The 56,138-nt window shown below is 48.4% G+C and carries 60 protein-coding genes and 3 pseudogenes (2 of these 63 running past the window's edge); 50 read left to right on the top strand and 13 right to left on the bottom strand.

Translation table 11 applies throughout. The annotated features are described in order from the left end of the window. From ACTUHY_RS01715 to ACTUHY_RS01870, 32 genes and pseudogenes are all read left to right on the top strand, one after another. On the top strand, positions 1-601 hold the 3' portion of the coding sequence (locus ACTUHY_RS01715) for an ATP-binding protein (RefSeq protein ID WP_442826463.1). Its footprint begins 128 nt before the window's first position; the window shows 601 of its 729 coding nt (coding positions 129-729); the start codon falls outside the window, past its left edge; its stop codon occupies positions 599-601. A gap of 1,316 nt (positions 602-1,917) precedes the next feature. Next, complete coding sequence (locus ACTUHY_RS01720) at positions 1,918-2,601, top strand: hypothetical protein (RefSeq protein WP_442826375.1); 684 nt, start codon at positions 1,918-1,920, stop codon at positions 2,599-2,601. Continuing rightward, the gene (locus tag ACTUHY_RS01725) at positions 2,585-3,022 is read left to right on the top strand and encodes a hypothetical protein (RefSeq protein ID WP_442826376.1); all 438 of its coding nucleotides are present in this window, start codon (positions 2,585-2,587) and stop codon (positions 3,020-3,022) included. The genes ACTUHY_RS01720 and ACTUHY_RS01725 overlap by 17 nt, the downstream gene beginning before the upstream one ends. Positions 3,023-3,078: 56 nt before the next feature. After that, positions 3,079-3,591 carry a hypothetical protein gene (locus ACTUHY_RS01730; RefSeq protein ID WP_442826377.1) on the top strand — a complete coding sequence of 171 codons (513 nt, stop codon included), beginning with the start codon at positions 3,079-3,081 and terminating at the stop codon, positions 3,589-3,591. Between the two features lie 46 nt (positions 3,592-3,637). Beyond that, the gene (locus ACTUHY_RS01735; RefSeq protein WP_442826378.1) at positions 3,638-4,711 is read left to right on the top strand and encodes a glycosyltransferase family protein; all 1,074 of its coding nucleotides are present in this window, start codon (positions 3,638-3,640) and stop codon (positions 4,709-4,711) included. A gap of 31 nt (positions 4,712-4,742) precedes the next feature. After that, the gene (locus tag ACTUHY_RS01740) at positions 4,743-5,822 is read left to right on the top strand and encodes a glycosyltransferase (protein ID WP_442826379.1); all 1,080 of its coding nucleotides are present in this window, start codon (positions 4,743-4,745) and stop codon (positions 5,820-5,822) included. A 2-nt stretch (positions 5,823-5,824) separates the two neighbouring features. After that, on the top strand, positions 5,825-6,628 hold the full coding sequence (locus ACTUHY_RS01745) for a LicD family protein (RefSeq protein ID WP_442826380.1): 804 nt from the start codon (positions 5,825-5,827) through the stop codon (positions 6,626-6,628). Between the two features lie 2 nt (positions 6,629-6,630). Next, entirely contained in the window at positions 6,631-7,353 is a 723-nt protein-coding gene (locus ACTUHY_RS01750; protein WP_442826381.1) for an IspD/TarI family cytidylyltransferase, read from the top strand. A gap of 11 nt (positions 7,354-7,364) precedes the next feature. Further along, on the top strand, positions 7,365-8,423 hold the full coding sequence (locus tag ACTUHY_RS01755; protein ID WP_442826382.1) for an NAD-dependent epimerase/dehydratase family protein: 1,059 nt from the start codon (positions 7,365-7,367) through the stop codon (positions 8,421-8,423). A 27-nt stretch (positions 8,424-8,450) separates the two neighbouring features. Continuing rightward, on the top strand, positions 8,451-9,578 hold the full coding sequence (locus ACTUHY_RS01760; RefSeq protein WP_074704653.1) for a glycosyltransferase family 4 protein: 1,128 nt from the start codon (positions 8,451-8,453) through the stop codon (positions 9,576-9,578). Between the two features lie 8 nt (positions 9,579-9,586). After that, entirely contained in the window at positions 9,587-11,128 is a 1,542-nt protein-coding gene (locus ACTUHY_RS01765) for an O-antigen ligase family protein (protein WP_442826383.1), read from the top strand. Further along, positions 11,125-12,627 carry an oligosaccharide flippase family protein gene (locus tag ACTUHY_RS01770; RefSeq protein ID WP_442826384.1) on the top strand — a complete coding sequence of 501 codons (1,503 nt, stop codon included), beginning with the start codon at positions 11,125-11,127 and terminating at the stop codon, positions 12,625-12,627. The genes ACTUHY_RS01765 and ACTUHY_RS01770 overlap by 4 nt, the downstream gene beginning before the upstream one ends. Before the next feature lie 28 nt (positions 12,628-12,655). Beyond that, positions 12,656-13,210: a hypothetical protein gene (locus tag ACTUHY_RS01775; RefSeq protein ID WP_442826385.1), complete on the top strand. Its 555-nt coding sequence runs from the start codon at positions 12,656-12,658 to the stop codon at positions 13,208-13,210. Positions 13,211-13,478: 268 nt separating this feature from the next. After that, positions 13,479-14,639, top strand: coding sequence for an ImmA/IrrE family metallo-endopeptidase (locus ACTUHY_RS01780; protein ID WP_442826386.1), 1,161 nt, complete (start codon positions 13,479-13,481; stop codon positions 14,637-14,639). Continuing rightward, on the top strand, positions 14,636-15,151 hold the full coding sequence (locus tag ACTUHY_RS01785) for a DUF4411 family protein (RefSeq protein WP_442826387.1): 516 nt from the start codon (positions 14,636-14,638) through the stop codon (positions 15,149-15,151). Before ACTUHY_RS01780 ends, ACTUHY_RS01785 begins: the two co-directional genes overlap by 4 nt. Before the next feature lie 101 nt (positions 15,152-15,252). Then, positions 15,253-16,129 (top strand): annotated as a pseudogene (gene galU, locus ACTUHY_RS01790) (UTP--glucose-1-phosphate uridylyltransferase GalU). Positions 16,130-16,208: 79 nt separating this feature from the next. Continuing rightward, complete coding sequence (locus ACTUHY_RS01795) at positions 16,209-17,390, top strand: AAA family ATPase (protein ID WP_442826388.1); 1,182 nt, start codon at positions 16,209-16,211, stop codon at positions 17,388-17,390. Next, positions 17,375-17,653 carry a hypothetical protein gene (locus ACTUHY_RS01800; protein WP_442826389.1) on the top strand — a complete coding sequence of 93 codons (279 nt, stop codon included), beginning with the start codon at positions 17,375-17,377 and terminating at the stop codon, positions 17,651-17,653. The genes ACTUHY_RS01795 and ACTUHY_RS01800 overlap by 16 nt, the downstream gene beginning before the upstream one ends. A 289-nt stretch (positions 17,654-17,942) precedes the next feature. Beyond that, positions 17,943-18,038, top strand: a pseudogene (locus ACTUHY_RS01805) (UTP--glucose-1-phosphate uridylyltransferase); the annotation flags it as partial. Between the two features lie 107 nt (positions 18,039-18,145). Then, on the top strand, positions 18,146-18,520 hold the full coding sequence (locus tag ACTUHY_RS01810) for a desulfoferrodoxin family protein (protein ID WP_075580412.1): 375 nt from the start codon (positions 18,146-18,148) through the stop codon (positions 18,518-18,520). Between the two features lie 278 nt (positions 18,521-18,798). Continuing rightward, entirely contained in the window at positions 18,799-19,794 is a 996-nt protein-coding gene (locus ACTUHY_RS01815) for a 2-hydroxyacid dehydrogenase (RefSeq protein WP_442826390.1), read from the top strand. A gap of 92 nt (positions 19,795-19,886) precedes the next feature. Continuing rightward, the gene (locus tag ACTUHY_RS01820) at positions 19,887-21,359 is read left to right on the top strand and encodes a phosphate--AMP phosphotransferase (protein ID WP_442826391.1); all 1,473 of its coding nucleotides are present in this window, start codon (positions 19,887-19,889) and stop codon (positions 21,357-21,359) included. 101 nt (positions 21,360-21,460) lie between these two features. Then, positions 21,461-22,264 carry a peptidoglycan editing factor PgeF gene (pgeF, locus tag ACTUHY_RS01825; RefSeq protein WP_442826392.1) on the top strand — a complete coding sequence of 268 codons (804 nt, stop codon included), beginning with the start codon at positions 21,461-21,463 and terminating at the stop codon, positions 22,262-22,264. Between the two features lie 18 nt (positions 22,265-22,282). Beyond that, positions 22,283-22,987, top strand: a complete 705-nt coding sequence (locus ACTUHY_RS01830; RefSeq protein ID WP_442826393.1) for a YggS family pyridoxal phosphate-dependent enzyme — start codon at positions 22,283-22,285, stop codon at positions 22,985-22,987. An 18-nt stretch (positions 22,988-23,005) separates the two neighbouring features. After that, a complete protein-coding gene (locus ACTUHY_RS01835) occupies positions 23,006-23,596 on the top strand; it encodes a cell division protein SepF (protein WP_442826394.1) in 591 nt (196 codons plus the stop codon). Then, positions 23,584-24,405: a pyrroline-5-carboxylate reductase gene (gene proC, locus ACTUHY_RS01840; protein ID WP_442826395.1), complete on the top strand. Its 822-nt coding sequence runs from the start codon at positions 23,584-23,586 to the stop codon at positions 24,403-24,405. The genes ACTUHY_RS01835 and proC overlap by 13 nt, the downstream gene beginning before the upstream one ends. Position 24,406: 1 nt before the next feature. Then, positions 24,407-25,204: a YlmH family RNA-binding protein gene (locus ACTUHY_RS01845; RefSeq protein ID WP_442826396.1), complete on the top strand. Its 798-nt coding sequence runs from the start codon at positions 24,407-24,409 to the stop codon at positions 25,202-25,204. Between the two features lie 15 nt (positions 25,205-25,219). After that, complete coding sequence (locus tag ACTUHY_RS01850; protein WP_442826397.1) at positions 25,220-25,879, top strand: histidine phosphatase family protein; 660 nt, start codon at positions 25,220-25,222, stop codon at positions 25,877-25,879. A gap of 149 nt (positions 25,880-26,028) precedes the next feature. Next, positions 26,029-26,811 (top strand): electron transfer flavoprotein subunit beta/FixA family protein, encoded by a 783-nt coding sequence (locus ACTUHY_RS01855; protein WP_442826398.1) that lies wholly within the window; start codon positions 26,029-26,031, stop codon positions 26,809-26,811. 13 nt (positions 26,812-26,824) lie between these two features. Further along, entirely contained in the window at positions 26,825-27,820 is a 996-nt protein-coding gene (locus ACTUHY_RS01860; RefSeq protein WP_442826399.1) for an electron transfer flavoprotein subunit alpha/FixB family protein, read from the top strand. 90 nt (positions 27,821-27,910) lie between these two features. Continuing rightward, positions 27,911-28,171 carry a heavy-metal-associated domain-containing protein gene (locus tag ACTUHY_RS01865; RefSeq protein ID WP_442826400.1) on the top strand — a complete coding sequence of 87 codons (261 nt, stop codon included), beginning with the start codon at positions 27,911-27,913 and terminating at the stop codon, positions 28,169-28,171. Between the two features lie 12 nt (positions 28,172-28,183). After that, a complete protein-coding gene (locus tag ACTUHY_RS01870; RefSeq protein ID WP_442826401.1) occupies positions 28,184-28,855 on the top strand; it encodes a 3'-5' exonuclease in 672 nt (223 codons plus the stop codon). Between the two features lie 48 nt (positions 28,856-28,903). Here ACTUHY_RS01870 and ACTUHY_RS01875 read toward each other — a convergent pair whose 3' ends face one another. The 7 genes from ACTUHY_RS01875 to ACTUHY_RS01905 form a co-directional block, all read right to left on the bottom strand. Further along, complete coding sequence (locus tag ACTUHY_RS01875; protein WP_442826402.1) at positions 28,904-29,878, bottom strand: ABC transporter substrate-binding protein; 975 nt, start codon at positions 29,876-29,878, stop codon at positions 28,904-28,906. A 63-nt stretch (positions 29,879-29,941) separates the two neighbouring features. Then, positions 29,942-30,628, bottom strand: a complete 687-nt coding sequence (locus tag ACTUHY_RS01880; protein WP_442826403.1) for an ABC transporter ATP-binding protein — start codon at positions 30,626-30,628, stop codon at positions 29,942-29,944. Continuing rightward, the gene (locus ACTUHY_RS01885) at positions 30,616-31,359 is read right to left on the bottom strand and encodes an ABC transporter permease (protein ID WP_442826404.1); all 744 of its coding nucleotides are present in this window, start codon (positions 31,357-31,359) and stop codon (positions 30,616-30,618) included. The genes ACTUHY_RS01880 and ACTUHY_RS01885 overlap by 13 nt, the downstream gene beginning before the upstream one ends. Continuing rightward, on the bottom strand, positions 31,349-31,624 hold the full coding sequence (locus ACTUHY_RS01890) for a TM1266 family iron-only hydrogenase system putative regulator (protein ID WP_075580392.1): 276 nt from the start codon (positions 31,622-31,624) through the stop codon (positions 31,349-31,351). The genes ACTUHY_RS01885 and ACTUHY_RS01890 overlap by 11 nt, the downstream gene beginning before the upstream one ends. A 121-nt stretch (positions 31,625-31,745) precedes the next feature. Continuing rightward, complete coding sequence (locus ACTUHY_RS01895; RefSeq protein WP_442826405.1) at positions 31,746-33,296, bottom strand: tripartite tricarboxylate transporter permease; 1,551 nt, start codon at positions 33,294-33,296, stop codon at positions 31,746-31,748. Between the two features lie 18 nt (positions 33,297-33,314). Further along, positions 33,315-33,773: a tripartite tricarboxylate transporter TctB family protein gene (locus ACTUHY_RS01900; RefSeq protein WP_442826406.1), complete on the bottom strand. Its 459-nt coding sequence runs from the start codon at positions 33,771-33,773 to the stop codon at positions 33,315-33,317. Between the two features lie 67 nt (positions 33,774-33,840). After that, a complete protein-coding gene (locus tag ACTUHY_RS01905) occupies positions 33,841-34,842 on the bottom strand; it encodes a Bug family tripartite tricarboxylate transporter substrate binding protein (protein WP_442826407.1) in 1,002 nt (333 codons plus the stop codon). A 226-nt stretch (positions 34,843-35,068) separates the two neighbouring features. Here ACTUHY_RS01905 and ACTUHY_RS01910 point away from each other — a divergent pair, with 226 nt between their 5' ends. From ACTUHY_RS01910 to ACTUHY_RS01925, 4 genes are all read left to right on the top strand, one after another. Then, the gene (locus ACTUHY_RS01910) at positions 35,069-36,148 is read left to right on the top strand and encodes a glycerol dehydrogenase (protein WP_442826408.1); all 1,080 of its coding nucleotides are present in this window, start codon (positions 35,069-35,071) and stop codon (positions 36,146-36,148) included. Between the two features lie 135 nt (positions 36,149-36,283). Then, positions 36,284-37,654, top strand: a complete 1,371-nt coding sequence (locus ACTUHY_RS01915; protein ID WP_442826409.1) for an MATE family efflux transporter — start codon at positions 36,284-36,286, stop codon at positions 37,652-37,654. Positions 37,655-37,841: 187 nt separating this feature from the next. Further along, a complete protein-coding gene (locus ACTUHY_RS01920; protein ID WP_442826410.1) occupies positions 37,842-38,492 on the top strand; it encodes a cupin domain-containing protein in 651 nt (216 codons plus the stop codon). Between the two features lie 10 nt (positions 38,493-38,502). Continuing rightward, positions 38,503-38,775 carry a TIGR04076 family protein gene (locus ACTUHY_RS01925; protein ID WP_442826411.1) on the top strand — a complete coding sequence of 91 codons (273 nt, stop codon included), beginning with the start codon at positions 38,503-38,505 and terminating at the stop codon, positions 38,773-38,775. 175 nt (positions 38,776-38,950) lie between these two features. Here the strand turns inward: ACTUHY_RS01925 and ACTUHY_RS01930 are convergent, their stop codons facing one another. Both ACTUHY_RS01930 and ACTUHY_RS01935 read right to left on the bottom strand, forming a co-directional pair. Then, positions 38,951-39,616: a flavodoxin family protein gene (locus tag ACTUHY_RS01930; protein ID WP_442826412.1), complete on the bottom strand. Its 666-nt coding sequence runs from the start codon at positions 39,614-39,616 to the stop codon at positions 38,951-38,953. 23 nt (positions 39,617-39,639) lie between these two features. Then, on the bottom strand, positions 39,640-39,849 hold the full coding sequence (locus ACTUHY_RS01935; RefSeq protein WP_442826413.1) for a type II toxin-antitoxin system mRNA interferase toxin, RelE/StbE family: 210 nt from the start codon (positions 39,847-39,849) through the stop codon (positions 39,640-39,642). Between the two features lie 443 nt (positions 39,850-40,292). Here ACTUHY_RS01935 and ACTUHY_RS01940 point away from each other — a divergent pair, with 443 nt between their 5' ends. Further along, on the top strand, positions 40,293-40,862 hold the full coding sequence (locus ACTUHY_RS01940; RefSeq protein WP_442826414.1) for a LysE family transporter: 570 nt from the start codon (positions 40,293-40,295) through the stop codon (positions 40,860-40,862). Positions 40,863-40,902: 40 nt separating this feature from the next. Next, positions 40,903-41,268 (top strand): ACT domain-containing protein, encoded by a 366-nt coding sequence (locus tag ACTUHY_RS01945; protein ID WP_442826415.1) that lies wholly within the window; start codon positions 40,903-40,905, stop codon positions 41,266-41,268. 186 nt (positions 41,269-41,454) lie between these two features. On the opposite strand, the gene ACTUHY_RS01950 is transcribed toward ACTUHY_RS01945, so the two are convergent. Further along, positions 41,455-41,598 carry a hypothetical protein gene (locus ACTUHY_RS01950; RefSeq protein WP_442826416.1) on the bottom strand — a complete coding sequence of 48 codons (144 nt, stop codon included), beginning with the start codon at positions 41,596-41,598 and terminating at the stop codon, positions 41,455-41,457. Between the two features lie 322 nt (positions 41,599-41,920). Between ACTUHY_RS01950 and ACTUHY_RS01955 the strand changes: the two genes are divergently transcribed. Beyond that, positions 41,921-42,391, top strand: coding sequence for a hypothetical protein (locus ACTUHY_RS01955; protein ID WP_442826470.1), 471 nt, complete (start codon positions 41,921-41,923; stop codon positions 42,389-42,391). A 6-nt stretch (positions 42,392-42,397) separates the two neighbouring features. On the opposite strand, the pseudogene ACTUHY_RS01960 reads toward ACTUHY_RS01955, so the two are convergent. Further along, positions 42,398-42,577 (bottom strand): annotated as a pseudogene (locus ACTUHY_RS01960) (transposase); the annotation flags it as partial. 386 nt (positions 42,578-42,963) lie between these two features. On the opposite strand from ACTUHY_RS01960, the gene ACTUHY_RS01965 reads away from it, so the two are divergent. From ACTUHY_RS01965 to ACTUHY_RS01995, 7 genes are all read left to right on the top strand, one after another. Continuing rightward, a complete protein-coding gene (locus tag ACTUHY_RS01965; RefSeq protein WP_442826417.1) occupies positions 42,964-43,665 on the top strand; it encodes an HI0074 family nucleotidyltransferase substrate-binding subunit in 702 nt (233 codons plus the stop codon). Positions 43,666-43,961: 296 nt separating this feature from the next. After that, complete coding sequence (locus tag ACTUHY_RS01970) at positions 43,962-44,198, top strand: FeoA family protein (protein ID WP_279002585.1); 237 nt, start codon at positions 43,962-43,964, stop codon at positions 44,196-44,198. Then, positions 44,191-46,272 (top strand): ferrous iron transport protein B, encoded by a 2,082-nt coding sequence (feoB, locus tag ACTUHY_RS01975; RefSeq protein ID WP_442826418.1) that lies wholly within the window; start codon positions 44,191-44,193, stop codon positions 46,270-46,272. The genes ACTUHY_RS01970 and feoB overlap by 8 nt, the downstream gene beginning before the upstream one ends. 147 nt (positions 46,273-46,419) lie before the next feature. After that, complete coding sequence (locus ACTUHY_RS01980; protein WP_154488071.1) at positions 46,420-46,638, top strand: cation transporter; 219 nt, start codon at positions 46,420-46,422, stop codon at positions 46,636-46,638. Positions 46,639-46,673: 35 nt separating this feature from the next. Continuing rightward, positions 46,674-48,584 (top strand): heavy metal translocating P-type ATPase, encoded by a 1,911-nt coding sequence (locus tag ACTUHY_RS01985; protein WP_442826464.1) that lies wholly within the window; start codon positions 46,674-46,676, stop codon positions 48,582-48,584. Between the two features lie 142 nt (positions 48,585-48,726). Then, a complete protein-coding gene (gene argC / locus ACTUHY_RS01990; protein ID WP_278675886.1) occupies positions 48,727-49,653 on the top strand; it encodes an N-acetyl-gamma-glutamyl-phosphate reductase in 927 nt (308 codons plus the stop codon). A 133-nt stretch (positions 49,654-49,786) separates the two neighbouring features. Further along, positions 49,787-51,031: an aromatic amino acid transport family protein gene (locus ACTUHY_RS01995; RefSeq protein WP_442826419.1), complete on the top strand. Its 1,245-nt coding sequence runs from the start codon at positions 49,787-49,789 to the stop codon at positions 51,029-51,031. 215 nt (positions 51,032-51,246) lie between these two features. Here the strand turns inward: ACTUHY_RS01995 and ACTUHY_RS02000 are convergent, their stop codons facing one another. Both ACTUHY_RS02000 and panC read right to left on the bottom strand, forming a co-directional pair. After that, positions 51,247-52,221, bottom strand: a complete 975-nt coding sequence (locus tag ACTUHY_RS02000; protein ID WP_442826420.1) for a bile acid:sodium symporter family protein — start codon at positions 52,219-52,221, stop codon at positions 51,247-51,249. Between the two features lie 4 nt (positions 52,222-52,225). Beyond that, on the bottom strand, positions 52,226-53,077 hold the full coding sequence (panC, locus tag ACTUHY_RS02005; RefSeq protein WP_442826421.1) for a pantoate--beta-alanine ligase: 852 nt from the start codon (positions 53,075-53,077) through the stop codon (positions 52,226-52,228). Between the two features lie 549 nt (positions 53,078-53,626). Between panC and ACTUHY_RS02010 the strand changes: the two genes are divergently transcribed. From ACTUHY_RS02010 to ACTUHY_RS02025, 4 genes are all read left to right on the top strand, one after another. Then, positions 53,627-54,352 carry an amino acid ABC transporter ATP-binding protein gene (locus ACTUHY_RS02010; RefSeq protein ID WP_442826465.1) on the top strand — a complete coding sequence of 242 codons (726 nt, stop codon included), beginning with the start codon at positions 53,627-53,629 and terminating at the stop codon, positions 54,350-54,352. A 54-nt stretch (positions 54,353-54,406) separates the two neighbouring features. Further along, positions 54,407-55,285 carry a transporter substrate-binding domain-containing protein gene (locus ACTUHY_RS02015; RefSeq protein WP_442826422.1) on the top strand — a complete coding sequence of 293 codons (879 nt, stop codon included), beginning with the start codon at positions 54,407-54,409 and terminating at the stop codon, positions 55,283-55,285. A 96-nt stretch (positions 55,286-55,381) separates the two neighbouring features. Continuing rightward, the gene (locus tag ACTUHY_RS02020) at positions 55,382-56,077 is read left to right on the top strand and encodes an amino acid ABC transporter permease (protein WP_278675386.1); all 696 of its coding nucleotides are present in this window, start codon (positions 55,382-55,384) and stop codon (positions 56,075-56,077) included. A gap of 13 nt (positions 56,078-56,090) precedes the next feature. Beyond that, positions 56,091-56,138, top strand: the start of a protein-coding gene (locus ACTUHY_RS02025; protein WP_442826423.1) for an amino acid ABC transporter permease. It continues 744 nt past the right edge of the window; the window shows 48 of its 792 coding nt (coding positions 1-48); its start codon is at positions 56,091-56,093; its stop codon lies beyond the right edge, outside the window.

Consider the following 56,138-nt stretch of genomic DNA (forward strand, 5'->3'; position numbering starts at 1 on the left):
ACTTGTAAATTGTCTATCTCATGCAGATTACACTCAGCCATATCCGGGAATTAAAATAGAAACTTTTGATAGCTACTATAAGTTTATTAATCCTGGGAAAATGTTAATTCCCCCTTCTCAATTTATTGTTGGAGGAGAATCACGTATTCGCAATGAGCAAATAATGAGTTTCTTCCGGCAACTAGGTGTATCAGAAAGACAGGGATTTGGTGGCCCGCAGATTGTTCGAGAGGCAATTGAGAATGAATATAGGAATCCCGATATTGAAACTAATTTAGAAAGAACAGAACTGACAATTTGGAAAATAGATTTAGCTGATTCCTACCAGGAATTGGATGATATGCAAAAAGCAATATTCAAGACAATTATCAAGGCTATGAAACCAATAGGCTTTCCTGTGATACAGAAGAGTGTTGGTGGAACACAATATAAGGTCATGAAATCACTTAAAGGACTTATTGCAGAAAAGCATGTTGTTAAAGTTGGTGCTGGTAAGAATACCAAATATATGGTCCATATGAAATCTGATGAGCTTTTAGCACAGTTAAAGATGATGATGGACAAAGTGAAAAAATCACTTCGTGAAGTGTATTTAAAATAATCGTTTGCCATTCTTTTGATAATCTTTTGAATCCTATCTATTTAATCCATGAAATCGAGATAGATCAAGAGAAAATGCGGCTTTATTTTGATTGTCAATCGTTTGATAATCTTTTGATGAGTGGTTGATACTATCGAAACAAGTGAATAGTGCAGAGCCTTTGGAGGCTTGGAACGACGGTTCCATTGCAAGGCCGTAGGGGATGAACAAGGGGTGCCTCTGGCAATCCCGCTCGGTCAGCCTGCACCCAGGATCATGTCTCATGCCAAAAGAAACCATCTGCCAGGGAAGGATGCAGTGAAGAGTGAAGAGTAGGGACGGCAAAAATCAGCAGCCCCGTTGCGAATCCGTAGGGACCGCAAGCCCTGGCAGGCCTTGAGCCATCAGAATCAGATTTGTACGGCGGGAGTCCAACACTCCCCCTTGCGTTGCCGTAGGGGCGATTCAAGACTTTTGCCTCTGGCAAAATGTCGCCAGAGCCGCCCACTTCCTGGTTTCCGACCGTAGGAGCCGCACAACCGGCGGCCCGCCTTGAGTTGCGGGGGCAATCTGTTTGTTGCGGGCTAGATGACGTCTGACATCTTATCCTTTATCTTGGTGGTACAAAATAAAGGATAACTGTTTAGTAAGGAGCAATTCAAGATGTCTCGCTTTTTTGGGGGAGATTCCCCTGATGAAATGGGTAATTCCGGATGATGATTTTGGGTATTTTTAGTGTATTATATACAGGAAGGAATCCTCTATGGCGGGTTCTGGGAATGGAACGCTGAGTGCGACGGCAAAAATCGGTCGATTCATTGCGGAACCGTAGGGGCCTCACACTGGGGAGCCCGTTGGCGTATGCGTCCCACGCTCAACGTCTCACGTGGTTGGAAACCGTCTGCCGGGCAGATGTCGTTCTAGCAGTCCGGCTAGGTGGCAGACTGGCAATCTAAAAAGACTTTTTGTCGAATTATGTTAACTCTGCTATAATAGAAGAAATTGTGGCTGTGTTTATGGGAAATGGAGGAACCCCCTTTTCTTTCGTGTTTGGTTAGGCACTTAACATGATAAAAAGCAGTTCCTTTTTCTATGTCTCCAAGAGGTCATATAGGATATTTTCTGCAATTTCAAAATGAGATTGCTTTAGTTTTAAAATTGGTATAAGACTAGAAAATAGTCTAAATGCAGTGGTTATTTCGAGTGGGGGAGTATACGTGAGATTTTCCAGCGTCCTTCTGTACTTTGACAATGAACTTTTAGATAACAGTATAAAATTATTTGAATCTAAACTATATAAAACAAGTGATACATATAAATTAAAAAGTTATTTTTACGTGATCGAGCAAGAAGTTATTGATAATAGATTTTACTGGCTATATGCTGCTTATGATAATGCAGAAATGTTTTCAGACTATGTTGTTAATCAAAAAACAGGAGAAAAGGAAGCTAATCCTAGATCAAAAAGCCAAGTGGAACCAAGACAGCAGTTTTTTGTCTGCTTTGATAGCAAAGATAACCGTTTGTATTTAAATGATATAAAAAAGAAGGGATTCGTAGAAAAATATTTGAGCGAATGGTTAAATCTAAAAGTTAGAGTTAAATATATTTATAAATCGTTAGATGAATTTTGTAAAACAATGAAGATGCTTAAAGGATTCCGCTTTACTCAAACTAAAAACTTATTTTCAGAGCAAGATGATTTGTTTCATATGATGGGAAATCAGTTTGGGCAGGATCTGCCCGAAAAATTGATTCTTAGTGTTGAATATTCTTCACTTCCTCTTATTGATAGGGGCAGAAAGGTATTAGAAAAACTTTTTAACCGGAAAAATCAACTTGATGATATTACAATTATTGGTTGCAATGATGATGGGATTGAAGAAAGTTATGATTTTGAGTCAATCATTCAACATGTTGATATTGATGTAAAAAAAGATCAGAATGAACATTATGATGTAAATATTGTCAAAGATACTCTTTTGGAGAAATTAGTAAGGAAAAATGTACAAAAGGCATAAATGGCTGATTAGGGTTATATTTTTTATAAGTTTAGTTTTATCTTATTGGTTTAATGCTGATTATAATAAAATAGCCGAACCAGCAATAAACGTTACTGCCATTGCAATTGGTATTTATACTGCAGCGGTTTCTTCTATTTTGGGAAGCGACTATTCCAGAAGATTAGCTTCAATTACAAGCAGGGAATTCAAATGCAAAACTTTGCTGGGCGTTTTATATGAATATTTGCATTGGGCGGGGATGCTTAGTTTATCTTCAATAATATTAAGTGTTCTTTTCTTATCAGATATGATACCTATTGAAGGTATATTAAGGAAATCACTATCAGCAGTATCTTATGGAATCTTTTTAGTTAACTTAATCTTATTTGGATTGATTTTCATGTTTTTAATTCGTTCTCTAAATAAGGCCTTGAGATAGCATTAAATGTTTTTTAGGGATGTACCGTTTATAAAAATTTAATAAATGATAAAAACATGATGGACTTAATGATTTGGTTTAATAATATTCCTTCTGGAATTTATTCTTTATTGGGTGTTTTGTTGGGATTTGGTTTAAATCTTTTTAAGGATTGGCTTGTAACCCGAAATAAATTACTTTATGTTTTTCAAATAGATCATTCATATGGAAAATTAGATTTTAGCCATGTTGATAAGTCTGGACCATCCGGGTATATTGTTGAAATGTATAATTGTGGTAAAAATTCACTATTGATTAATAGTGTTACAATTTCTAATATTAATGATAATAACTTTATTGATATACCAATAAGAGAAACTATAGTAATTCTACCTTTTCATAAATATGATTTGGAGTTATGTAAACAAGATTATGATACTATTTGCTGGTGGTATGAAAAAGGTAATAAGAAAATTAATATCGTTAAAATTATATCTTTTACTTTAGATGGAAAAGAAATTTCACAGAAAGTGAAATTTCCGTTTATTATGTTTCCGGTCAATGATGATTTCACTCCCTCAGAAAAATAATAAGTTTAAATGTTACAGGGAGTCCATTATTTGTGAGGGTAATCCAATGAAAGTCCTGATAGTTGATACAGTCTCTTACGATAGAGCTCCTTATTTACAATATTATATAAATGCTTGTAAGGAAAAGGAAGTGCCTTTTGATCTTTTTCTGTGGAATAGAGATTCCAAGGGCGGTTTAAAGCATGAAAACAATATTTTTACAATGAATTGTGTGTGCCCTTTTGGAGGGAGTAAGCTGAAAAAAATATTTCCTATGCTGCAGTATCGGAAAGCTCTTTTACAGACCATCAAACAAAATCAATATTCTCATCTCGTGTTGATAAATACTCTGGCCCCTGTAATGATTTCAAATTATGTACTAAATCATTACAAGGGAAGATATATACTGGATATCAGGGATTACACGTATGAGAAAATCCCATATTATAAAAAAATCGAAAATCAGTTGATTCAGAACTCCAATTTTACAACAATTTCTTCCAGGGGATTCCTTGCATTTGTGGATGATAATTCTAAAATTATCGTAAATCATAATATCAGCAATATTGATCAGACTGTTGAGAAACCGACTCTGGGATTAGAAAAACCTGTAAAAATTGGATTTGTAGGGTCTGTCAGATATCCAGATGAGAATATTAAACTAATAGAAGTACTGAAGGGAAAAAACTTTTTACTGAAGTATGTTGGCCCGGAAGTCGCAGGGTGTGACCTCCAAGGGTACTGTCGAAAACATAATATTAAAAATGTCTTGTTCCAAGGAAAATTCAAAAACCAGGATAAAGCATTCATTTATGAGGGAATTGATATCATCAATTCGTTGTATGGTGACTTTTCTTTAGAAGTTACCACAGCTATTCCAAACCGGTATTATGATTCTTTGCTTTTCAAGAAACCAATTATTGCTTCGAAGGGAACTTATTTAGGAGAACTGGTTGAAAAGAATGGAATTGGACTGGCTATAAATTTAAATGAGCCAACAATCTATACTAAACTTAACACCTATATTGAAAATTTTGATTCTGATAAATTTGTATCCATTTGTAATAAAATATTATCAAATGTATTGCGAGAGCAGAAAAAATTCCAAAATTCTATCAATGAGTTTTTGGATTTCATATAAGTGTATTCAATTTGAATGAGAGGGTAACGCTTTGAAGATTCTTATTTATGGACTGACAGATACTTATGGCGGAGTGGAAGCTTATGTAATAGACAGGCTTCCAGCTTTGCTCTGTAATCATCAAATTGATTTTGTCTTTTCATCGTTGAAAGATATCAAATATAAAAATAAAATTCCTTCCAGTGTTTCTATAAAAAGAATTGCCAAATTATCTTCTCCTATTCATTTTGTAAAGAGCCTTCATGATATTATAAAGTCTGGAAATTATGATGCAGTATATTGCAATGTACCATTTGCCAACGCTCTTCTATATTTGACTGTAAAGCTTAGCGGATGCCGCTTGATTGTTCATTCTCATAATACTAAAATCGAAGAAACTAGTAAAAAAAGAAAATATGCACTAACAATATATCATTATATAAGCAAAATTCTATTTTCTGGCTTAATTGATGAACGATATGGATGCAGTTTGAAGGCTTGTAAATGGTTATTTAACCCATATAAAGCATATAGCGTAAAGCGAAATGCTATAGATTGTAAAAAATATGAGTATGATACAGTTATACGCAATAAAGTTAGGAAAAAACTGAATATTAATCCTGGAACTTTTGTAATAGGACATGTAGGACGATTTTCATACCAGAAAAATCATCAGTTTTTGATTAAGATTTTCAATGAAATTATAAAAAAACATTCTGACTCAATTTTATTACTTGTCGGCGATGGAGAATATCGATTAGATATAGAAAAGAAATGCATTGAATTAGGAATCAGAAAAAAAGTTAAGTTCTTAGGAATAAGAAATGACGTTAACGAATTAATGCAAGCCATGGATTGCTTTCTATTACCATCTCGATTTGAAGGGCTTCCTATTGTTGGAGTTGAAGCACAGGCAGCCGGATTGCCATGCTTTTTTTCGGATTCAATAACGTCTGAAGTGAAAATCACATCAGATGTTTATTTCTTTTCTTTACAAGATTATCCTGCAGAAATTGCATTAAGAATTTTATGGACGAAGAATATGAACAGAAAAAACACTTTTCATATTCTTTCTGATGCAGGATATAATCTTTTAACTGAAATAAAACATATAAAAAGGTGTGGTAGTTGAAAATGATAAAATTAACACATAGTGACATCCAACAAGTAGAACTTAAAATTTTATTATACTTTACAAATTTTTGCAAAGAACATAATTTAAAATTTTATTTGGCTGGAGGAACTCTATTAGGTGCAATTCGTCATAAAGGTTTTATTCCTTGGGATGATGATATAGATGTCTGTATGCCTAGAGCCGATTACGAACGCTTAAATAAAATTTTTAAATCTGATGGAATCTATCAATTGACTTCTAATCAATTAGATAATTCATTTTTCCCTTATGCGAATTTAAAAAATATGAATACATGTGTTAAATCCAAATATGTAAAACAAGATTCGCAACTATGGATTGACATTTTTCCAGTTGACGGGTTACCAGAATCACTAGATGTAGTAAAGAAAATTTATAGACAATGTGATTTTTACCGTCGAATATTTCTCCTTGCAAATGCAACATTGGGAGAAGGAAAAAATACTTTTCATAAATATAGTAAATATATTATAAAGCCATTTTCTCTTTTATATGGCAAGAGGCATTGTGTAGAGAAAATTGAACAGATTGCCCAGAAGAATTCCTATCAAGATTGTAAGTATGTAGGCATTGTTACCTGGGGCCTTTATGGTGCTGGGGAGCGTATGTTGAAAAGTGAGTTTGAAAAACAGGTCTTAGTAGAATTTGAAGGATATCAGTTTCCTGCTTTTTCTTGTTGGGATACCTATCTTCATGGTCTCTATGGTGATTATATGCAACTGCCACCAGTAGAAAAAAGACAAACTCACAATATGGAAGTATATTGGAGAGACGGAGGAAAATAGTAATGAACATAGCCATCTTAATCGCAGGCGGATCCGGAAAGCGTATGGGTCAAGATATTCCCAAACAGTTTATCAATGTTTATGATAAACCCATCCTGCTTTATACTCTGGAAAGCTTTGAAAGACATCCGCAAATTGATGCTGTTGAAGTAGTGTGTATTGATGGGTGGCACGATGTACTCCGTGCTTATGCAAGACAGTTTAATATCAGTAAATTAAAATGGATTGTATCCGGCGGTGCTTCTGGTCAGGAGTCCATTCGAAATGGGGTCTATAATTTGGAGGGAAAGGTACAGCCAGATGATATTATTGTGATTCATGATGGTATCCGCCCTTTGGTTGATGCTTCTGTTTTGACGGATGTTTTGATTAAGGCCCAAAAGTATGGTAATGCTGTTACTTCCATGCCTTATAATGAACAGATTTTTATTATCAATCCGGATGACAGTTCTACAACAAAGCAGTATATTCCGAGAGAAACACTGCGTAGAGTTTCCACGCCTCAGGCATACCGTTTTGGCCTTTTGGATGAGAAGTATCATGAAGCTTTTGAAAAAGAAATTGGTATTTATGGATCTTCCTATACCAATACCATGATGGTAGAATTGGGAGTAACCTTGCATTTTGCTGCTGGGTCTGATAAAAATATAAAACTTACTACGAAAGATGATTTGGAACTGTTCAAAGCGTATTTGAAAGCGGATAAAGATACCTGGTTGAAATGAGGAGTAAAGAAATGGATATACATGAACATCCTTTGTATAAAGAAGATGTTAAAAGGGTAGGAGAAATGGCATTGCCATGGGAAAAACTCCAAAATACATCAGTACTGATTTCAGGAGCAACTGGTTTAATTGGGTCTTTTTTGATTGATGTACTGATGTGGAGGAATATCAACGAAAACGCAAACTGCCAGATTTATGCGCTGGGAAGAAGCATCGAAAAAGCTCAGAAACGTTTTGCTTATTGTGTAGATTCTCCATTTTTTCATTTTATTTCTCATGATATTAATGTTCCGCTGCAGGGGAAAACGGATGAAAATATTGATTATGTCCTTCATCTGGCCAGTAACACTCATCCTGTGGCTTATGCAACAGACCCCATTGGGACGATTGCAACTAATATCATCGGCTTAAAAAACATGTTGGATTACAGTGTGCAGCATCACACCAAAAGATTTGCTTTTGCTTCTTCCAATGAAATTTATGGAGAAAACAGAGGCGACCAGGAACTATTTGATGAGCACTATTGCGGGTATATCGACTGTAATACTTTGAGAGCCGGATACCCGGAAAGTAAGCGTTGTGGAGAAGCATTATGCCAGGCTTATCTGAAGCAAAAAGGACTGGACATTGTTATACCCCGTTTTACCCGTTCTTACGGGCCTACTATGCTGGAAAGTGATACAAAGGCTATCAGTCAATTCATTAAAAAAGCTGTTGCTGAGGAAGATATTGTTTTAAAGAGTGCGGGTAATCAATACTATTCCTACACATATATGGCAGATGCTGTATCAGGCCTTTTGACGGTTCTTTTGTTGGGGAAAACAGGTGAAGCTTACAATATTGCTGATCAAAGTTCAGATATAACCTTGAAAGACTTAGCCGCAATTATTGCAAATATTGCAGGAACGAAAGTTATTTTTGAAATTCCGGATTCTACTGAAAAAGCTGGGTATAGTAAAGCAACAAAAGCAAGATTGGATGGGGGAAAAATTATAAAAATTAGATGGAATCCATTCTTTAATATTTATAGTGGATTGCAACGAACGATTAATATCTTAAGTACAGTTTAAATGAAATAAAAAAGAGGATGAGTCTGCATGTCAAAAATTATAAAAAAAAGTGTAGTATTTATTAGATCTGATTTAAATACAGTAGGAGGAGGAGAGAGAGTTACTGTAAATTTATGTAACTCCTTATTTCCTTATTTTAATACTTATCTGGTAAATAACTATCCAAATAAAAGTGCATATGATATTCTTCCTGATATTCAAACGGTATACTTGACAAAAAGGAAAAGGAAATTACGGTACACATTTATTCCCAGCGTGATTCAACTTCGTATGTTATTAAAGGAAAAACATATTGATGCTATCGTTTGTGTAGGAATGACAGATGTCTTAGAAACTTTTTTTGCTTGTTTTTGTCTCAATACTCAAAAGTATTTCTATGAACAAAGCACTTTAAATAAATTTTTACCTAGTAATAATACAAAAAAATACAGTACAAAAAAGAAGGCCTTTTCTCATTTTCAGCAATGGATAATAAACCATTTTTTTGATAAAATTCTTGTTCTGACACAAAAAGAAAAAAACAATTATATAAATAAATTTAATATAAAAAATGATAAGATTGCAGTGATACCTAATTTTTTAGATGAAAAACTAGAAAAAACTCCCTATCATTATAATTCTCAAAGTAAAAAAATAATTACAGTAGGAAGAATTGATTATGCTAAAGGCTATGAGATATTAATAAAAGTGGCCCAAATAGTGTTAAAAAATAATCCAGATTGGCAATGGCATATTTATGGGGAAGGTGATATAGAATATTCGAGGTATATTCAAAACTTAATAGATGAAAGTTCTTTAAAAAATAAAGTTATTTTAAAGGGAACTAGAAAAAATATTTATAATATCTATCCTGAGTATGCTCTTCAAGTTGTTACATCAAGATATGAAGGGTTTTCAATGGTCCTTTTGGAAGGGAAAGCTAATTCTCTTCCGGCAATTTCTTTTGATATATACTCGGGGCCATCAGACTTAATTATGAATGGAATAAATGGATATTTAATTCCCCCAGGTGACATAAATGAAATGGCAAATAAAATAAATGAATTAATAAAAAACGAACAAAAACGGATAGATTTTTCACAACATGCAAGGGATAATATCGATAAATTTATAAAAAATAACGTAATTTTAAAGTGGGTTGCTTTATTAAAATAAGGAGATATATGGGAAATCAACAATTTATAATAAAAATATCTATTATTTCTTTAATCTTTGATAATATACCTAAAATATTGCAATTAAATACAATCAGTAGTGGACTTGCCAATAAACTCGCATGGTATCCTTTAAGCGTACTATTGTTACTTAAGATAATCGAATTTTATAAAGGAAAGATAAAACTTGGAATTCAAGAAAAGAACCAATTGAAATTTATTGGACTTTTGCTATGTGTTTTTTTGATTTGTAATATTCAGGGATTGTTGACTTATCCATATTATAATGAACTTCTATCGGGACCTGTTTCTCAGATAGAAAAACTACCATCCTTACTTCAATTTTTACAGCAGTACAACATTACTTTTTCTGTGCAGAGTATTTTTATGAGTTGGATAGGCGTACGAGCAGTAAAAGGAACAATCTTAAATATTCTCTATACATTTGGCTTTTCTTTTATTTTGTATTTAATTATAAAAAAAGAATATCCTGCATATGCTAAACTTTTAGATAAATGCATCACTGTAACGATTTATGTTATTTCAGCCTATTCATGTATTGAATTATTCTTTTTGGCAGGAAGTCCTGTAGCTAAGCATATTTTAGAAACTATTAATCCTTTTTTGCATCCAATAGCTGTAGACCATGGGTGGTGGCCACCACTTCTTTGGAAAAATCAACTTCGTTCTGTTTTCTCAGAACCGTCACGTATGGGAAATTACGCAGCCTTCGCGTTGCCTTTTCTGTGGATGCAGTTTTTAAAAGGAAAGAAAATACTTTCACCGAAATCAGCATTATTACTCTTTTATACATTTTTGATTTTCATGACAAAGGCGAGAACTCCAGTCGCAATGTATGGGGGGCTTTTGGGACTGTTTGTTATTACTGTAATAGCCTTTACTCGAAAAAAATATTTCAGACAAATTGCAGGAATCCTTGCTGTTTCGGCTCTTTCTCTTTTTCTGTCCATAGGTTTTATAAAAATCTTTATGGTTCAACATCAAGAGGTTACTGTAGAGAGCTATTTAAGTGATAATGTTGGATCGTTAACAAAAGGCAATGCGCGGAGCAATGGAGCCCGTTATGCTTTGATTCGCTCTAATTTCCAAACTGGTATTGAGCATCCTGTTTTCGGCGTAGGAAATCAATTGATGTCTTCCTATACTGTTCACAATTTCAATAAATATGATCTGCAGAATAAGGAAGTTCAATTATGGGTTAGAAGCTTTAAAGAACGAGGCGTATTACGATATGGGTTGGATGCAATGAATGAGTATATTTCTAAATTTGCCCAATATGGTATTGTTGGTCTTTTGACTTTTTTATTTCCATTATTCTTTATACTCATCCAACTCTTCCATAAGCTTAAACATACAAATGGCGATGAATGGTTGGATGCCCTGGCAGTTACCTTGTCACTGATTGGCAGTGCCGTAGCTGGATGCAACGGATCATTAACTTTATTGTATACTTATTGGGTTATTTTGGCCTATGCTTATGCAAATATTTATCAGGAGACACCACAAATACAAAGATTGGATGAAAAATGAACGAACGCAAAATAGGAATCTTACTCAGCTATCTGAATATCGCTCTCCATGCCATCGTCGGCTTCCTCTACGTCCCCATTCTCCTGCACTATATTGGCAAATCGGAATACGGCTTGTATCAACTGATTGGGTCCCTGATTGCTTATTTCAGCATCATGGATTTTGGCTTGACGGCGGCGGTTACCCGGTTCTATACCAAGTATAAGGCCTTGAAGGATAAGGTTGGGATGGAGAATATCCTGGCTATTTCTCTGTATGGGTACGGAGGGGCTACGGGGCTTTCTCTTCTGGTTGGAGGTATCTGCTACTGGAACCTGAACAAAATCTTCGGGGCCAGTATGACTGCAGGGGAATTGTTGGAAGCCCGGCACATGTTCCTGCTGTTGTTGTTCAATATTGCAGTGAGCCTTTCCACCATGGTGTTCCGGTCGGTAATCAATGCCCATGAAAAGTTCCTGTTCCTGAAGGGCCTGGAAACGGTACAGCTGATTTTGCAGCCGGCACTGGTGATTCTGATTCTCCAAAAGTATCCTACAGCCATGGCAGTAGCGGTGGCACAGACGATGCTGAATGTGGGGCTGATCCTGGCACGGATTTATTACTGCTTTGCTCGGCTGCATATTACCATCAGGTTCCATTATTGGAACCAGGAACTGTTCCATGATTTTAAAAAGCTGGCTCTGAGTGTATTCTGTGTCAGTCTTATTGACCAAGTGTTTTGGAAGACAAATCAGATTATCCTGGGGATTGTCCAGGGGACGGAGGCTGTGGCGGTTTATTCTATTGCTTCTCTGATTTACATGAACTATATGGCTCTGTCCACAGCCATTTCCGGGGTCTATCTGCCTCATATTACGGAGATGGTGGCACAGAGAAAGCCTATGGAAGAACTGTCCGCCCTGTTTATACAGATTGGCCGTTGGCAGTATTATCTGCTGGCATTGGTGGCTACTGGATTCATTATTTTCGGCCGTCAGTTTATCCAGTTGTGGGCCGGAAGCGGATTTGAAGATTCTTATTGGATCACCATTTTGATCATCTTGCCTTTTACCATCGACCTGATCCAGAACATCGGCCTGGCCATCCTCCAGGCCATGAACCGGTATGACTTCCGGGCAAAAATCTATTTCCTTACCGGGGTGCTGAACCTGGTATTGGCCATTCCTTTGGGGATGAAATACGGCGGCATCGGGTGTGCCGTGGCCACTGGATTTTCCATGCTTATGGGGAATGGGGTGGTGATGAATTACTTCTACAAGAAATACATCGGCCTGGATATTCCCCGATTCTGGAAACAGATTGGAAGAATCAGTCTGAGTGTGGGGATGTGTCTGGTTATAGGGTATGGTGTGGATCATGTAATTCCCGGTTCTGGAAAAATTGTATTCCTTCTTAAGATTCTAGGATATACAGTGTTTTACGGGATAATGGTGTATTTTACAGCCATGAATCCGGAAGAAAAGGAGAAAGTACGGGGGATTGGAAAAAAGTTAGAGTAAAATCTACTGCTAACGGAGGAAATAAATCTTGGATGAATTTTTAAAATCGTTAGTAGGACCTGCTTTAGTGGCACTAATTACTTTAGCTGGTACATGGATTCTCAATAACTATAAGATAAGTAAAGAATATCAGGTTATTTATGAAAAAGAACTGATTGGCAAACAACTGGAAGTAATTATAAATTTATACAAGTTCCTTCAAAATTTTACAGTGGTAATAGAACCAGATGGCTGGTATCCTTGGATGCGAAATCGTGATGAATTAAAAAAAATAATCGAGACTTTAGAAAATATTACAAATCATGCTGTATGGTTCTCTAAAGATTTTGTAAAGCTGCTGACAGAGCTTTCAAATAAGTTGAGACATTATGAGAGTGATTTTAACATCCTATCTGTATCAAGAGATCCAATTATTCTAAAACAAAAAGATGATTTTACAGATGAAATTAAATTAAGAGCCGTGGAGATTGAAACTGAGATATATAGATGTTTGATTGATAAGGATAACATTATTTCAGCTTTTAAGGAAAATAAGGCCTTTCTTGAAAAAATTTCTAATGATCATCCAGGATATAAGAGATAAATGATAAATTGTGCTTGAGCTAATTATAGTTCGGATTGAAGCGCTAAGAGTACAGAGAGTTGGCCTCCGGAATCAGGCATCTGGTTCATAGGCGGGAGAAAAACAGGACGGATGCTTGGAAAGAGAGACGGGCTATCTGTTGGACGGAACTTGATGTAAATACGCATGTTTAAACAGTATTGGAAACAAACGTTGCTATTTTTCTTTAAATATGTTAAGTTATATGCAACGTGATAAAGAATTCTGCTGGGGGAGGGAGGTAGATACCATGAGTAAAATTGAGATAAAAATAAAACCTAATGTTCTTCAGTGGCTGGTAAAATTAATAGATGTTGAAGCCTTGAATCAGTCTCTTCAGGAACTTTTAAAAAAATGGATTCACGGACAAAAAGTTCCTACCCTTAACCAGATTGAGAAGGTCAGTAAAGCGACAGGCATACCTTTTGGGTATTTTTTCTTACAGGAACCTCTCCAGGAAGATCTTTCGTTACTAGAATACAGAACTGTGAATAGTCGTGAGGTAATACAAGCAAGTCGCAATTTAATCAATACAATTCAGTATGCAGAAGCCGTTCAAGGATGGATGCATGATTTCTTTAAAAATCAAGAAACTGAAAAGCTTGGATTTATTGGAAAATACAAATCTCTGCACGATAAGGAACAATTTGCTGCTGCAGCAAGTGCTTTACTTGATTTAGATCGTGACTGGATTGAAAAAGAAAAAGATGAACGTAAAATCTTCAATTATTATAGAGATAAAATCAGCAGGCTTGGAATAATCGTTCTGACAAGCGGAATTGTTGGTAATAATACTAAAAAAGTGCTTGATGTTGATGAATTCAGAGCGTTTTCTTTGATAGATCCTTTAGCTCCTCTTATCTTTATAAATGCAAATGACAGTTATCATGGACGGATATTCTCTTTGGTACACGAATTTATACATATTTTGCTTGGAGAGAATAGCTTGTTTAATGATTATCAAAAAGGAAAAACACAACATAAGAAAGAACAAGTCTGTAATGCAGTTGCTGCTGAAATATTAGTTCCATTATATCAATTAAAAAAATTATGGAATTCTCAACTGGACAGCGATACATTACTTGAAACTCTAGCAACAACCTTTCATGTAAGTAAGATTGTTATAGCAAGACGTGCCCTTGATGCTGGATATATAACAAAGGCAAAATACCAATCCATTGCGGTATTAGTATCTCACCAATGGAAAGAAAAATCTAAAGAAATAAAGAAACATTCTGGAGGGAGTTATTATCGGACTATATTCAATAGGATAGATCACCGTTTTTTAGCATGCCTGTCTGAGAGTGTGAAGAATGGGAGCACTCAGTATACAGAGGCCTTTAGGCTTACCCATACAAACAGAAAAACTTTCCAGGCTCTTCTGGATAAGATGGGAGGTCAGACTGCATGAGTTTCACGAAATTTGTTATTGATTCCAATATACTAATGAATTCCAAAAACTCCTATTATGCGTTTGACCTTCTGCCTCAATTTTGGGATATTTTAAGACAACACATTTTAGATGGAAATATTTTAGTTATAGATAAAGTATTGCAAGAAATTTTAGTTGGAGAAGATGAGCTGACAAGATGGATAAAAACAATACCGTCAGATGTGATTTATTCAACTCGTTCAGGTAATGTCATAAAGGGATATCAAAAAGTAATTAATAGGGTCGCCTCTTCTGGATATTATAAAACTTTAGCTGTTGCAGAATGGTCACAAGAGAAAATTGCCGATCCATGGATCATTGCGGTTGCCAGCCTTGAGAAGGCAACAATTGTTACCTCTGAGAATAGAATTTCAAACTTAAAAGATGGAATCCCCAAGAAAAACGCAAAAATTCCGGATATTGCGGATGAATTCAATATACAGACTATTGACTTATTTCAGATGATGAGAGAGCTCCATTTTAAGCTGTAGTAATTTTGTTCCCAGCTTTCATCACTTTTTGTCCTCAAAATATGCTACAATAAACAAAGCAAATGACATCACACTAAAATTTGCCCAAAAGGAGCGCCCTCATGCAAAAAGTACGTAAGGCTGTGATCCCGGCTGCTGGGTTTGGGACCCCGGTTCCTGCCGGAGACCAAGGCCATGCCTAAAGAAATGCTGCCTCTGGTGGACAAACCCACCATCCAGTATATTGTGGAAGAGATCCTGGACAGCGGGATCGAGGAGATCTTGATCATTTCCGGCCATGCCAAGCGGGCCATCGAGGATCATTTCGATTCTTCTCCGGAACTGGAGCAGCATCTGCTGAAACAGGGGAAGCTGGAGCAGCTGAAGCAGATCCGGAAGATCTCGGATGTGAAGATCCACTATACCCGCCAGGCGTACCAGCGGGGGCTGGGGGATGCCATCCTCTGTGCCAAGGATTTCATCGATGGGGAGCCTTTCGGGGTGATCCTGGGGGATGATGTGGTCTATACGGGGACGGAGGAACCGGCTCTGAAGCAGTTGATGGACCAGTATGACAGGACCGGGGGAACGGTGATCGGCTGCCAGGTGGTGGCACCGGAAAAGGTGTCGGCTTATGGAATCATCGACGGGAAGCCTACCGGGGATGGGAACCTGCTCTATGTGGAAGATATGGTGGAGAAGCCGAAGATCAGCGAGGCGCCCAGCCGGTTTGCGGCTCTGGGGCGGTACGTGATCACGCCGGAGGTGTTCGATATCCTGGAGGAAACCCGGCCGGGAAAAGGCGGGGAGATCCAGCTGACCGATGCTCTGCGGGTGATGGCTCACCAGGGCAATGTATATGCCTACAATTTCCAGGGGAAGCGGTATGATACCGGGGACAAGCTGGGATATCTGAAGGCGGTGGTGGAATTCGCCCTGCGGAGAGATGACCTGGGCCCGGCGTTCCGGGAGTATTTGAAGAAGCTGGGTAAAGAATAATATAAAAAAGGATTTAAACGATTAATTTGTTTAAATCTTTTTTTTTGATATACTTGTGTAGTGAGAGGAGGAGTGTCAAATGAAACTATTAAAAATAGAGTTTGAAAATCTCCCAGTTTTTAAAGATAAATGTTTTAGCATTGACTTTTTAGCAACAGATCGAGTAATGGAAGATGAAGAGTTATTTTGTATCAACAAAGTATTCTATACAGAGAAAGTAATGGCATTCATTGGAATGAATGCAACCGGAAAGACGACTATATTACGATTGATTAATTTGGCTGCAAAAGTTGTTATCGGAAATAAAGATTTGAATAGTATGGGATTGTTCCATGATGACATGATTCAAGATGGGACGATTATGAATGTAATATTTTATCATAATGACAAATATTATCAGTTAAAATCCACTATAGGAGTAAGAGATAAGCATGGAGTCTTAGATGGTACACAGGAATACTATTATCGTGAGGAAATATTGCGTTCTAAATTGAAATCCTCTGTTACCAGTAAAAAAAGCACCTTTGTCTTTAATGAACAGGATAAAAGCATTAAAACTTTAGAAAGAACAAAACTGAACAGTGATATAAAAGCGGCTCTTAAAGATGATACGAGCATAGTTATTCTAGCTACACGGGACAATGATAGTTCTGTCTTAGATTTATTGGCGACTAACTATTTAAATTACAGCCCAATGCAAGGACAAACGCCTGTTGAGGTGTTAAATGTATTTGATGATAATATTGAATATTTGACAACAGTAAAAAACAAACAGGATTCCACACCTCATTGGATGTTAAAATTTAAAAATCGAGATAAAGTATATGACATTGATTTTGGTATCGAATTAAATCGGTTGATTTCTGCAGGTACTATAAAAGGTCATGCTCTTTTAGGCAATGCAATTGCGACTCTTCATTTCGGTGGCTACCTTATTGTGGATGAGTTGGAAAATCATTTTAATAAGGAACTAGTCCATTTTATCATCAAAATTTTTACTTCTAACGAAACGAATCCGCATGGTGCATGTTTAATTTTTTCTACACATTATGCAGAAATATTGGATTTTATCCATAGAAAAGATAATGTTTATATTACACGAAAAAGAGAAGGATTATTAAGTGTAAGTAAATATTCTGATGAAGTTAAACGAAATGATGTTAAAAAGAGTGAGATGATTATCTCCAATTCTTTACAAGGGACTGCTCCCCAATATGAAAACATACATGCACTATGGGAGGTCATATGCAAAGCCGTTTAATGGATCTACATGAAGAACTAAAAGATAAATATATTATTTGCTCGTGTGAAGGAAAAGCTGAACAAGCAATTATTGATTTACTTTTGGATGCAGATGCTTTGATTTTCAAAAGGGTTGATTTGGTAGGGAAAAAATGTACTATGATTCGATCTGCTTCAAGAATTGAAGAAGAGTATCTGCATACTGCTTACAATCGTCCAGTTGTTATTTTGAGAATTCTTGATCGAGAAAAAGAAAAGTTTAATTTAAGGCCTTTATTATAGAAAGCAATATGCAGTATTCAGTATCTGTACCAAACCTGAGATAGAAATCCTTCATATTATACATGAGGGAAAATGGACTGAATATAAAAAACAAAATAAATTAAAACCCAGTGAGTACTTTCAAAAACTGCATGGAGGGGAATTAACAAAATCAGAAAATTTCATAAAAAATTATTACGATTCCGTAGATGATTTAATTGCGGCCATTCATGAATATCATAGGATATCTGCATATAAAGACATTTATGATTTGAGTAATTTGCTGAAAGAATAAAATTTAAAAGGGATGGAGAATCTGGTGGAAAAGCCCAAGCTCAGCGAGGCGCCCAGCCGGTTTGCGGCTTTGGGGCGGTATGTGATCACGCCGGAAGTGTTCGGGATCCTTCCTCCTCTTCCTTATTCTTCTTTTTTATGATATGATGGAGTTGTCTGAAAAGAATGTTGAACAGAAGGTTGACCAACAAGTGTTTTTTTCTGCGAGGAGGCTTATTCATGGAACAAAAATTCTACAAATGTGCTCATTGTGGTAAGATCATTGCTGTTGTCAAGGAAACCGGGGTGCCGGTGATGTGCTGCGGGCAGAAGATGGATGAACTGGTGCCCAACACCACGGATGCTGCCCAGGAGAAACATGTGCCGGTGATCGAAGTTTCTGGCAATATCGTAACGGTGACCGTTGGTTCCGTGCTCCATCCTATGCAGCCGGAACATTACATTGAATGGATCTCCCTGCACACCAAAGAGGGGAACCAGAGAAAGGAACTGAAGCCGGGGGATGCTCCTAAGGCTGTGTTCGCCCTGGTGGATGGGGATGAAGTGGAATCCGCCTATGCCTACTGCAACCTCCACGGGCTGTGGAAGAAGTAAGAACGAGACTGTCAATGGCCAATGGCCGTTAGAGGCGGGCCTGGCTGGTTTTGGAATGAAATAAAACATGAAAGGCTGTGGGGCCATTTGCTGCAGATTGTCTGCAGGGGATGGCTCCACAGCTTTTTTACAAACAATTCCATTTATTTGTATACAAAATACGAAAAACATTGGAATTTTCCTTATTCCATGCTACAATGTATTCAATGGGCAATTCTGGAGGGGCTCCGGCTTGCCCAAATTGTGTGTGTCCAATTTCATAATAGGAGGGTATTAGAATGAAAGTTTTGTGTTATGGTGTACGAGACGTGGAAGTGCCCATTTTTGAGGCCTGTAACAAAAACTTCGGCTACGACCTGAAACTCGTTCCCGATTATTTAAATACGAAAGAATCTGCTGAAATGGCCAAAGGGTTCGATGCCGTGCTGCTGCGGGGCAACTGCTTTGCCAACAAACAGAATCTGGATATCTATAAAGAACTGGGCGTGAAATACGTCCTGACCCGGACTGCCGGCACGGACCATATCGATATTGCTTATGCCAAGGAACTGGGCTTCCCCATGGCTTTCGTCCCCCGGTATTCCCCCAATGCCATTGCAGAAATGGCTGTGACCCAGGCCATGATGCTGCTGCGTCATACGGCTTATTCCACTTCCCGCACCGCTAAGAAGAATTTCGCAGTGGATTCCGTCATGTTCTCCAAAGAAATCCGCAACTGTATCGTAGGTGTGGTGGGCCTGGGCCGGATCGGCCGCGTGGCTGCACAGATCTTCCATGGCATGGGCGCTACGGTCATCGGGCAGGATGTGTTCCAGATCAAAGGGATCGAAGACTACTGCACCCAGGTGGAACTGGATGAAGTCCTGGCTAAATCCGATATCGTCACCATCCATGCTCCCTATATCAAAGAAAACGGCGCTGTGGTCACCCGTGATTTCCTGAAGAAGATGAAAGACGGCGCCATCCTGATCAACTGCGCCCGGGGCCAGCTGGTGGATACGGAAGCGGTCATCGAAGCCGTGGAAAGAGGCAAACTGGATGGCTACGGCTGCGACGTGCTGGACGGCGAAGCTGAAATCTTTGGGAAGGATCTGGAAGGCCAGAAACTGGAAAACCCGCTGTTCGAAAAGCTGGTGGCCCTGTACCCCAAAGTCCTGATCACTCCCCATCTGGGTTCCAACACCGACGAAGCCGTCAAGAATATGGTGGAGATTTCCTTCGAAAACCTGAAAGATCTGGCTGAAAACAAAGATTGCCCGAACAAAATCAAATAATTGAGCGTATTCTCTAGGGTGCTGCAGCCGATGCAGCACCCTTTTCGTGTTATAATAAGGTATCACAGGCAAGTGGGAAAGAAGGCAGCCATATGCTGGATAAGATCGATCTGAAAACGAAGATTTCCAAAGAAAGATACACGGAACTCATGGGGGAAGAAGAGAACCGTCTGGGCTTCCTCCAGCGTTCCATCCGGGATGCCAAGATCCCGGTGGTCATCCTATTCGAAGGGTTCCGGGCGTCCTGGCGCAGCGAACTGATCAACAAGGTGATCCACGCCCTGGACCCTCGGGGCTTCCGGGTGTTTTCCGCTTCCAAGACTACGGAGAAAGAAAAGGAGAGCCCGTTTTTCCTCCAGTTCTGGAAGGAGCTGCCTCCGGCTGGGCAGATTTGCATCCATCATCGGGCCTGGTATTTCCTGCGGAATGAACATGCGGTGGGGGACCCGGATGAAGCCTCGGAATGGTACGATGTGAAATTCGATGAGATCAATGCCTTTGAACGGGAGCTGGTCCAGGGAGGCTGCGTCCTGATCAAGATCTTTACCCATATTTCCAAGAAGAAACAGAAGGAGAACATGGAAAAGGGCCAGGAGACCATGGGCAGCCGGTGGGAGAAGCTGGCCCCCGGCGGCATCGAGGGAATCGATTACAATGCCTACCGGAAGGTCTACGAAGACATGCTGGCGGCCACCAATACGGATCTGGCACCCTGGCACATCGTCCCTATGGAAGACAAGCGGACTGGCACCGAGGCCGTCTTCCGGGTGCTGATCACGGCCCTGGAAGAAGCCCTGAAGGACCGGCAGCGGCCAGTTGATCCGGAAAAAGGGCCGGCCAAGGACCTTTCCATCCCCGATATCCTCGGCCGCTACACCCCTTGGCAGCCTATGGAACAGGACGAATACGACAAGAAGCTGAAGAAATACCAGAAACGGCTGGGCGAGCTCCAGTATGAACTGGCCAAACGGAAAATCAGCACGGTGGTGGCTTTCGAGGGCCAGGATGCCGGAGGCAAGGGGGGCGCCATCAAGCGGCTGTCAGAAGCCTTCGACCCCCTGGGGTATCGGGTGAACCCGGTGAGCGCCCCCAATGAATGGGAAAAGCAGTTCCATTATCTCTGGCGGTTCTGGACCCGTCTCCCGGAACCGGGGGAAATCGCCATCTTCGACCGGACCTGGTACGGCCGGGTGCTGGTGGAACGGGTGGAAGGCTTTGCCAAGATCAGCGAATGGCGTCGGGCCTACGAAGAAATCAACGATATGGAAGCCCAGTGGGTGAAGCAGGGCATCATCGTCCAGAAATTCTGGATGCAGATCGATCCGGAGGAACAGCTGAAACGGTTCCAGGCCCGAGAGAATGACCCCAACAAGACCTGGAAGATCACGGCGGAAGACTGGCGGAACCGGGACAAATGGGATGCCTATGTGGAGGCGGAGAACGAGATGCTCTACCGGACGGATACCCGGGAGGCCCCCTGGACGGTGGTGGAAGCCAACAATAAATTATACGCCCGGCTGAAGGTGCTGGAGACTATGATCCGGCGGATGGAAGCGGTGTTATAACGTTTACAAAACGGTAAAAAAACAGTACAATGAAGATTGCTGGAATGTTTTTTCAGGTGCGGCCTGACCAGCAGAAAATAAGATGAAACGAGGTGGGGAACGTGGCTGATTTTGCCTTTGTGAAAGCCAAGGGTGTGGAATGGGGCTGTTTCCCTGCCTGGGAGCAGTGGGATGTGGTCCACGGGTTCCTCTGCCGGACCGGGGGCTGCAGTACCCTGTTCCCAGGAGGCTTGAACCTGAGCTATAATGTGGGAGATGACCGGGACCATGTGCTGGCCAACCGGAAGAAGATGGCGGGAGCTTTGGAATTCCCCCTGGAACGGGCCGTGGCCTGCCAGCAGGTCCACGGGACCCATGTGGCGGTTGTGACGGAGAAAGATGCAGGGAAAGGGATCTATTCTTTGGAGAATGCCATTCCGGAAACCGATGGGATGGTAACCGACTGTCCCCAGCTGCCCCTGTTGATTTCTTTTGCAGACTGTGTCCCCATCCTTTTGGTGGATTCCAAGAGGGGCGCCATCGGGGCGGTCCATGCAGGCTGGCGGGGCAGTGTGGGGAAGATCCTTCCCCAGGCCCTGGAAGTCATGGAGGAAGCCTTCGGGACGGACACCCGGGATGTGATGGCAGGCATCGGGCCTTCCATCGGTCCCTGCTGCTATGAAGTGAGCCAGGAGGTGGCGGACCGGGCAGCAGTTTATCCTTCCTGCCTGAAACCCCGTGGGACCGGCCATTACTTGTTGGACCTGTGGGAACTGAACACCCTGGAGCTTATGGAAGCGGGGGTCCCCCGGGAGCAGATCTTCCGGGCTGACTGCTGCACCAGCTGCCATCGGGACCGGTTCTTCTCCTACCGGGCAGAAAAGGGGAAGACAGGACGGCTCTATGGAGTCATTTACAAAAAATAAAAGGAGATGGGAATTCCCATGTTACAGGATAAAATCGCAGAAGTCGAAGCCAAGATCAAGGATGCACTGGATAAACGGACAGAACCGAAAGTAACGGGGGAGCAGGTGACCATCCTGGCGGTGACCAAGAACCATCCGGCAGAAATCGTTACGGAAACCCTGGCGGCCGGACTCACGGAGATCGGGGAAAACCGGGTCCAAGAGGCCATGCACAAGCAGGCGGTGCTGCCCAAGGGAGGCCACTGGCATCTCATCGGCCATCTTCAGACCAATAAGGCCAAACATGCGGTGGAACATTTCGACTTGATCGAAAGCGTGGACAGCCTGAAGCTCTTGGGCCATCTGGAAAAGGCTGCCGCAGAGCTGGATAAGGTCCAGGATGTGCTGCTCCAGATCAACGAAGCGGGAGAAGTGCAGAAAAGCGGCTTTGCTCCGGAAGATTTCCGGGCAGCGGTGCCGGAACTGGCACAGTATCCCCATATCCGGGTCCGGGGTGTGATGGTGATCGCCCAGGCTACGGACCATGTGGAGGAGACTCGTCCGGTGTTCGCGGCCGGGTATCGGGATTTCCTGTTCCTTCGGGAGGCGCTCCACAGCGATGCGGTCAATATCCTTTCCATGGGCATGACCCATGATTACTGGATCGCCGTGGAAGAAGGAGCCAATGAAGTGCGGGTGGGTTCCGCCTTGTTCGGGGCCCGGGATTATTCGTTAAAATTCTAGACAGAAATGGTGGATCACATGAAAAAACTGAGAAAGCTTTTGGAATTCATCGGCGTGTACAACGGAGACAGCTCTGTACAGGAGGAAGAAGAGACCACGGCGAAAGAGGAAGAGGGGAAAGTCGTCCCCATGTTCGGCAGCGGTTCCGGTACTTGGCGGGAAAAAAGCTATGAAGCGGATTATGACAAACCTTACGAGAAGGCTTATGAAAAGCCCTATGACAAGGTGTTCGACAAGGATTATACCAGCCAGCCGGAAGAACCCCGGAAGGACTCTTCTTCTGCCCGGACCGGAGACAAGGTGCTTTCCATGCCGGTGAACCGGAGCCCGGTGAGTGTGGTGGTCATCGAGCCCATCGACTTCAATGATTCTCAGAAGATGGCGGATTATCTGTGCAAAAACCAGCCGGTGGTGATCAATTTCGAGGATACGGATGCGGATGTGCGGAAACGGATCATCGATTTCATCAGCGGGACCATCTATGCCTTAGATGGGACGCTGCGGAAGATCGGCCGGAATCTGCTGGTATGCGCTCCGCCCAATGTGGACATCGATACGGAGAATACCAATTTCGGGTCAGAAGGGAGCAATGATCCATGGCAACGATAAAAGAAGATTACCGGATTGTCTTCATCGGCTGCGGGGCGATGGGGGAAGCCATCCTGAAAGGCATCCTGAAGGGCGGCCTGGTGAAGAAGGAGCAAGTGACAGCTGCCGTTCCCACGGCCAAACGGCAGACCTACCTAAAGGAAACCTACGGGATTTCTGTAACTGGTGACAACAGCGCTGCGGTGAAAGAGGCGGACCTGGTGATCCTGGCGGTGAAGCCCCAGATGGCCAAAGCAGCGGTGGACCGGACTGTGGTGGAAGCCCTGCCGGAAAAAGCGGATATCCTTTCTATCATGGGCAGCTATGATCTGGCCATGCTCCATGCTCTGGTGCCGGGCCATCCGGTGATCCGTTCCATGCCCAACACCCCGCTGGCTGTGGGGATGGGGATGACGGCCCTGACGGCGGATGATCAGGTAGAGGAAGAGACCCTGGAACTGGCAGAAGCCATTTTCCAATCCTGCGGAGAAACGGTCCGGGTAGACGAAAAAGCCATGGAAGCCATCACGGCCATCAGTGGCTGCGGTCCTGGGTATTTCTTCGTGGTGATGGATGCCTTGGCCGATGCGGGAGTCATGGCAGGCCTGCCCCGTGCCCTGGCCATCAAACTGGCAGCCCAGACCATGGCCGGAAGCGGCGTCATGGGCCTTACCACAGGGCTCCATCCGGCCCAGCTCCGGGACCAAGTGACCAGCCCTGGGGGCACCACCATCGCGGGGATCAAGGCCCTGGAAAATCATGGAGTGAGAGGAGCGTTTTACGATGCGGTACAGGCCGTCCTGGACCGGAGCGCCGCATTGAAGAAATAATATGGCAAATACCACGCAACAACGGGAAACAGTATTACGGTATTTCAAGGCCAGCGGGGATGCAGAACTGGCGGCCCAGCTGCTGGACCTGGCAGAAGGGGCCCGGAAGAGCCGACGGTTCAAGGTGTCCGGCTTCCTGGATCCTCATGGCCAGAACGTGGCAGAGATCGTAGCGGCCAACTTCCCCCAGGTACGTCTCCAGCTGGGGGGCGGGTTCCAGAACGCAGAACGGCAGAAAGCGGCCTTCATCGCGGAAGATTTCTACGGCCAGCCGGATTTTGCCATTACGGCCCTGGAAGTGCTCTGGGACAAACGGTATTATGATATCGGCCACCGGGATGTACTGGGAGCCTTCATGGGCCTGGGCTGCAAACGGGAAATCCTGGGGGACATCGTGTTCATCGACGAAGGAGCCCAGCTGGTGGTGGATACCCCTATGGTGGATTTCGTCCTGAGCAACCTGACCAAGATCGGGGCGGCCACGGTGGAAGTGAAGGAAATCCCCCTGACGGACCTGAAGGAAAAGGAACAGAAAATCAAGCTGATTTCGGCGACGGTAGCGGCTCTGCGGCTGGATGCGGTGGCAGCCAGCGGTTATGGGGTATCCCGGAGCCGGATGGCAGATGAAATCAAGGGGCAGAACGTGAAGCTGAATTGGCAGGATGCCAAGAGCCCGTCCCAGACGGTAAAAGAAGGAGATGTGATCTCTTTCCGGTCCCGGGGCAGGGTGGAACTGGCGGAAGTCCGGGGGACCACCAAAAAAGGACGGTATGCCATTACGCTGAAACGATATATATAAGGAAGGAACGCCATCATGATTTTGCTGATTCGACATGGGGAAGCCGATCATCATGTAAAAGAACTGACGGGTGGCTGGACGGATTCAGCCCTGACGGTGCGGGGGAAACGGCAGTTCCAGCAGCTGGCAGACCGACTGGCCTGGGATTTTTCCGGCCGGAATCTGCCCCGGATCGTTTCCAGCGACCTCCAGCGGGCCCGGATGGGAGCGGAGATCATCGCCCGGGAGCTGGGGGTGGACAAAGTGGAGTGTTTTGCCTTCCTGCGGGAAAAGAACAATGGGAAGGCGGCCGGCCTGAGCCAAAAAGAAGCCCGGATGTTTTACCATCCTCCGGTGACGGGCCGGGAACTGGACCATGTGAACTACGATGGAGGGGAGACGCGGCGGTCTTTTTATGAACGGACCGTCCGGGGCTTCCGGGAGCTGGAAGACCGGGAGCAAGATCTGATCGTGGTGTCTCATAAGGGGACCATCCAGAATATCCTCTTTGACTGGCTGGGCCTGAGTATCGACGAAGTGGCGGACAAGAAGGTTTCCTTCGACATCCGGCCGGCGTCCTTGACCATCCTGGGAATCAACAAATGGGGCGAACATGCAGTGTTCGCCCTCAATGATACCTCCTACCTATGGAAACAGGGACCTGTAGGGATTTTCCGGTATCCGTACGGGGAGTGAAAGAAGGGAGCTGCTGCGTGGACGGCGGCTCTTTTTTTTGAAATCTAATAAAATAATAATTATTATCTATTGCGAAAATTTTGATTCAATAGTATAATACAGCTAGAAAGAAAATCCAGCTTTGCCTGGCTGATCAAGGAGGTATTGCCATGAATATCGTTGTATTGCTGAAACAGGTTCCGGCCGTTTCCGATATCCAGCTTTCCCGGGATAACAATCTGGTCCGGGTGGGAGCTCCTTCCATGCTGAATCCTGTGGATCTCCATGCTCTGGAGGCAGCTCTGGCCCTGAAGGATCAGGAAGGAGGCACGGTGACACTTCTGACCATGGGGACGGCCCTGGCCAGTGATATCCTCCGGGAAGGGATTGCCCTGGGCGCGGACAAGGGTATCCTGCTCTCCGATGAACGGATGGCTGGCTCCGATACCTTAGCTACGGGACAGATCCTGGCGTCGGCCTTGGCCAAACTGGGGCCTTTGGATCTGGTGCTGGCGGGCAAACGGTCCACAGATGGGGATACCGGGCAGATTCCTCCGGCCCTGGCTCAGCGACTTGGCATGACCCTGCTTTCTTATACAGATGAACTGGAAGTGAAGGAGGGCCAGGTCACCATCCGCCGGCTCAATCGGGGCGGCGTAGAGACACTCCAGGCTGCCCTCCCAGCGGTGATATCAGTCACGGAAAAATGCGGGAATCCCCGGACGCCCGGGATCCGGGGAAAAATGGCTGCCAAAAAGGCCGTATTCCCTGTGTGGCGTCTGGAGGACATCGATCTGGCCCCGGAAAAAGCGGGGAAGGCCGGCTCTGCCACCCGGGTAACGGAACTGTTCGCACCGGAACCCCAGCCGGTAGGGACCATGATCCAGGGGGCTACCCCGGCGGAAGCTGCAGCCAACCTGGTGGGCGAACTGCGGAAGAAGAACCTGCTGTAAGGAGGAAGGAATCATGGAATGGAAAAACAATATCGGAGTCTATCTGGAAGCCTCTGGCGGCAGGCTCACTTCCCTCAGCGTTGAACTCCTGGGCAAGGCCCGTCAGCTGGCCGCTGCTCGGCCCAACCAGGTACTGGGGATCTTAGCGGGAGACAACCTGGAAAGCGCGGCCCAGGAAGCCATCGCCTATGGAGCTGATGGGGTGGCCCTGCTCCAGGCTCCTTATCTGGGTACTTTCGATGCCGGGCTCTATACGGAAGCTGTGGCCAAAGCCCTGAGCCTGTATACCCCCAGCGTCCTGTTCATCGGAGCCTCTCCCAATGGCCGTGATCTGGGAGGCCGGCTGTCTGCTCGGCTGGATGCGGGGTTGGTGGCCGACTGTATCGATGTGCGCTACGAAGGGGACGACGATACCCTTACCTGGATCCGGCCTGCCTATACGGGCAAGCTGTTCGTGAAGATCCAGACCACCACCCGGCCTCAGCTGGGTACGGTCAGCGATAAGATCTTCCACGGCAATCCCAAAGATGGATCCCGGAAGGGGGAAATCTTCCCGGTGCCTCTGGAGAGTGCAGGAACAGCACCGGCTGTGAAGGTGCTGGATTTCACGCACCTGGAACAGCTGAAAGAAGTGCTGGACCTGGATACGGCCGACATCGTGGTGGGAGCCGGACGGGGCGTCCAGAACGAAGAAGGGATGCGGGAAGTCCAATCTTTCGCCAAACGGATCGGAGCGGCCTTCGGGGTCTCCAAGCCTTTGGTAGATGCGGGCTGGGCACCCTATGAATGGCAGGTAGGTGTCACCGGCAAAAAGATTGCGCCCAAGATCTATATCGCCCTGGGGATTTCCGGGGCCATCCAGCACAAACTGGGCATCCAGGAGGCGGGGCTGATCGTCGCCGTGAATAAGAGTCCCGATGCTCCCATTTTCCAATTTGCCCATTACGGTATCGTGGGAGATCTGTTCGATGTAATGCCGGAACTGGAAAAACTGCTGAAAAAGGAATGAAACAGCCCTTGACAAATCCTATCAACCTCCTATAATTAATCGTGCGAGATACCCATACGAGGTATAGGGTACCCCAGCAGGAGGTCCAATATGGTAAAAATGATTGTCGGCGTCGAAGGTATGGCCTGTGGAATGTGTGAATCCCACATCAATGATGCCATCCGCAATGCGTTCCCTGTGGGTTCTGTTTCATCCTCCCGTTCCAAAAAGAAAACGAATATCATTGCCAAAGAACCCATTGGGGAAGACAGGGTCCGCAAGGTCATCGAACAGACCGGGTACCAGGTTACCAGCTATAAAGTGGAACCCTATGAAAAGAAAAAGGGATTCCTGGCCCGGCTCTTCGGCTGATACTGGAGAATTATGAGAAGAAAAGAAAATTTTGCCGGGTCTCTTCCCGGTACGGGCCGGAGTCTGGTGGCCTTTCCGGATACCTATGTGGTGTTGGATCTGGAAACCACCGGGCTGGACCCGGAACGGGACCAGATCATCGAGATCGGGGCCCTGGAAGTGGTCCAGGGGAAGCGGGGGAGGACTTTTTCTACCCTGATCCAGACCCGGACGGAGCTGGAAGGCCAGTACGTTTCTCCCTTCATCACCCAGCTTACCGGCATCACCAATGAAATGCTGGCCGCTGCTCCCCAGCCCCGGCAAGCCCTGGAAGCCTTCGGGAAATTCCTGGGCAGCCGGGTTGCGGTGGGCTACAATGTGGGTTTTGATATGGGGTTCCTCCAGCAGCAGTTCCAGGAACAGCTGTTCCTGCCCCTGGCCAATGATTGGGTGGATCTGCTGCCCATGGCCCAGACCTTGTTTCCCCTGTGGCCCCATCATCGGCTGAACAATCTGGCCGCCTGGTACCATGTGGTGAACCCGGAGGCCCATCGCGCCCTCAGCGATGTGGAGACTACGGAAGCCTGTTTCCAGAAGCTGAAGCAGGACGTAAGGCGCCAGTATCCTTCTCCTGAGACATTCCTGGAAGAAGTGCGGAAGAAGATCCAGGGAAAAGGAGAAGGGGAACAGTTGAGTCTGTGGTAAAAAAGAAGGAGCTGTTACACGTTCTGTGCAGCAGCTCCTTCTTTTTTCTTACTTCACAAATAATCCATCCACATCCACTTTCTTTTCCATCATTCCTGATGCAACCAGGAAATCCTGGGTCTTTTTCAGAGAAGCGATGGCTTCTGGCGTGATGTTCATGCTGAAGTCATAGAGAGGATACATTTCCTTGACGGCTTCCGGCTTCAGTTCTGTGGCTTTGGCTGTCATTTCCAGGGCTTTGTCCGGATTCTTCTTCATGAAGTCCAAGGTTTCTTTCTGGACGGAAAGGAAGGTATCCACTAGGTCTTTGTGTTCTTTATAGAACTTGCCGCTGACGGCGGTGACGGTCAGACCGGAAACCAGGCCATCCCCGGTTGTGACCACGTGCATGCCCTTCTTTTCCACGTTGTAGGCCAGGGGTCCGGCCAGGAGGGCACAGTCGGCGCTGCCGTTTTCCAGGGCGGAGGCGGCAGCCGGCAGGCCCATGGAAACAAATTTCACATCCTTCATGGAAAGGCCGGCCTTCTGGAGGTAGGCAGCCAGCAGTTCGTGGAGGATGGTACCCTTGGGGCCGGCAATGGTCTTGCCCTTCAGGTCAGCGGCACTTTTGATGCTGCCATCCTTGGAAAACAGTTTGAAGGCTTTGGGAGCCTGGGAATACAAGCTGACGATCTTGATGTCGTTGCCGTTGGCGGCACTCAGGAGCACGGAAGAACCACCCACGCAGTTCAGGAACTGGATGTCTCCGCTGGCCAGGGCTGCAGTCTGGTCGGCCCCGGAAGTGATGGTTGAGTAGGAAGCGGTGACCTTCTTTTCTTTGAATTTCTTTTCAAAGCTCTGGTTGGCCTTTTCCACGATGGAAGGCACATTGAGGGGAGCCTGGACATAGGTGATGCTTACCTTGTCCATTTTGGGAGCAGCTGCTTTCTGGGCAGTTTTGTCGCTGCCGCACCCGGCAGCCAGGGCTCCGACGGTCAAGGCACAGCAAGCTAGCACAACAGAGAGTTTTTTCTTCAATGACATTTTAACAGATCCTTTCATATAATAAAAATTTGATGATTAGCCGTTGACAGTTGACAGCAGCTCTTACGCCAGTTCCTCTAGCAGTCTTTTTTTCGCTTCGATCAGGCCGGGAGAGAGCAGATCCCGTTTTCCCGGAGGCAGGTGTTCTTCCAGGGCAATCTTCCCTTCTTTCAAAATCAGCAGCCGGTCGCCCAGGGTCAGGGCTTCGTCCACATTGTGGGTCACCAGGACGGTTCCCATGGAGAGCTCCTGCTGCATGGAACGGAGTTCCTGCTGGAGCTGGGCCCGGGTAAAGTAGTCCAGGGCCGCAAAGGGCTCATCCATGAGGATCAGGCCACTGTGCATGGCTAGGGTCCGGGCCAGGGAAGCCCGCTGCTGCATCCCGCCGGAAAGCTGGGACGGGTATTGGTCTGCGGCTTCCGTCAGCTGCACCAGCTGCAGCCAGTGGTCCGCCTCCCGGGGGCTGCTTCCCGGAGGCAGGCCTAAAGCCACATTCTCCCGGCAGGTGAGCCAGGGGAAGAGCCGGGCTTCCTGGAACATCATCCCCAGCTTCAGCTCGGCAGGACGGCTGACCGTTCCGGTATCCGGCTGTTCCAGCCCGGCTAGGAGACGGAGCAGGGTGGTCTTTCCGCAGCCGCTCTTTCCCAGGATCACGGTACATTCCCGGGGATGGAGGGTCAGGGATAGGTCCCGGAGCACTGTCCGGCTGCCGTAGGTTTTAGTGATATGGTCCAGTATCAATGCATCCAATACAGTGCCTTCCTTTCCAAAAGGACGAAGAACCCATCCAATATCAGCCCCAGGGCTCCGATGGTCAGGATCCCGATGATCACCTTGTCGCTGCGGCTCATGGCCTGGGCATCCAGGATGAGGAAGCCCAAGCCGCTGTCAGCGGCAATCATTTCCGCCCCGATGATGGCCCGGAGGCTGTAGCCCATGCCGATCCGGAGCCCGGTGAGGATCCCAGGCAGAGCTGCGGGCAGCCGGATCTTCCAGAGGGATTTCCAGGGTGAGAAGCCCAGCATCTGCCCCACTTCTAGCAGTTTCCGGTCGCAGCGGCGGAAACCATCATCCATGTTCAGGTACATGGGGAAAAAGGACGCCAGGACGATGATGATGGTCTTGGGCAGTTCTCCGATGCCGAACCAGAGGATCAGCAGAGGAATCAGGGACAGGGGCGGCACATGGCGGAATACTTCCAGGAGGCCGCTGTACCCGTTCCGGAGCCGGGGAAAGAGCAGGTTCAGGCTGCTGAGCAGGCAGCTGGCCAAAAAAGCCCAGAGAAAACCCCATAGGATCCGCTGGAGGCTGATTCGGATATGCCGGAACAATTCCCCGTTCTGCAGCATATGGAGCAGGGTGCCCCAGACCCGGGCAGGAGAGGGCAGGATGTAGCTGCTCCAGAACCCCTGGGCAGCCGCATACTCCCAAAGGAGGAAAACCACCAGGAAGGGCAGGAAAAAATGCAGTTTATCCTTCATGGTTCTCATGGCCCGGAGTGACTTTGGCATAGGCCGTCTTGGAAGAGACTCCTTTCAGTTTGCCGATCTTCCCTGAGAGATTGCTGATGATATCCTGGGGGGCATCCACCACCACGCTGATGATGTGGATGTTCCGGGCATGATAGGGAATCCCCATCCGACCGATCACATAGGGGCCGAAATCGTGGAGGATGGCATTCAGTTCTTCCACCGCATCCGGGTCTTCCACGATGATCCCTAAAATCGCCACACGTGTTTCTTCCATAAAAAGACCTCCTTTGGCCAGTGACTAGTGATAGGGGGATGTTGCATGCGCAACATCCCCCTTTTCATTCCGTCCCTCTTCCATCGCAAGGGGTCTTTTGATGTGAGAAGGCTTTTCTTTTTTATTTCTTGTTTTCTTCCTGGATTTCCTTGTCTTCTTCGGCCAGCACAGCTTCGTCCGCTTTCTTTTCCTTTTTGAAGAACTTCATGATGAAAGGAGAGAGCAGGGACAGCAGGCACAGGGCCAGCAAAATCTTGCAGATATTGGTGGAAAGCAGGATGCTGGTATCCCCGCCGGAAAGGCTCAGGCTACGCCGCAGGCCCTTTTCACCCAGAGGCCCCAGGATCAGGGCTAGAACAACGGCTGCGGTGTTCATATTGCATTTCCGCATGAGATACCCGATGATCCCGAATACGAACATCACCTTAACATCAAAGGCACTGTTGTTGATGGCAAAGGAACCCACCACACACAGCACGAAGATGCTGGGAATCAGGATGGCATCGGAAACCCGGGCAATCTTGGCGAAGAGTCGGCAGCCCAAAAGGCCGATCAGTAGCATGAAGAACTGGATCACCACGAACCCGCCAAAGAAAGTATACGTCATGGGAGCATACTTTGTAAAGAGTTCCGGTCCCGGCTGGAGCCCGTGGATGATCAGCCCGCCCATGAGCACAGCGGTGACGCTTTCTCCAGGGATCCCCAGGGTCAGGGTGGGGATCAGGGAACCGCCGGTCACGGCGTTGTTGGCAGCTTCGGAACCGGCGATCCCTTCAATGGAACCGTTGCCGAATTCTTCCGGATGTTTGGAGAAGCGCTTGGCTTCGTTGTAGCCCAGGAAGCAGGCGATGGAGGCACCGGCTCCAGGCAGGAGCCCGATGATATTCCCGATGATCCAGCTCCGGAGCACCGTGGGGGTGATCTGTTTCATTTCCTGGAGGCTCAGCATGATCCGGTCTTTGAACTTGGCAGCTTTGGCCCGCTGTACGATGGCTTTTTCCGCCAGGATGAAGGCCTGACTCATGGAAAAGAGACCGATCAGGGCGCAGGTGATGTTGATGCCGTTATAGAGAGAATCCTGGCCGAACATGAACCGTTCCACGCCCTGCATGGGATCCATGCCGATGGTAGAGAGTACCAGCCCGAAGGCACCGGACATCAGCCCCAGAATCATAGAATCTGTGTTGATCCCGGCGATGATGGTCAGGCCGAAAAGGCTCAGCCAGAAGTATTCCGGGCTGCCGAATTCCATGGCTAATTTGGCCAGGGCCGGAGCGAAGAAATACAGGGAAATGCAGCTCAGGAGCCCACCCCAGAAAGAGGCGATACAGGCAGTGGCCAGAGCTTTCCCCGCTTTGCCCTTCAGGGTCATGGCATAGCCGTCGATGGCGGTGGCCGCTGAGGCCGGTGTACCGGGTGTGTGGATCAAGATGGCGGAAATGGATCCGCCGAAGATAGCGCCACAGTAGATGCCACCCAGCATGATGAGGCCGGCAGAAGGTTCCATGCCGAAGGTCAGGGGCAGCAGCAGGGCCACCCCCATGGCCGCGGAAAGACCGGGCATACAGCCGATGATGATCCCCATGGTCACACTGGCGATCATGATGACGATGTTCATGGGAGAAAGCGCGTTGACGAATCCCATGGCCATCAATGCATATTGATTTTCCATTTGTCCATCCCTCGCTTCCTACAGTAGTTCTTCAATCAGCAGGCCGTCCGGCAGAGGCACGGCCAAAAACTCGCTGAAGACCACATAGATCAGGACCATCAATACCACAATGGTGATGGCCATGTATTTTTTCTCGATATGGAAAAAGTGCATCATGAAAAGGAGATAGATGATGGCAGCAGGATAGAACCCGATGAAGATCATGAGGATGAAGAAGAGGACTGATGCACCTAAGAATGTGAAGAACTGTTTCGGCAGGAAGTGGGTCCAGACTTCCGGCAGATCATTGACGATGGCGAAATGCCCATGGCAGCTGCAGGCCATTTTCACCAGCTGCATCAGGGTCAGGACGGCCAGGAGGCCGATGACGAATTTGGGATAGCTCTGTGCCGCAGGCGGCAGCTGCAGTGTTTCATAGAAAAAGAAGGCACAGAATCCCAGCATGAAGATGACGACACTGAGTTCCGATTTTTTCATAATGGTTTCCCCTCAAACAGGGGGGCTGCTCGCAAGCAGCCCCTTTGCAGATCATATGTTCAGATGGTTAGGCATCCTTGTACAGCTTGCTGACCACGTCTTTGCAGAAGGTCATCTGTTCCTGGATCAGTTTGCCCAGTTCCTTGCTGTCCATGTAGTGGAGTTCCAGGCCGGCGTTCTTATGGTCGCGGATGGTCTGTTCGTCGGTCATGGTCAGTTTGAAGGCTTTTTCATAGAATTTGATGATGTTTTCCGGGGTGCCTTTGGGAGCTACCAGGGCACGGGCGGAACCATACCATTTGTTGTAGTAGCCCAGTTCACCCAAGGTGGGGACGTCTTTATATTCATCCAGACGTTTTTCGGAGAATACGCCCAGGAGCTTCAGAGCTGCGTTGCTGCCGCGGATGAGCGGTTCCACATCGCCCAGTTTGGCGCAGGAGAAATCCACTTCGCCCTGGCGCAGAGCCAGCAGCTGGTCAGCGGTACCGCCGTAAGGCACTGCATTGTATTTGAATTTGGCCGTGGTGGAGAGCAGCTGGGCTGCCGTATGGTTGGAAGCCTGGACCCCGTTGGTGGAAGCTTTCAGTTCGCCGGGATGGGCTTTGGCGTATTCCACCAGTTCCTTCAGGCTGTTGAATTTGCTGTCTTTCCGAACGACGACTACGCCGGTTTCTTTCAGATGGTTGCAGATGGGGACGATGCTCTTGTCATTGAAAGAAGCATTCTTGGCCAGGGCCAGGGTGGTGTAAGTAGGGAGGTTGATGAAGCCGATGGTATACCCATCCGGTTTTGCCTTGGACAGTTCCGTCCAGCCGATCTTGCCGTCTGCACCGGGCTTGTTTTCGATGATCAGGGTCTTGCCGACGAATTTTTCCGCATCCTTACACAGGACCCGAGCCCCTGTATCCGTACCGGAACCTGCCTTATAGGCTACGATTACCTTGATATCCTTGGTAGGCTTCCAGTCGCCGGCCGCCTTCTGCTGTGTTTTTTTGCCACCGCCACAGGCACCTACAGCCAGGGCCAGGGCACAGATGGCGGAAGCAGCCAACCATTTCTTGAGTTTCATACAAATCTTCCTCCTTTGTAAAGAATATGTAAAATGTAAAAACTCTGTAAACCCATTGTAGCATATTTCTGAAATTCCGCCTACTGAATTTTTGGAAAAAACAGGCGATTTGCTTCCATGCACAAGGTTTTCATTATATAACTTTAAATAAATAATTATTGTTAAAAATGTTCAATCCATGATATAATCTGTATCAGAAAAAACTACATTTAAGGAGGTAACTACGATGGCAAGACTGCGTTTGATGCGGGCACCGTTGAAATATGTTCAAGGCAGCGGAGCTCTGCGGGAATTCTACGACTATTTCAAGGATCTGGGGAAGAATTGGTTGTTCATCTGTAGCCGGAGCGGTCACCGGACCTGTCATGACAAACTGGAAGAAGGCTTCGGGAGCAGCGAGACCCATCGCCATTATGAAGTGTTCGGAGGAATCTCCAGCGTGGGAGAAATCGAGAAATTCAGAAAAATGGTCCGCGCGGAGAACATCGATGTGGTGGTCGGGGTAGGGGGCGGCTCCGCCATCGATACGGCCAAAGCTACCGCTTATCATGAAGGGAAACGGGTGGTAATCATCCCTACGGTGGTGGCTACCGATGCTCCTTGTACCGGTCTTTCGGTCATCTATAACGATGACGGCTCCTTCAATTCCTATCTGTTCTATCCCAACAACCCGGACGGAGTGCTGGTAGACAGTTCCATCATCGCCCATGCTCCAGTGAAATTCTTGGTAGCTGGCATGGGGGATGCTCTGGGGACCTATTTCGAAGCCCGGGCCTGCTATCGGACCGATGCGCCCAGCCTGGAAAACGGCGGGATCACCCGGTCGGCCATGGCCCTGTGCGAGCTGTGCTACGAAAACCTGCGGAACTACGGGGCCCAGGCCAAAATGTCCGTAGAAAAACAGGTGGTGACGCCGGCTCTGGATGCTATCATCGAGACCAATGTGTACCTGTCCGGGGTAGGGGCGGATAACGGGGGCCTGGCCTGTGCCCATTCCTTCTACAATGGCATCACTTCCCTGGGCGGCCACAGTGTGCCCCATGGGAACTGCGTAGCCTTCGGTACCTTGGTCCAGCTGGTGCTGGAAGGGGTAGAAGAAGATGAGTTCCGAGATGTCCAGGGCTTCTGCAAAGAAGTGGGGCTGCCCACCACCCTGGCCGAACTGGGGATCACAACGGACGAACAGATCCGCCAGATCGCTAAAGCTGCCTGCGTGCCGGGGGAAAGCATCCACAATATGGTAGCGGATGTAACGGAAGACCAGCTCTATGCCGCCATCATCCAGGCGGATGCACTGGGGAAATAAGAGCCGCATAACGGCTCGGTCACGGGTCGCGACCCGTGACTCGCGACCGGGGGGGTGTGAATTTTTTCACACCCCTCTTTTGTGGTATAATAGAAAAAATATACGTCCGCAATCGGACAGATTGGCGGTTTCCTTATGACAGATCCATCGCCTGCAAATTCCCAAGAAGCCCAAAAGTACAAAAAGATGCTGGAATCGCCGGTGAAGCCTTTGATTGCTTCCTTGGCCCTGCCTTCCATCATCAGTATGCTGTGCACCAGCTTCTATAATATGGCTGATACGTACTTTGTGAGTAAAATCGATACCACCTCCACCGCAGCCGTAGGGGTCACCTTTGCTACCATGGCCATCATCCATGCCATCGCTTTTTTCTTCGGCATGGGCTCCGGCAATACCATTTCCCGGCTCCTGGGGGCGAAGAAGCGGGCGGAGGCAGAAACCATGGCTTCTACCAGTTTTTTCTATACGTTTTTATGCGGACTCTGCATCGCCGTCCTGGGCAATGCTTTTGCCCCGCAATTCGCTACCCTGATTGGTTCCACACCTACCATCCTGCCCTATGCAGTCCAGTATATGAGTGTGATCCTCATCGGGGCTCCGGTGATGATGTCCAGCCTGGTGATGAACAACCATCTGCGTTTCCAGGGCAGCGCCGCTTTCGGCATGGTGGGCATCACCGTGGGAGGCTTCCTGAACGTGTTCCTGGATCCTCTTTTCATCTTCAAGTTCCGTTTGGGGGTAGCCGGAGCTGCCTACGCCACCATCCTGAGCCAGTTCATCAGTTTTTGTATCCTATTTGCCATGACCCGGCGGGGCGGCAATATCCCCATCCAGATGAAGAATATCCATCCTTCTTGGCCCATCATGAAAGAAATCGTGGCTGGCGGGGCCCCTTCTCTGGTGCGTCAGGGGACTCAGAGCCTTTCTACCATTTTCCTCAATGTGGCAGCGGGAGCCTTTGGAGATGCGGCCATCGCTGCCATGTCCATCGTAACCCGGCTCAGTTTCTTTGCGGCTTCCGTGGTCATCGGGTTCGGCCAAGGATTCCAGCCGGTGTGCGGGTTCAGCTACGGGGCCCGGAAATACGGCCGGCTCCGGGAAGGATTCTGGTTCGCTGTGAAAGCGGGGACCCTGTTTTCCTTGGCAGCCGCTGCTGTGGCCATTGTTTGGGCCACTCCTATATTGGAGGAATTCCGGGATGATTCTTTGGTGATTTCCGTGGGGGCCGCCGCCCTCCGAACCCAGGCCATGACCTTCTTCCTGGTGCCCTTGACCATCCTGTCCAATATGTGCCTCCAGACTACCCGGCATACAGCAGGAGCCATGCTGGTAGCGGCCGGCCGGAGCGGGCTCTTTTTGATCCCCACCCTGCTGGTGCTGCCCCGGATCTTCGGTCTCACGGGCCTGGTATGGAGCCAGAGTGTATCCGATGTGTGCGGCTTCCTCCTGGCAGCTGTGCTGATCCACGCCTTCTTCCAGAAGATCCCGAAAAGGGATGAAAAGTAAGACAGCTGGTGTAATTGTGAAAACTTCTCACGGCTGGAGAGTGGAGACATGCAGCCAGTGAGCCAGTGGAGCTGTTGTACGGGTATGTTTTTTCAAGTGCAACAGCTCCTTTTTCGTTGTCCTTCCAACGTACTTTCTCTCATTTCCATGCTACAATACAGACAATAAAAGGAAAGCAGGTGATGGTATGGAAATGGATGCGGGCCGGGTATTCCGGATGGAAGAGACCAATCCTCCTGTGACTGGATGCACGGTTTCCCAGCAGATCGCCGGGGGTAAGAATCCTCTCTGGATCTTTTCACTGGGAGCCGGGACGGACATCAGCGCAGAAATCTATCCCTACCACAAGCTGCTGCGGGTCCAGAAGGGCCGGCTGTTCCTGACCGGCAGCCAGCAAGGCCGGGTGCTGGAAGAGGGAGAGAGCCTTCTGACTCCCACTGGCGTACCGGTGGGCATGGCAGCGGAAGAAGATACCGTCTATACGGAACTGGAAATCCAGAAGGAGGATATCATGAACAATGCAGTGAAAGCAGGAGAAGTATTCAGACTGGCAGACCTGGTGCCTTACCAGGAGGGACGGATCGTCAATATGGATGTGGTCCACAACGACAAAATGAAGTTCGTGGTCATGGCCTTTGCTGCGGGCACCGGACTCAGCGAACATGCAGCTCCGGGAGATGCCCTGATCTTTGCCCTGGATGGGGAAGGGATCATCGGCTATGAAGGCCAGGCTCATACCCTGAAAGCCGGCGAGCAGTTCCGGTTTGCCAAGAATGGACTCCATTGGGTGAAAGCGGAGAAACCCTTTAAGATGGGGCTCCTGCTGACCTTGGAATAACGGGGCAGCCATGGAGCGGCGCAGACCGAAGATCCGGATCACAGTGACGGACCGGAGAGGGATAATGGGCTGCCACCGGGGCCACCATATAGGGGAAGTCTTCGATTTCGATGAAGACCGGGGCAAGATTTGCCCCATGGCCATGCACTGCGCCTTTCCCTATATCGATATCCTCCGGTATGGAGGCCAGATTCCCGGCCAGCCCAAAGGCACCGCCGAGTTCTGCTGCAGCGATGCGGATACCATCATGGTGTTCAAGGCAGAAGTGGTGGAAGAGGAATAAAAATACGTCAGACCAGGCCCTTTTGAGCCGTCCAGAGAGCGAAAAAGCCCGCAGTCAAAAGTGATTGCGGGCCTGTTTAGTTTCCATTCCTTACATTTTATCAATAGGGTTTTTATCCTGACAAATATTGCGTCACCCGGTATTCATGGAAGGAGTAACGGGCACATCGATATGCTTAATAGGATATTTTTTCTTGCGCATCCTCAATCAGTTGTCTGCCTAATTTATAGGCGTTTTCTTCCATTTCTTTTTCATATTTGGCGTGGTAATCCCGTTTATCCTGTTCGGAAAAGATCGAGGATTCATATCGGCTGTAATCGGAGAACTGGAGCGTATTGCAGTCATAGAATCGGTATGGTTCCACTCCCAACACATTGGCGGCAGTCCATTCATAGGCAGCTAGACTTTCCTTTAGATGGAACTGTTCCATTTGTTCTTCCGTGGCATTCATGGTGTAGAGAAACGCGGAGGGCATTTTCTTTCCCAGCACGGAGGGAGTTTCACGGCTGTAAATGTACTGTGAGAAAAAGAACCGTTCCAGAAAAGCCTGCATCTGGGCTGTCAGGTTCATGAAATAGATAGGGGAACCAAAAATGACGGCATCCGCCGCTTTCACCCGTTCCAAGACCGGCGCCAAATCATCTTTGACGATGCAGGTTCCGTGTTTTTTATCCTTGCGTTTGCAGTAAAAGCAACTGACGCAGCTCTTGTAGGTAAGAGAATATAAGTTGATGATTTCGGTTTCTGCACCGGCCGCAGTCGCTCCTTCCAATGCTTTTTGGAGCATGACAGAAGTATTTCCTGAACGGCGGGGACTTCCATTGATTGCGATGATTTTCATATAAAAACATCCTTTCTGTTTTTTCAGCACAAATCACTGTGGTTTTCTGTACGGGTCAGAGTCAGTATCAGGATATTTTCATTGATTTTGTAAATCAGCAGCCACTCCGGAAGGATATGGTATTCTCGGAATTCGATTATTGCTATTATAACGTTAATTAAAGAAAATGTGAAGAAATTTACTTGATATTGCGGAACTTTATGGCAGTAAAAAAATCCTCCGGAAGGCCGCACCGTTCGGCAAGGGTCCGTGGATTACGTTGGCCCTGAAAGAAGCCAGCCGGTATTTGCATATGGGAGAGAAGAAACTTCGGAGACTGGCTCCCGAAGATCCTGTCGCGGGGTCCCTGATCTATATATGTAGAAAGCTCCAACCATCGATCCGCTGATCGGCCTAGATGGATATACCATCGCCAGCGGGATCTTTCCCACCTATCTGCAGGGACGGCAGATCGTTTCCGTACCCCTTGCTGAGCAGGAACAGATGCACATCGGGTATGTCCTCTGCAGGGAGCAGAGTCTGTCGGAGCTGGGATCCATCTATGTGAAAGCATTGAAAAAATATGCCACTCAATCTACATAGAATGAAACTATGTAAAAACATATCAAATAAGTATTACCTATAAGATCTTCCTTTGAAGTATGATGATAGCAACATTGTGAAAGGAGATTTGGGTATGCCTGGATATGTGCTTGTGAATTTTTTTGTGTATGCGTGCGTGAATGCCTTTACCCCGGGGCCGGGGAATATATTGGCTCTGAATACAGTAACCAATTACGGATGGGGAAAAGGGAAGCCACTTTTTTTTGGAATATTCATGGGATACTATGTTGTTCAGATTATCTGTGCCGTTTTCGTATATGGAGTGGGTGCATTTCTTCCCGGTGCGCTCCAAGTCATGAAGTATATTGGAGCTGCTTATATCCTTTGGCTTGCGATTCATATTGCTATCAGTAAGCCTGAGGTTAATGCAGGGCACGGAACAGCCTCTTTCTTGAAAGGATTCCTGCTTCAGTTTGTAAATATCAAAATCTATATGTTTGGAATTATAGCATTGACGGGGTTTATCACACCATACAGTAAGGCATTATGGATTCTGATCGGAGTTGAACTTCTGATTGCCACGATTGGGACGATTGCCACATCTACTTGGATTGGTGCTGGACTTCTGATACAAAAATTCTATGTCAAGCATTATCGGATGATTAATGTCATTCTGGCATTGACCTTACTGGAATGCATATAGGGTATGCTGCGCATATGAAATTTTAATAGGAGAAAAGAAAATGGAACTAAAGAAAATCGATTACAAACTGACGGTCTGTAAAGTGCCAGATGTATCCGACATCAATATGGCTGCTGATTTTTATTTCGTCGGAAAAACGGATGAAGAAGTGTCACTAGTGTGCAAGACAGAGGATACACCTGTGAAGACGGTAGAACGGGATGACGGTTGGAGAGGATTCCGCATTCAGGGTGTTCTTGATTTTTCGCTCATTGGCATCCTGTCCAAATTATCCGGGATCCTTGCCGAACATGAGATAGGCATTTTTGCGATATCCACTTACAATACAGATTATATTTTGGTCAAAGAAGAAAACTTTGCACGGGCATTGAGTGTTTTGGCTGCAGAAGGATATCACATCGTATAGTTTCCGGGTGCCAGAAGAGATTTGGTTATGCGATGAGAGAGGAGTAATATTATGTTTCGCAAGATAAGACAGTTCAAGCAGCTTTCGCCAGAGGAATGTATGGCTCCTGTTGTAAATATGCTTTCTGAAGAAAAACCGCAGGCCAATGGTCTGCGGTTTCTGTACTCGAAACGCTCACCTGTTTCGTTATGATTCTTCCATTTCAGCCAGGGCCCTGATTTCATCGTCGGAGAGACCAAGTCCTTTGGCGATTCCCTTAACCATTGATTCTGCCGCAGCTTTGTCCGCTGCTTCTTCCTGGTGTCTTTTGATTTCGTCACTTAGAATCATATATTATTGCCTCACTTTTTCCAGGCTTTTCACAAACTGGACTGACTGATCCAGGCTCCTTACAAATTCCACTCTGCTGCCTTGCCGTCCACATAGCGGAGAAAGGCAGTAATTTCCGGATCCCGTGCATTTTCACTGCCCTTGCTGTTCAGGGATAATCATGTTTCTCCGTCCGTTAATTTTATCGTGTCTTCTTTTTCACAGCAATGGGTAAAAGTATACATAGGACAGAAATGTGATGAAAAACAGGTTGTAACTTCCCGCATGATTATGATAAAATTAAAATCAATAATAATTCTTAAAAATAAGGAGGATGGACCTGATGAAAAAATGGACAATTGTGGGTCTCACAACACTTTTGACGCTGGCTGCTTCGGCCGCATTGGCATCGGTACCGCAGAAATCCCTGTACCTGGGCGGCATCGGAATTGGCAGTGAGAGCTCCTATATACGGCAGATATATGGTGCCCCTACAGAAACGGAACGGGAACATTCTGATTCCCATCCATCGGGATCGGTGGTGGAATATGAATATGGTGATGGGGTTTCCATTCATCTGGCGGAAGGAGCTGTCTATCATATGGAAGTATCTGCTAACAACGGATGGGCAACTCCGGAAGGAATCTACGTGGGAATGGACGCTTCCCTTCTGGAGGGGACCTACGGGAAACCGGACATAGTCCGTGGGGATAAAATCATCTACAGGGCGGAGGGTATGTCCGGCGTGGGCCTGATCTTTGAAATCGAAAAGGGAAAAATCGACGAAATCGAAATCGGCCCCATCCAACAGTGACGAACATCGTTTGGCCAGAGGAGTATCATCACTTTTAAAGTTACCTGACTGGTTTTCACGCCAGATAAGCCCGGCGTACTTTGCCAATGCTTCTTGAGAGTTGAAAGCTTCAATATGGCCAATTTCTGCCAGGATACCAGCGGCCATAACAGGTCCAATTCCAGGGATGGATAAAAGGCTCTGATAGGCGTTAGGATCTAACCCTCGCAAGGTCTTCTATAGGCATTTCAAGGATTTCCTCGCGGGCCCGTAGGGGGCGTAGGCCCGGCGCCCCGCCAGAACATTATCTCCGCCGGAAACTCGATAACAGCCGTAGGGGCGAACCAAGGTCGGCAAAGCCGTGCCGCCCGGTTCGCCCGCTCACGCCGGGGGGCCGTCCCGGCCGCCGGTGGGGCCTGTATCCCCGCAGGCAACGTATCCAGGGCCCCCAGCAGGAGAAAAACTGAAAAGTATGATATAATGGGCCCATGATGCTTTGGCCGAGGAGCGAGAGCCTAAAAGAGGGTAAAAATATGCAAAAAGCACTTGGAGTAAAAAAGAATAGAGAGGCTCATGATTCCAGACTTCATGGAATGACCCTGGAACAATGGAAAATTTTGTACCGGATTTTTTCTCGTTTTCAAAATGAACTCTTATGGGTAAAGCTTTTTGGATCCCGTGCCAGGGGAGATTACAAAGAAACATCGGATGTGGATCTGGCGATTGCCAGCAAAGAAGACATCCGTACCCCTATGCAGGCGGCATTGGACGAAAGCCAGTTGCCCTATACGTTTGATTTAATCGACTATACGAACCAATCCAACAAGAAACTGCAGGAATCCATTGACAGAGAAGGAATCGTGCTTTGGAAAACGAACCAGGAAGGGAGTCCGATTATGGCCAAAGAACAAATCACCTTAAAATGGGAAGAATACCATAAAGCATTGGGCAGACTGAAAATTGCCTTGCAAAAAGAGCCTGATGCAGATGGTATTTATCTGGATGCAACCATACAGCGGTTTGAATTTACCTTCGAACTGGGCTGGAAACTCCTGAAAACCATCCTGGATTTCGAAGGGGTGGAGGTGGCCAGCCCCCGGAGCGCTATCCGGGAAGCCTGGAAAATGCATCTGATCCGGGATGCGGAAAAATGGCTGGACATGCAGCAGAAACGGAACCTGACAGCCCACACCTACAACGAATCCACCGCAAAGGAAATCTATGGGATGATCAAAAACGAGTATATCGGATTGCTGGAAGCGTTGGACCAGGAGATGGAAGGGAAAGAGTTGTAAGGGATTGCAGGCCCGGCTGTTATACCTTAAATCCGTCCAAAGCCGGGATCCATTGCGGGTCCGTAGGGGGTGCAGGCCCGGCGCCCCGCCAGAACACCGTCCCCGCCGGAAACCCGATAACAACTGCAGGGGCAAATCAAGGCCGGGGCATTTGGCTTCCTTCATTCAGTGGACAATCCCTCCTGAATTGATTATAATTACAAATGCGGTTAGTCTCACGTAAGAACCACAGGCTGTCGCTACGGCGGCAGCTTTTCTTTACGCTTGAATTTACTTACAGGGGGAAACAAGAATCCATGCTTTTAAAAGATTTGCAGATCGGTGAATCTGCAGTCGTTACGAAAATCGAACTGCCGTTCCAGATCGAACGGCGGCTCCAGGCCTTGGGGATGACCCTGGGGACCCGGATCCATGTGCTGAACCGGAAGGGGAAGGGAATCATGGTGATCCTGCTCCGGGGCACCCGGTTTGCTTTGGGCTTCAATATGACCCGGAACATTACGGTGGACAAAGTAGAGGTGGACCATGACTGACATGCAGCAGCCTAAAAAGCATCTCCACGATGCCCAAAATCTTACCATCGGCTTCATCGGCAACCCCAACTGTGGAAAGACCACCCTGTTCAACGCCTTTACCGGCGCCAACCTGAAGGTGGCCAACTGGCCCGGGGTCACCGTGGAAAAGGTGGAAGGGGCTATCCGGCGCCACAACATGAACATCCATCTGGTGGACCTGCCCGGCACCTACAGCCTCACTTCCTATACCATGGAAGAAATCGTGTCCCGGGACTTCATCCTCAGCGACGAAGTGGACGTGATCATCAACGTGGTGGATGCCTCCGCCCTGGAACGGAGCCTGTACCTGAACCTCCAGCTGCTGGAGCTGGGAAAGCCGGTGGTCATGGCCCTGAACATGATGGATATCGTGGAAAAACGGGGGATGGAAATCGACCTGCACCGGCTGCCGGAAATGCTGGGGATCCCGGTGATCCCCGTTTCCGCCCGGAAGCGCCGGGGGCTGGATGTGCTGCTCCATGCGGCCATCCATCACCGGGACGCCAAACACACGGACCCTCTGATCCACGACCACAAGGCAGTAGGGGCCCATCGGCTGGACCACAAAATGTACGCCATGGTCTATTCCGACCCCATCGAAGACCGGATCGACCAATTGATTGCGGAACTGGAAGATAAATATCCGGACATCATCAATCCCCGGTGGCATGCCATCAAGCTGCTGGAACAGGACCAGGAAGTGCTGAAAAAACACCCGGTGGACCGGCCGGACATCCTGGACCAGAACTACGAAACCCGGATCATCCGGGAAAAATATGATTTCATTGAAGAAATCATCCACGAAGTGCTGCTCCACAAGGAAGAAAGCGACAAGCTGACGGACCGGCTGGACAAGGTGCTGACGGACCGGTTCTGGGGGATCCCCGTGTTCCTGCTGATCATGGCGGTGGTGTTCTTCCTGACCTTTACCGTAGGGGACTGGCTGAAGGGGTATATGGAAGACTTCATCGGCTGGTTCGGAGACGGACTGGAAGGGCTGCTCACCGCCTGGTCCGTCAGCGATGCCCTGAAATCCCTGATCATCGACGGGGTCCTGGGGGGCGTGGGGACCATTGTCACCTTCCTGCCCAATATCCTGATCCTGTTTTTGACCCTGGGTTTCCTGGAAGATTCCGGGTATATGGCCCGGGTGGCCTATGTAATGGAAGACGTGATGAGCCGTCTGGGGCTGTCGGGGAAGGCCTTCATCCCCATGCTCCTGGGCTTTGGGTGCACGGTGCCGGCTGTGATGGCATCCCGTGCCCTGGAACACAAGCGGGACCGGTACAAGGTGATGCTGGTGACGCCTTTTATGAGCTGCAACGCCCGGCTCACCATCTATATCCTGTTTGCAGAGATGTTCTTCGGCAGCCATGCCATGGTAGTGGCCTATTCCATGTACCTGATCGGCCTTTTGGTGGCCATCCTGGTGGCTCTGGTGCTCCATGGCATTGAAAAGGCCCAGCACCGCCAGACGGAAGACTTCCTGCTCATCGAGCTGCCGGAATACAAGCTGCCGGATATGCATACTGTGGGCATTTACATGTGGGAAAAGGTGAAGAGTTACCTGGAAAAGGCCGGGACCACCATTTTCGTGGCCACCATCCTGATCTGGTTCCTGCTGAACTTCGGCCCCAGTGGCTACACCACCGATGCAGGAGAAAGCTTCGGCGCCATTATGGGCCATGTGCTGGTGCCGGTGTTCCGGCCCATCGGCCTGGGCTTCTGGCAGATCTGTCTGGCTCTTCTGGCCGGGATTTCCGCCAAGGAAGTGGTGGTATCCAGCTGTGCCGTACTCTTTGGCATCACCAACGCCAGCAGCGGGGCCGGCATGGCGGAATTCGCCGCCGATCTGGAAGCCATCGGGTTTACCAGCATCAACGCAGTCTGCCTGATGATCTTCTGCCTGCTGTACGTGCCCTGTGCCGCGGCCCTGGCTACCATCCACAAGGAAAGCGGCAGCTGGAAATGGACGGCTTTTGAAGCCTTCTTCCAGCTGGCAACGGCCTGGATCGTTACCTTTGTGGCCTACCATCTGCTGAGCATTTTGTAAACAAATAAACAGTTATTGAATTATAAGCAAGAGAAAGAAGAAAAATTCCCCTTTCTCTTGCTTATTTTTTCGGTTTGTGGTATAAATAAGTCAGAAAAACAATTAAACGATTGTTTAATTGTTAGGCGAGAGCAAGGAGGAAGAATCATGAAAAAGAGTTATAAAGTGGAAGTGGACTGTGCCAATTGTGCGGCCAAGATGGAAGAAGCGGTGAAGGCCACTCCGGGAGTCCAGGATGCGGTGCTGAACTTTATGTTGCTGAAGCTGAAGGTGACCTTTGCAGAGGGGGCGGATCCGGCGGAAGTCATGGGCCGCTGCCAGGCGGCTGTGGCCAAACTGGATGACGATTGCAAGATTTACTGTTAAAGAATGGCTGAATGGATACCGGAGAGGATGGGAACATGGAACAGGAAAACAAGATTATGATCGGCCGGATCGCCGCCGCCTTTGTGCTGACGGTGGCCGGGGCCTTTCTGCCGGATGCCTGGAGCGGGGAAGGGGTGGCCCTGGAATACCGCTTTCTCCACCTGCTGCCCTATCTGGCGGCCTATCTGACCGTGGCCTGGGACATCCTGCTGAAGGCGGCGAAAAATATCCGGAAGGGCCAGGTGCTGGATGAGAACTTTCTGATGGCGGTGGCCAGCCTGGGGGCCTTTGGCCTGGGTATCTACCAGAACGGGGATTATGCGGAAGCGGTGGCGGTCATGCTGTTCTACCAGGTGGGGGAACTGTTCGAAGACTACGCCGTGGGCAAGAGCCGCCGGAACATCAGCGAACTGATGGATATCCGTCCCGACTATGCCAATGTGGAGCGGGACGGGAAACTGGTCCAAGTGGACCCGGATGATGTGGCCATCGGCACCCGGATCATCGTCCAGCCTGGAGAAAAGGTCCCCATTGACGGGCGGGTGGTCGAAGGGCATTCCAGCCTGGATACGGCGGCTCTCACCGGGGAAAGCCTGCCCCGGGAAGCGGCCCCAGGGGATGAAGTGATCAGCGGCTGCATCAACCTCAGCGGGGTGCTGGCCATAGAGACCACCAAAGAGTTCGGGGAATCCACCGTATCCAAGATCCTGGATCTGGTGGAGGACGCCAGCTCCCGGAAGGCGAAATCCGAAGTGTTCATCACCAAATTCGCCCGGGTCTATACCCCGGCGGTGTGCAGCGGGGCCCTGGCCCTGTTCCTGCTGCCCCCTCTGGTGCGGCTGGCCATGGGGATGGCGCCTCTGTGGCATATGTGGCTGTATCGGAGCCTGCTGTTTTTGGTGGTCAGTTGCCCCTGCGCCCTGGTGCTGTCCATTCCTCTCAGTTTCTTTGCGGGGATCGGGGGTGCCAGCCGGCAGGGAATCCTGATCAAGGGATCCAACTATATGGAGACCTTGGCCCATACAGCCTATGTAGTGATGGATAAGACCGGCACCCTGACCCAGGGGGTGTTCGAAGTCTCCGCGGTCCATCACAATAAATTGGAAGAACAGAAAGTGCTGGAGATGGCGGCTTTGGCAGAATGTGCCTCCAGCCATCCCATCAGCAAGAGTCTCCAGCAAGCCTACGGCAAACCCATCGACCGAAGCCGGGTGACGGATATCCAGGAATACGGGGGCAAAGGGGTGATGGCCCGGGTGGATGGCCATACCGTCGCCGCCGGAAACGCCAAACTCATGGAGATGCTCCACATCCCCTATGTGAACTGTCACATGGTGGGGACCCTGGTCCACGTGGCCATCGACGGGGCCTACCACGGGCATATCCTCATCGCTGACCGGATCAAGGACCATGGGGTGGAGGCCGTCCGGGCCTTGAAGGCCAATGGGGTGAAACAGGTGATCATGCTCACGGGGGATGAAAAACGTACGGCGGAAGCGGTGGCCCGGGAGCTGGGTATCGACGAAGTCCACAGCGAGCTGCTGCCCCAGGGGAAGGTGGAGCAGGTGGAAAATCTGATCCGCCGGAAGGATCCCAAGGAGAAAGTGGCCTTTGTAGGAGACGGGATCAACGACGCACCGGTGCTGTCCCTGGCGGATATCGGGATCGTCATGGGGGCTCTGGGCAGCGATGCGGCCATCGAGGCGGCGGATGTGGTGCTGATGGACGATGATCCCCTGAAGATCAGCAAAGCCATCCGGATCGCCCGGAAATGCGTGGGCATCGTGTACCAGAATATTGTGTTCGCCATTGGCATCAAGGTCCTCAGCCTGGTGCTGGGGGCCCTGGGCTTCATCAACATGTGGTTCGCCATCTTCGCCGATACTGGGGTGCTGATCCTCTGCGTGCTGAATTCTATGCGGTGCTTATTCAATAAAAAAGCATAAAAATGTAAAGGAACTCCGGATTGTTCCGGAGCTTCTTTGCATTTTTATGCAAAAATCTCAAAAAGTACCTGTCCCTCTCCTTCCAACTGTGCTATAATGGTCCTACTTCTAATCACAAAGTATCAGAGAATGAGGGGTGGTCATGATGTTTAAAGTGTTTATCGATGGCGGTGAAGGGACGACGGGGCTGCGGCTGGCGCAACGGCTGAAACAGCGGGATGATATCGAACTGCTGTCCATCAGCAGCGATCTGCGGAAGAACCTGGATGCCCGCCTGGAAAAGATCGACCAGGCCGACGTAGCGTTCCTGTGCCTGCCGGATGCGGCTTCCCGGGAAGTGGCCCAAGCTGCCAAAGACTGCGAAACCAAGATCATCGACACCTCTACAGCTTTCCGCTGCGACCCGGACTGGGCCTATGGATTCCCAGAATTGGGGCCCAGCTATCTCCATGCCATCCAGGAAAGCAGCCGGATCGCCAATCCGGGCTGCCATGCCACCGGTTCCATCGCTGTTCTGGCGCCCCTGGTGAAGGCCCATCTGATCCCGGCGGACGGGCTCTATACCCTGACTTCTCTGACCGGGTATTCCGGCGGGGGCAAGAAGATGATCGCTTCCTATGAGAATCTCCACGACAAAGAACTGGATGCGCCCCGGATCTATGCTTTGGGCCAGCAGCATAAACACCTGCCGGAGATCCTGAAATATGCCGGGCTGGAACAGGCCCCGATCTTCCTGCCCATCGTGGCGCCCTATTATGCGGGGATGCTGGTGACGGCAGGTTTCCAGATGCCGGCGGACCTGAGCCTGGCGGCCATCCGGAAACTGTACGCCGACTTCTTCAAGGAACAGGCCTTCATCACCGTGGTGCAGTCGGAGGAACTGCCCAAGATGCTGGGGTCCAATACCCTGGCCGGGAAAGATTCCCTGCGGATCTTCATCTGCGGTAATGAAGAACGGTTCACCGTATCCGCCCAATTCGACAACCTGGGCAAAGGGGCCAGCGGGGCAGCCATTGAAAATATGAACATCGCCATGGGACTGGACCCGGCCACGGGACTGGAACTGTGAGGAGAGGGGGCTGTTGTGCATGCAACAGCCCCTTTTCCGTTAACCTGCCTGTTCTCTCTTTCTTTGTTGTGCTACAATGGACCAGTATGCAGGTCAGCTGACTTGACAATCCATAAAGGAGAGAGAAGAAGCGATGGAATATACAGAAACGAAAGAACTGGAGGAGGCAGAGCCGGAAGAGGGGGCTTTAGAAGTCCGCCGGCTGACTTTCACGGAAGCAGTGATGTTGGTGGTGGGAGCTACCATCGGATCCGGGGTACTGGGCCTGGCTTATGCCAGCCGGAAGGCGGGCTGGCCGGTGCTCCTGACCTGGCTGCTGGTGGCAGGGTTCCTTTCGGTGGCCTCCATGCTCTATGTGGCGGAAACCGCCCTGCGTACCCGGCGGCCTCTCCAGCTTTCCGGTCTGGCGGAAAAATATGTGGGGAAGGCCGGGTCTTGGCTGATCTTCTTTTCCATAGGAGCCACCAGTTTCTGCAGCCTGATCGCTTATATCACTGGCTGCGGGAAGATCCTCAGTGCCTTTTTTGGGCTGCCGGCAGCAGAGGCCAGCCTGTTGTTTTCCATCGGGGCCACCGCTGTAGTCTGGCTGGGACTGAAGGTTACCGGGACGGCGGAAAAGTTCCTGGGCCTGGGGATGATTTTGATGCTGATCCTGTTGGTGGGAGCATCCTTTTTGTGGGCCCGGGTCCCTTTGGGAGAAATCTTGTATGCCCACTGGACCTGGGGCATCCCGGTGTTCAACATCGCGGTGTTCTGCTATGCTGTCCAATACATTGTGCCGGAACTGGCCCGGGGCTTCCAGGATCGCCCGGAAAAGCTTGTACCGGCCATCCTGGGAGGCACGGGGATTTCTTTACTGATCTTGGCCCTGGTGCCTCTGGCGGTATTCCTGATGCTGCCGGGGGCGGAAATCACCGAGGTGGCCTCCCTTTCCTGGGGACGGGCCCTGGGGCATCCACTGTTCTACCTGCTGGTGAATTTCTTTGCTTTCTGTGCCATGCTGACTTCCTTCTGGGCCATTGCAGAAAGCTTCCTGACCAACTGCATCGAACGGCTGGGCTTCAGGTCGGAACGGGATATCCGGAGCCGGGCCCTGTGCCTGGCCTTTATCGTGATCCCGCCCATCTTCCTGGCCAGCAGCGGTCTGGTGGGATTCGTCAGTGCCATTTTCAGTGCCGGGACCTTTGGGGGCATCATCATGTCCGTGCTGCCGGTATTCATGCTCCGGAACGCCCAGAAAAAAGGGGACCAGGAACCCTGCTGGCAGTGCGGCTGGCTGGCCAGTCCTTGGGCCCAATATCTGGTGCTGGCGGTGTTCCTAGGGTCCGGCATCTACGCCCTGCTGAGCATGGCGGGGATGCTGCCGAAGGGGTGGTGAAAGGGGGTGTGAAAAAATTCACACCCCAGGTCGCGGGCCTCGAGTCACGGGTCGCGAGCCTGGACGTTTAACCCGTTTGTTCTTTTTCTACAGAATGATAAGGTAATATACACTGGAATCTGCAAAACGGGATTTTCGGCCTGCCCCAATAAGCCCGCGACTCACGACCCGCGACCAAAAAAGGACTGTCGCTTCCGCAACAGTCCTTTTTCCATTCAATTCCTATTCTTTTCTCCCACCAGTTCTCCCGCTTCTTCTTCCCTCTGATCTTCTTCATCTTTCCCTACGCAGTAGGAGGCGAAAAGGGAACCGGATACGTTGTGCCATACGGAGAAGATGGCACCGGCGATGCCGCCTGCGGCAGTGAAGTACATCAGGGCCAGGGTAGAGGCCAGACCGGAATTCTGCATGCCCACTTCAATGGTCATGGCCCGGCACTGGGCTTTGTCCAGTCCGAAACGGCGGGCGCAGAATCCGCCCAGCAGCATCCCGCACAGATTGTGGAGGATTACCACACAGAGGATCACCAGCCCATTATCTACAATGGCTCGCCCAGACATGGATACCACGCAGCCCACGGTGAGGATCACCACTAGGGCCGAGAGCATGGGCATCACCCGGATGACCCGGCTGACCTGGCGGGGGAAGAAATAATTCATCCCGATGCCCAGGACCAAGGGCAGCAGCACCATCTTGACGATGGAAAGCATCATGGACACAAAGTCGATATCTACCCAGGTCCCCGCAATGAGCCACACATGGAAAGGAGTCACAAAGGGGGCCAGCAGGGTGTTCACCATGGTCATGGAAACGGACAGAGCCACATCTGCATGGGCAATGTAGGAAATCACATTGGAAGCGGTTCCCCCGGGGCAGCAGCCCACCAGCACCACGCCGATGGCGATGGCGGGAGGGAGCTGGAACAGATGGATCAGCCCGAAGGCCACAGCCGGCATGATGGTGAACTGGAGCAGGGTCCCGATGGCCACGTTCTTCGGCTGTCGGAACACGTTCCGGAAATCCGCCGGAGTCAGGCTCATGCCCATGCCGAACATGATGATGCCCAGAAAGGTAGGGATCTGGGGGGCCAGAGGCTTCATGAGCCCCGGTTCCAGGATGCCCAGGAACCCGATGAGCACCACCCCGATGGACATGTAACGGGTGCAGAAGCGTACGATTGCATCCACCATGGGATCAGCCCTCCAGCACCACGTTGTCGATGAGGCGGGTGGTGCCGAATTTCACGGCTACGGCCAACAGCGCACGGCCGGCAATGGGGCCGGTGACTTCCGTCAGGCCGGGCATGCCGTAGATTTCCACATAATCGATGTTGCTCATAGGTTCGGTCTTGATTTCTGCCGTGACCTCATCCACCAGTTTCCGGGGATCACGTTCTCCGGCAGCAAAGGCTTCTTTGGCATGCTGCAGGCTCCGGGAAAGGACCAGGGCGGCCTTCCGTTCTTCCGGAGACAAGTAGACGTTCCGGGAACTCTTGGCAAGCCCGTCAGCCTCCCGGACGATGGGCATGATACGAAGTTCTACATTCATGAACAAGTCTTCCACCATCCGGCGGAGGACTTCCGTCTGTTGGGCATCTTTCAGCCCGAAATAGGCCCGATCGGCCTGGGAGAGATTGAACAGCTTGGTGCATACCGTTGCCACACCCCGAAAATGGATGGGGCGTGTGCGGCCGCAAAGAACTTTGGTGATATTGCCCGTCACTTCCACCCAGGTCATATCCTTATGGGGATACATCTCAGCCGGCGAAGGCGCAAAGATGGCCGTGGCACCGGCGGCTTCCGCGACTTTTTCGTCGGCGGCCAGCTTCCGGGGATAGGCATCATAATCTTCGTTAGGGCCGAACTGGGTGGGATTCACGAAGTCGCTGACGATGACCACATCATTCTCTTGGGCAGCGGCTTTGATCAAAGAGGCGTGGCCTTCGTGGAGGGCACCCATGGTGGGCACCAGGCCGATGGTCCTGCCTTCTTTTTTGACAGTGCGGACAAAGTCCTTCAGATCTTTTACGGTACGGAACAGTTGCATAATGACAACACCTTTCGGTGAAAGTCCTGGAATATCCAGTACCCATAAGAGAGAGGGGCACCTTGCCGTCCCAGTCTTTCAATATGTTTTAGGCTCCGATTCCGAAGGGATCCTGACCATGGATGGCCATGGTCTGCGCGCGCGTCCCAGCATCGGGAAACCATTTTTGGGATGGGACCCTAAATTTATCTCCTGCCAGAAGCCCCATCATTCGGGTCATTATTATACTCAGAAAAGAATCTTTGTCAAGACAATAAGAAAAAAGTTAACGGAAAGGGCTGTGAAAAAATTCACACCCCCGGTACACCAACAAACCCGCGACTCACGACCCGCGACCAAATCCCCCTTTTGTATACATAATAATCCGACCAAATCAGTAAACAACGTAACAATTTTCTCGTTTTCGTGACAATTATTTGTGAACTATTTGTGAAGCGATTTACACAAACTGTGCAATGAGTATAATCGTAATTGTTCGAAATAATACGAACGATAAAACATAAAAATAATATAATGATTGCAAATTAAACGAAAGCAGGGATGGCTATGATGATTAAACTGGAGCACGTCAACAAGTACTTTGGCACCAACCATGTATTGAAAGACGTCAACCTGGAAGTGAATGAAGGAGAGAAACTGGTCATCATCGGGCCATCTGGTTCAGGGAAATCCACCACCGTACGGTGCATGAATTTCCTGGAGGAACCTACGGATGGGCATGTGTACATCAATGGCACGGAACTGACCCGGAAAAACCGCACCCAGATCATCCGGGACAACATGTCCATGGTATTCCAGCAGTTCAATCTGTACCCCCATATGACGGTACTGCAGAACCTGACACTGGCACCTATGAAGCTCCGGCATAAGAGTAAAGAAGAGGCGGAAAAAACCGCCTACCATTATCTGGAAGTGGTAGGGCTCCGGCATAAAGCCAATGTGTATCCTACGACTTTGTCCGGCGGCCAGCAGCAGAGGATCGCCATCGCCCGGGCCCTGTGCGACGAAAGCAAGATCATCCTCTTTGATGAACCCACTTCGGCTCTGGATCCGGAAACCATCCAGGAAGTGCTGGACGTGATGATCAAGCTGGCCAAGGAAGGGAACATCACCATGGTGGTGGTGACCCACGAAATGGGTTTTGCCCGGCAGGTGGCTGACCGGATCGTCTTCATGGAAAACGGGCAGATCATCGACGAAGGGACGCCGGATCATTTCTTCGTGAATCCCACCAATGACCGGGTGAAGAAATTCCTGAGCAAGATTATCCGCTGAAACACCGGGCGATAATCATAGAGAAGTAAAGCAGCAATTTGGGGAGGTTTTATCATGAAAAAGTTGGGCAAACTGAGCAAGATCTTAACCTTGGGTGTCACTGTCCTGATGGCCGTTTCTTTATTTGCCGGCTGCGGGGACGAGAAGAAAAGTGCAGATACCGGTAAATCCTCCAATGTAGCGGAAGATATCGCAGCCATCAAGAAACGGGGTGTCCTGCGGATAGGCGTCAAGAACGTGACCAAAGGCTTCGGGTACCAGGATCCGGCCACTGGCAAATTCACTGGTATGGAAGTGGATCTGGGGGCTGCACTGGCTAAGAAACTGGGTGTCGATGTGGAATATACGCCAGTGACGGCTGCTACCCGTACCGCACTCCTGGATTCCGGGGATATCGACATGGTAGCCGCTACCTTCACCATCACACCGGAACGGAAGAAATCCTGGGACTTCACCACGCCGTACTATACGGACCATGTTGGGGTCCTGGTGGAAAAAGCCAGCAATATCAAGAGCTTGGCTGATCTGAAAGGCAAAGTGGTAGGGGTCTCCTCCGGTTCTACTTCTGCAAAAGCTCTGGTAGAAGCCATGATCAAAGCCAAGGTCATCGATGGGGATGGCTTCGATCCCAAGAGCTTCGATGCAGCTACCTGGAACAAAGGGGTCAGCTTCAAACAGTATGCGGATTATCCGGCCATTTCCACGGCCCTGTCTTCCGGCGAAGTTTCCGCCTTCTGCGTGGATAAATCCATCCTGGCCATCTACCACACTGACGACCGGACCTTCATCAAGGAACAGTTCGCTCCTCAGGAATATGGCCTGGCTACCAAGAAGGGTTCCGGCATGAGCAAGTTCTGTGAAGAAGCCGTGCAGGGCTGGTTGAAAGACGGTACCATCAAGAAACTGGAAGCAAAGTACAATCTGGACAAATAAATGACAAATAGGTAAGGCATGACAGGAAGCGGCAATCCTCCATCGGCGCAGTGCACAGACAGGATTGCCCTTCTCGTTTCACAGGAGGAATGCATTATGGGTGGTTTATTTTCAGAAAGAGCCTGGGCTGTGGTCCTGGCCCACAAAGCGAATTTTATCCAGGGCTTTTCCGTCACAGTGGAAAGCGCTTTGGGCGGCATCTTGATTGCAGCGGTCCTGGGGGTCCTGTTGGGGCTCATGGGCGTCAGTTCGAAACGGGTTCCCAAGACTGTGAACCGGATCTACGTGGAAGCCATCCAGAATACGCCGCTCATCCTGCAGCTGTGCATCCTTTATTATGCTCTTTCTTTCTCCGGCCATAAGATCGGGGTCCTGGCAGCCGGGATCATTTCCCTGGGAATCTACCATGGAGCCTATATGGCAGAAGTGATCCGGGCCGGAATCGAAGCGGTGCCCAAAGGACAGTTCGAGGCAGCGGATGCCCAGGGGTTCGATTATACTCAGAAGATGACTTACATCATCCTGCCCCAGACCATCAAGATCATTCTGCCACCTACGGTGAACCAGATCGGCAACCTGATCAAGAACACGGCAGTGCTGTACATCATCGGCGGGGCGGATCTGATCTCTTCCACTTATAACTTCGTAACGGGGGCTACCACCGGCGGTTCCTATGCACCGGCCTATATCGTCTGTGGCGTCCTGTTCTTCGTGATCTGTTTCCCTCTGTCCACCCTGGCAGCCAGATGGGAAGCCAAACTGAAAGCCCAGGATGAAATGATGAGTGCCTGAGGAGGGATTGGCTATGAATACATTAGCAGGCAGTTTTGCCATACTGAAAAATCCGGATATC

Origin of the sequence: Acidaminococcus nyctereutis (assembly GCF_052216985.1) — a bacterium.
GTDB classification, from domain to species: Bacteria; Bacillota; Negativicutes; order Acidaminococcales; family Acidaminococcaceae; genus Acidaminococcus; species Acidaminococcus fermentans_A.

Bases quoted from the DNA above. Each gene is read 5' to 3' on its own strand.
- ACTUHY_RS01725 (WP_442826376.1), top strand. From the start codon at position 2,585: ATGTACAAAAGGCATAAATGGCTGATTAGGGTTATATTTTTTATAAGT.
- ACTUHY_RS01730 (WP_442826377.1), top strand. From the start codon at position 3,079: ATGATGGACTTAATGATTTGGTTTAATAATATTCCTTCTGGAATTTAT.
- ACTUHY_RS01735 (WP_442826378.1), top strand. From the start codon at position 3,638: ATGAAAGTCCTGATAGTTGATACAGTCTCTTACGATAGAGCTCCTTAT.
- ACTUHY_RS01745 (WP_442826380.1), top strand. From the start codon at position 5,825: ATGATAAAATTAACACATAGTGACATCCAACAAGTAGAACTTAAAATT.
- ACTUHY_RS01750 (WP_442826381.1), top strand. From the start codon at position 6,631: ATGAACATAGCCATCTTAATCGCAGGCGGATCCGGAAAGCGTATGGGT.
- ACTUHY_RS01755 (WP_442826382.1), top strand. From the start codon at position 7,365: ATGGATATACATGAACATCCTTTGTATAAAGAAGATGTTAAAAGGGTA.
- ACTUHY_RS01760 (WP_074704653.1), top strand. From the start codon at position 8,451: ATGTCAAAAATTATAAAAAAAAGTGTAGTATTTATTAGATCTGATTTA.
- ACTUHY_RS01765 (WP_442826383.1), top strand. From the start codon at position 9,587: ATGGGAAATCAACAATTTATAATAAAAATATCTATTATTTCTTTAATC.
- ACTUHY_RS01770 (WP_442826384.1), top strand. From the start codon at position 11,125: ATGAACGAACGCAAAATAGGAATCTTACTCAGCTATCTGAATATCGCT.
- ACTUHY_RS01780 (WP_442826386.1), top strand. From the start codon at position 13,479: ATGAGTAAAATTGAGATAAAAATAAAACCTAATGTTCTTCAGTGGCTG.
- ACTUHY_RS01785 (WP_442826387.1), top strand. From the start codon at position 14,636: ATGAGTTTCACGAAATTTGTTATTGATTCCAATATACTAATGAATTCC.
- ACTUHY_RS01795 (WP_442826388.1), top strand. From the start codon at position 16,209: ATGAAACTATTAAAAATAGAGTTTGAAAATCTCCCAGTTTTTAAAGAT.
- ACTUHY_RS01800 (WP_442826389.1), top strand. From the start codon at position 17,375: ATGCAAAGCCGTTTAATGGATCTACATGAAGAACTAAAAGATAAATAT.
- ACTUHY_RS01810 (WP_075580412.1), top strand. From the start codon at position 18,146: ATGGAACAAAAATTCTACAAATGTGCTCATTGTGGTAAGATCATTGCT.
- ACTUHY_RS01815 (WP_442826390.1), top strand. From the start codon at position 18,799: ATGAAAGTTTTGTGTTATGGTGTACGAGACGTGGAAGTGCCCATTTTT.
- ACTUHY_RS01820 (WP_442826391.1), top strand. From the start codon at position 19,887: ATGCTGGATAAGATCGATCTGAAAACGAAGATTTCCAAAGAAAGATAC.
- ACTUHY_RS01830 (WP_442826393.1), top strand. From the start codon at position 22,283: ATGTTACAGGATAAAATCGCAGAAGTCGAAGCCAAGATCAAGGATGCA.
- ACTUHY_RS01835 (WP_442826394.1), top strand. From the start codon at position 23,006: ATGAAAAAACTGAGAAAGCTTTTGGAATTCATCGGCGTGTACAACGGA.
- proC (WP_442826395.1), top strand. From the start codon at position 23,584: ATGGCAACGATAAAAGAAGATTACCGGATTGTCTTCATCGGCTGCGGG.
- ACTUHY_RS01845 (WP_442826396.1), top strand. From the start codon at position 24,407: ATGGCAAATACCACGCAACAACGGGAAACAGTATTACGGTATTTCAAG.
- ACTUHY_RS01850 (WP_442826397.1), top strand. From the start codon at position 25,220: ATGATTTTGCTGATTCGACATGGGGAAGCCGATCATCATGTAAAAGAA.
- ACTUHY_RS01855 (WP_442826398.1), top strand. From the start codon at position 26,029: ATGAATATCGTTGTATTGCTGAAACAGGTTCCGGCCGTTTCCGATATC.
- ACTUHY_RS01860 (WP_442826399.1), top strand. From the start codon at position 26,825: ATGGAATGGAAAAACAATATCGGAGTCTATCTGGAAGCCTCTGGCGGC.
- ACTUHY_RS01865 (WP_442826400.1), top strand. From the start codon at position 27,911: ATGGTAAAAATGATTGTCGGCGTCGAAGGTATGGCCTGTGGAATGTGT.
- ACTUHY_RS01870 (WP_442826401.1), top strand. From the start codon at position 28,184: ATGAGAAGAAAAGAAAATTTTGCCGGGTCTCTTCCCGGTACGGGCCGG.
- ACTUHY_RS01875 (WP_442826402.1), bottom strand. From the start codon at position 29,878: ATGTCATTGAAGAAAAAACTCTCTGTTGTGCTAGCTTGCTGTGCCTTG.
- ACTUHY_RS01885 (WP_442826404.1), bottom strand. From the start codon at position 31,359: ATGAAGGATAAACTGCATTTTTTCCTGCCCTTCCTGGTGGTTTTCCTC.
- ACTUHY_RS01890 (WP_075580392.1), bottom strand. From the start codon at position 31,624: ATGGAAGAAACACGTGTGGCGATTTTAGGGATCATCGTGGAAGACCCG.
- ACTUHY_RS01895 (WP_442826405.1), bottom strand. From the start codon at position 33,296: ATGGAAAATCAATATGCATTGATGGCCATGGGATTCGTCAACGCGCTT.
- ACTUHY_RS01900 (WP_442826406.1), bottom strand. From the start codon at position 33,773: ATGAAAAAATCGGAACTCAGTGTCGTCATCTTCATGCTGGGATTCTGT.
- ACTUHY_RS01905 (WP_442826407.1), bottom strand. From the start codon at position 34,842: ATGAAACTCAAGAAATGGTTGGCTGCTTCCGCCATCTGTGCCCTGGCC.
- ACTUHY_RS01910 (WP_442826408.1), top strand. From the start codon at position 35,069: ATGGCAAGACTGCGTTTGATGCGGGCACCGTTGAAATATGTTCAAGGC.
- ACTUHY_RS01915 (WP_442826409.1), top strand. From the start codon at position 36,284: ATGACAGATCCATCGCCTGCAAATTCCCAAGAAGCCCAAAAGTACAAA.
- ACTUHY_RS01920 (WP_442826410.1), top strand. From the start codon at position 37,842: ATGGAAATGGATGCGGGCCGGGTATTCCGGATGGAAGAGACCAATCCT.
- ACTUHY_RS01925 (WP_442826411.1), top strand. From the start codon at position 38,503: ATGGAGCGGCGCAGACCGAAGATCCGGATCACAGTGACGGACCGGAGA.
- ACTUHY_RS01930 (WP_442826412.1), bottom strand. From the start codon at position 39,616: ATGAAAATCATCGCAATCAATGGAAGTCCCCGCCGTTCAGGAAATACT.
- ACTUHY_RS01940 (WP_442826414.1), top strand. From the start codon at position 40,293: ATGCCTGGATATGTGCTTGTGAATTTTTTTGTGTATGCGTGCGTGAAT.
- ACTUHY_RS01945 (WP_442826415.1), top strand. From the start codon at position 40,903: ATGGAACTAAAGAAAATCGATTACAAACTGACGGTCTGTAAAGTGCCA.
- ACTUHY_RS01950 (WP_442826416.1), bottom strand. From the start codon at position 41,598: ATGATTCTAAGTGACGAAATCAAAAGACACCAGGAAGAAGCAGCGGAC.
- ACTUHY_RS01955 (WP_442826470.1), top strand. From the start codon at position 41,921: ATGAAAAAATGGACAATTGTGGGTCTCACAACACTTTTGACGCTGGCT.
- ACTUHY_RS01965 (WP_442826417.1), top strand. From the start codon at position 42,964: ATGACCCTGGAACAATGGAAAATTTTGTACCGGATTTTTTCTCGTTTT.
- ACTUHY_RS01970 (WP_279002585.1), top strand. From the start codon at position 43,962: ATGCTTTTAAAAGATTTGCAGATCGGTGAATCTGCAGTCGTTACGAAA.
- feoB (WP_442826418.1), top strand. From the start codon at position 44,191: ATGACTGACATGCAGCAGCCTAAAAAGCATCTCCACGATGCCCAAAAT.
- ACTUHY_RS01980 (WP_154488071.1), top strand. From the start codon at position 46,420: ATGAAAAAGAGTTATAAAGTGGAAGTGGACTGTGCCAATTGTGCGGCC.
- ACTUHY_RS01985 (WP_442826464.1), top strand. From the start codon at position 46,674: ATGGAACAGGAAAACAAGATTATGATCGGCCGGATCGCCGCCGCCTTT.
- argC (WP_278675886.1), top strand. From the start codon at position 48,727: ATGATGTTTAAAGTGTTTATCGATGGCGGTGAAGGGACGACGGGGCTG.
- ACTUHY_RS01995 (WP_442826419.1), top strand. From the start codon at position 49,787: ATGGAATATACAGAAACGAAAGAACTGGAGGAGGCAGAGCCGGAAGAG.
- ACTUHY_RS02000 (WP_442826420.1), bottom strand. From the start codon at position 52,221: ATGGTGGATGCAATCGTACGCTTCTGCACCCGTTACATGTCCATCGGG.
- panC (WP_442826421.1), bottom strand. From the start codon at position 53,077: ATGCAACTGTTCCGTACCGTAAAAGATCTGAAGGACTTTGTCCGCACT.
- ACTUHY_RS02010 (WP_442826465.1), top strand. From the start codon at position 53,627: ATGATTAAACTGGAGCACGTCAACAAGTACTTTGGCACCAACCATGTA.
- ACTUHY_RS02015 (WP_442826422.1), top strand. From the start codon at position 54,407: ATGAAAAAGTTGGGCAAACTGAGCAAGATCTTAACCTTGGGTGTCACT.
- ACTUHY_RS02020 (WP_278675386.1), top strand. From the start codon at position 55,382: ATGGGTGGTTTATTTTCAGAAAGAGCCTGGGCTGTGGTCCTGGCCCAC.